Source organism: Rhodococcus sp. YH1 (assembly GCF_009939605.1).
GTDB classification, from domain to species: Bacteria; Actinomycetota; Actinomycetes; order Mycobacteriales; family Mycobacteriaceae; genus Rhodococcus; species Rhodococcus aetherivorans.
Genome location: NZ_WVTE01000277.1, coordinates 1 through 55,627, shown reverse-complemented (window position 1 = coordinate 55,627; position 55,627 = coordinate 1). Strand labels below are relative to the sequence as shown.

52 protein-coding genes and 2 pseudogenes (1 of these 54 cut by a window edge) are annotated in these 55,627 nt (G+C 70.6%); 29 read left to right on the top strand and 25 right to left on the bottom strand.

The annotated features are described in order from the left end of the window. Both AIIKEEIJ_RS28875 and AIIKEEIJ_RS28870 read right to left on the bottom strand, forming a co-directional pair. Positions 1–1,399 carry the 5' portion of a multicopper oxidase family protein gene (locus AIIKEEIJ_RS28875; RefSeq protein WP_180987099.1) on the bottom strand. It extends 140 nt beyond the left edge of the window, so only the first 1,399 of its 1,539 coding nucleotides appear in the window; the start codon lies at positions 1,397–1,399; its stop codon lies beyond the left edge, outside the window. 48 nt (positions 1,400–1,447) lie between these two features. Beyond that, the gene (locus AIIKEEIJ_RS28870; RefSeq protein ID WP_037201187.1) at positions 1,448–1,684 is read right to left on the bottom strand and encodes an SHOCT domain-containing protein; all 237 of its coding nucleotides are present in this window, start codon (positions 1,682–1,684) and stop codon (positions 1,448–1,450) included. 130 nt (positions 1,685–1,814) lie between these two features. On the opposite strand from AIIKEEIJ_RS28870, the gene AIIKEEIJ_RS28865 reads away from it, so the two are divergent. The 3 genes from AIIKEEIJ_RS28865 to AIIKEEIJ_RS28855 all read left to right on the top strand — a co-directional run bounded on the left by AIIKEEIJ_RS28865 (position 1,815) and on the right by AIIKEEIJ_RS28855 (position 4,127). Beyond that, the gene (locus tag AIIKEEIJ_RS28865) at positions 1,815–2,591 is read left to right on the top strand and encodes a response regulator (protein ID WP_373566451.1); all 777 of its coding nucleotides are present in this window, start codon (positions 1,815–1,817) and stop codon (positions 2,589–2,591) included. Next, positions 2,588–3,802, top strand: coding sequence for a sensor histidine kinase (locus AIIKEEIJ_RS28860; protein ID WP_072636358.1), 1,215 nt, complete (start codon positions 2,588–2,590; stop codon positions 3,800–3,802). Before AIIKEEIJ_RS28865 ends, AIIKEEIJ_RS28860 begins: the two co-directional genes overlap by 4 nt. A 100-nt stretch (positions 3,803–3,902) precedes the next feature. Then, complete coding sequence (locus AIIKEEIJ_RS28855) at positions 3,903–4,127, top strand: cupin domain-containing protein (protein ID WP_443217126.1); 225 nt, start codon at positions 3,903–3,905, stop codon at positions 4,125–4,127. Positions 4,128–4,139: 12 nt separating this feature from the next. Here AIIKEEIJ_RS28855 and AIIKEEIJ_RS28850 read toward each other — a convergent pair whose 3' ends face one another. The 3 genes from AIIKEEIJ_RS28850 to AIIKEEIJ_RS28840 all read right to left on the bottom strand — a co-directional run bounded on the left by AIIKEEIJ_RS28850 (position 4,140) and on the right by AIIKEEIJ_RS28840 (position 7,405). After that, on the bottom strand, positions 4,140–5,684 hold the full coding sequence (locus AIIKEEIJ_RS28850; RefSeq protein WP_161997112.1) for an ABC transporter permease: 1,545 nt from the start codon (positions 5,682–5,684) through the stop codon (positions 4,140–4,142). Then, positions 5,681–6,364, bottom strand: a complete 684-nt coding sequence (locus AIIKEEIJ_RS28845; RefSeq protein ID WP_238406621.1) for an ATP-binding cassette domain-containing protein — start codon at positions 6,362–6,364, stop codon at positions 5,681–5,683. The genes AIIKEEIJ_RS28850 and AIIKEEIJ_RS28845 overlap by 4 nt, the downstream gene beginning before the upstream one ends. A 228-nt stretch (positions 6,365–6,592) precedes the next feature. Next, on the bottom strand, positions 6,593–7,405 hold the full coding sequence (locus tag AIIKEEIJ_RS28840; protein WP_161997122.1) for a LuxR C-terminal-related transcriptional regulator: 813 nt from the start codon (positions 7,403–7,405) through the stop codon (positions 6,593–6,595). Positions 7,406–7,698: 293 nt separating this feature from the next. On the opposite strand from AIIKEEIJ_RS28840, the gene AIIKEEIJ_RS28835 reads away from it, so the two are divergent. The 4 genes from AIIKEEIJ_RS28835 to AIIKEEIJ_RS28820 all read left to right on the top strand — a co-directional run bounded on the left by AIIKEEIJ_RS28835 (position 7,699) and on the right by AIIKEEIJ_RS28820 (position 12,370). Then, a complete protein-coding gene (locus AIIKEEIJ_RS28835; protein WP_006930314.1) occupies positions 7,699–9,330 on the top strand; it encodes an acyl--CoA ligase family protein in 1,632 nt (543 codons plus the stop codon). Positions 9,331–9,402: 72 nt separating this feature from the next. Beyond that, entirely contained in the window at positions 9,403–10,143 is a 741-nt protein-coding gene (locus AIIKEEIJ_RS28830; RefSeq protein WP_006930316.1) for a TetR family transcriptional regulator, read from the top strand. Positions 10,144–10,303: 160 nt separating this feature from the next. Then, positions 10,304–11,461: an acyl-CoA dehydrogenase gene (locus tag AIIKEEIJ_RS28825; protein WP_006930317.1), complete on the top strand. Its 1,158-nt coding sequence runs from the start codon at positions 10,304–10,306 to the stop codon at positions 11,459–11,461. Positions 11,462–11,521: 60 nt separating this feature from the next. Next, positions 11,522–12,370 carry a 3-hydroxybutyryl-CoA dehydrogenase gene (locus AIIKEEIJ_RS28820; RefSeq protein ID WP_029546354.1) on the top strand — a complete coding sequence of 283 codons (849 nt, stop codon included), beginning with the start codon at positions 11,522–11,524 and terminating at the stop codon, positions 12,368–12,370. 110 nt (positions 12,371–12,480) lie between these two features. Here AIIKEEIJ_RS28820 and AIIKEEIJ_RS28815 read toward each other — a convergent pair whose 3' ends face one another. The 3 genes from AIIKEEIJ_RS28815 to AIIKEEIJ_RS28805 are packed head-to-tail and all read right to left on the bottom strand — an operon-like array spanning position 12,481 to position 15,469. Then, on the bottom strand, positions 12,481–13,125 hold the full coding sequence (locus AIIKEEIJ_RS28815) for a GTP pyrophosphokinase (RefSeq protein WP_006930319.1): 645 nt from the start codon (positions 13,123–13,125) through the stop codon (positions 12,481–12,483). After that, on the bottom strand, positions 13,097–14,431 hold the full coding sequence (locus AIIKEEIJ_RS28810) for an MFS transporter (protein WP_161997111.1): 1,335 nt from the start codon (positions 14,429–14,431) through the stop codon (positions 13,097–13,099). Before AIIKEEIJ_RS28810 ends, AIIKEEIJ_RS28815 begins: the two co-directional genes overlap by 29 nt. 42 nt (positions 14,432–14,473) lie before the next feature. Further along, complete coding sequence (locus AIIKEEIJ_RS28805; RefSeq protein WP_161997110.1) at positions 14,474–15,469, bottom strand: aldo/keto reductase; 996 nt, start codon at positions 15,467–15,469, stop codon at positions 14,474–14,476. A 131-nt stretch (positions 15,470–15,600) separates the two neighbouring features. Here AIIKEEIJ_RS28805 and AIIKEEIJ_RS28800 point away from each other — a divergent pair, with 131 nt between their 5' ends. Continuing rightward, positions 15,601–16,173, top strand: coding sequence for a TIGR03086 family metal-binding protein (locus tag AIIKEEIJ_RS28800; protein ID WP_006930322.1), 573 nt, complete (start codon positions 15,601–15,603; stop codon positions 16,171–16,173). Continuing rightward, on the top strand, positions 16,170–17,993 hold the full coding sequence (ilvD, locus tag AIIKEEIJ_RS28795) for a dihydroxy-acid dehydratase (protein WP_202917739.1): 1,824 nt from the start codon (positions 16,170–16,172) through the stop codon (positions 17,991–17,993). Before AIIKEEIJ_RS28800 ends, ilvD begins: the two co-directional genes overlap by 4 nt. A 53-nt stretch (positions 17,994–18,046) precedes the next feature. On the opposite strand, the gene AIIKEEIJ_RS28790 is transcribed toward ilvD, so the two are convergent. Both AIIKEEIJ_RS28790 and AIIKEEIJ_RS28785 read right to left on the bottom strand, forming a co-directional pair. Then, the gene (locus tag AIIKEEIJ_RS28790) at positions 18,047–18,409 is read right to left on the bottom strand and encodes an ArsR/SmtB family transcription factor (protein WP_006930324.1); all 363 of its coding nucleotides are present in this window, start codon (positions 18,407–18,409) and stop codon (positions 18,047–18,049) included. Between the two features lie 115 nt (positions 18,410–18,524). Beyond that, positions 18,525–19,649 (bottom strand): MBL fold metallo-hydrolase, encoded by a 1,125-nt coding sequence (locus AIIKEEIJ_RS28785; protein ID WP_238406620.1) that lies wholly within the window; start codon positions 19,647–19,649, stop codon positions 18,525–18,527. Positions 19,650–19,840: 191 nt separating this feature from the next. Here AIIKEEIJ_RS28785 and AIIKEEIJ_RS28780 point away from each other — a divergent pair, with 191 nt between their 5' ends. From AIIKEEIJ_RS28780 to AIIKEEIJ_RS28760, 5 genes are read left to right on the top strand one after another with little or no spacing between them, the layout of a single operon-like run. Further along, positions 19,841–20,350, top strand: a complete 510-nt coding sequence (locus AIIKEEIJ_RS28780; protein ID WP_006930336.1) for a DsrE/DsrF/DrsH-like family protein — start codon at positions 19,841–19,843, stop codon at positions 20,348–20,350. 24 nt (positions 20,351–20,374) lie between these two features. Next, on the top strand, positions 20,375–20,608 hold the full coding sequence (locus AIIKEEIJ_RS28775; RefSeq protein WP_006930338.1) for a sulfurtransferase TusA family protein: 234 nt from the start codon (positions 20,375–20,377) through the stop codon (positions 20,606–20,608). A 4-nt stretch (positions 20,609–20,612) separates the two neighbouring features. Further along, a complete protein-coding gene (locus AIIKEEIJ_RS28770) occupies positions 20,613–22,133 on the top strand; it encodes a 4Fe-4S dicluster domain-containing protein (protein WP_006930340.1) in 1,521 nt (506 codons plus the stop codon). A 42-nt stretch (positions 22,134–22,175) separates the two neighbouring features. Further along, on the top strand, positions 22,176–25,043 hold the full coding sequence (locus AIIKEEIJ_RS28765) for a molybdopterin-dependent oxidoreductase (protein WP_161997108.1): 2,868 nt from the start codon (positions 22,176–22,178) through the stop codon (positions 25,041–25,043). Continuing rightward, a complete protein-coding gene (locus AIIKEEIJ_RS28760) occupies positions 25,040–26,176 on the top strand; it encodes a P-loop NTPase (RefSeq protein WP_161997107.1) in 1,137 nt (378 codons plus the stop codon). Before AIIKEEIJ_RS28765 ends, AIIKEEIJ_RS28760 begins: the two co-directional genes overlap by 4 nt. 26 nt (positions 26,177–26,202) lie before the next feature. Here AIIKEEIJ_RS28760 and AIIKEEIJ_RS28755 read toward each other — a convergent pair whose 3' ends face one another. Beyond that, a complete protein-coding gene (locus AIIKEEIJ_RS28755; RefSeq protein WP_006930345.1) occupies positions 26,203–26,865 on the bottom strand; it encodes a hypothetical protein in 663 nt (220 codons plus the stop codon). A 44-nt stretch (positions 26,866–26,909) separates the two neighbouring features. Continuing rightward, the gene (locus AIIKEEIJ_RS28750; protein ID WP_161997106.1) at positions 26,910–27,695 is read right to left on the bottom strand and encodes a DUF6319 family protein; all 786 of its coding nucleotides are present in this window, start codon (positions 27,693–27,695) and stop codon (positions 26,910–26,912) included. A 145-nt stretch (positions 27,696–27,840) separates the two neighbouring features. Here AIIKEEIJ_RS28750 and AIIKEEIJ_RS28745 point away from each other — a divergent pair. Further along, a pseudogene (locus tag AIIKEEIJ_RS28745) lies at positions 27,841–28,875 on the top strand (adenylate/guanylate cyclase domain-containing protein). Positions 28,876–29,067: 192 nt separating this feature from the next. Beyond that, entirely contained in the window at positions 29,068–30,009 is a 942-nt protein-coding gene (locus AIIKEEIJ_RS28740; RefSeq protein ID WP_161997105.1) for a diiron oxygenase, read from the top strand. Positions 30,010–30,094: 85 nt separating this feature from the next. On the opposite strand, the gene AIIKEEIJ_RS28735 is transcribed toward AIIKEEIJ_RS28740, so the two are convergent. Further along, entirely contained in the window at positions 30,095–31,021 is a 927-nt protein-coding gene (locus AIIKEEIJ_RS28735; RefSeq protein ID WP_338021029.1) for a DUF5996 family protein, read from the bottom strand. Between the two features lie 249 nt (positions 31,022–31,270). Between AIIKEEIJ_RS28735 and AIIKEEIJ_RS28730 the strand changes: the two genes are divergently transcribed. The 3 genes from AIIKEEIJ_RS28730 to AIIKEEIJ_RS28720 all read left to right on the top strand — a co-directional run bounded on the left by AIIKEEIJ_RS28730 (position 31,271) and on the right by AIIKEEIJ_RS28720 (position 34,672). Further along, the gene (locus tag AIIKEEIJ_RS28730; protein WP_161997103.1) at positions 31,271–32,383 is read left to right on the top strand and encodes a glutamate--cysteine ligase; all 1,113 of its coding nucleotides are present in this window, start codon (positions 31,271–31,273) and stop codon (positions 32,381–32,383) included. Positions 32,384–32,557: 174 nt separating this feature from the next. Further along, positions 32,558–33,070 (top strand): OsmC family protein, encoded by a 513-nt coding sequence (locus AIIKEEIJ_RS28725; RefSeq protein WP_006930353.1) that lies wholly within the window; start codon positions 32,558–32,560, stop codon positions 33,068–33,070. A gap of 276 nt (positions 33,071–33,346) precedes the next feature. Then, positions 33,347–34,672: a bifunctional o-acetylhomoserine/o-acetylserine sulfhydrylase gene (locus AIIKEEIJ_RS28720; protein WP_065922022.1), complete on the top strand. Its 1,326-nt coding sequence runs from the start codon at positions 33,347–33,349 to the stop codon at positions 34,670–34,672. A 66-nt stretch (positions 34,673–34,738) separates the two neighbouring features. On the opposite strand, the gene arsA is transcribed toward AIIKEEIJ_RS28720, so the two are convergent. From arsA to AIIKEEIJ_RS28705, 3 genes are read right to left on the bottom strand one after another with little or no spacing between them, the layout of a single operon-like run. Further along, entirely contained in the window at positions 34,739–36,526 is a 1,788-nt protein-coding gene (gene arsA, locus AIIKEEIJ_RS28715; protein WP_161997102.1) for an arsenical pump-driving ATPase, read from the bottom strand. 26 nt (positions 36,527–36,552) lie between these two features. Further along, a complete protein-coding gene (gene arsD / locus AIIKEEIJ_RS28710) occupies positions 36,553–36,939 on the bottom strand; it encodes an arsenite efflux transporter metallochaperone ArsD (protein ID WP_161997101.1) in 387 nt (128 codons plus the stop codon). A 23-nt stretch (positions 36,940–36,962) separates the two neighbouring features. Continuing rightward, positions 36,963–37,379, bottom strand: coding sequence for an arsenate reductase/protein-tyrosine-phosphatase family protein (locus tag AIIKEEIJ_RS28705; RefSeq protein ID WP_161997100.1), 417 nt, complete (start codon positions 37,377–37,379; stop codon positions 36,963–36,965). A 71-nt stretch (positions 37,380–37,450) separates the two neighbouring features. Here AIIKEEIJ_RS28705 and AIIKEEIJ_RS28700 point away from each other — a divergent pair, with 71 nt between their 5' ends. From AIIKEEIJ_RS28700 to AIIKEEIJ_RS28675, 6 genes are all read left to right on the top strand, one after another. Further along, complete coding sequence (locus tag AIIKEEIJ_RS28700) at positions 37,451–37,852, top strand: ArsR/SmtB family transcription factor (protein ID WP_043797947.1); 402 nt, start codon at positions 37,451–37,453, stop codon at positions 37,850–37,852. After that, positions 37,849–38,928, top strand: a complete 1,080-nt coding sequence (gene arsB, locus AIIKEEIJ_RS28695) for an ACR3 family arsenite efflux transporter (protein WP_050035983.1) — start codon at positions 37,849–37,851, stop codon at positions 38,926–38,928. The genes AIIKEEIJ_RS28700 and arsB overlap by 4 nt, the downstream gene beginning before the upstream one ends. Positions 38,929–38,951: 23 nt before the next feature. Continuing rightward, entirely contained in the window at positions 38,952–39,602 is a 651-nt protein-coding gene (locus AIIKEEIJ_RS28690) for an arsenate reductase/protein-tyrosine-phosphatase family protein (RefSeq protein ID WP_161997099.1), read from the top strand. 19 nt (positions 39,603–39,621) lie between these two features. Beyond that, positions 39,622–40,038 carry an arsenate reductase ArsC gene (locus tag AIIKEEIJ_RS28685; protein WP_006945074.1) on the top strand — a complete coding sequence of 139 codons (417 nt, stop codon included), beginning with the start codon at positions 39,622–39,624 and terminating at the stop codon, positions 40,036–40,038. A gap of 121 nt (positions 40,039–40,159) precedes the next feature. Continuing rightward, a complete protein-coding gene (locus tag AIIKEEIJ_RS28680; RefSeq protein WP_161997098.1) occupies positions 40,160–40,567 on the top strand; it encodes a DUF2703 domain-containing protein in 408 nt (135 codons plus the stop codon). A 49-nt stretch (positions 40,568–40,616) separates the two neighbouring features. Continuing rightward, positions 40,617–41,684, top strand: a complete 1,068-nt coding sequence (locus AIIKEEIJ_RS28675) for an ArsO family NAD(P)H-dependent flavin-containing monooxygenase (RefSeq protein WP_161997097.1) — start codon at positions 40,617–40,619, stop codon at positions 41,682–41,684. A 174-nt stretch (positions 41,685–41,858) separates the two neighbouring features. Here AIIKEEIJ_RS28675 and AIIKEEIJ_RS28670 read toward each other — a convergent pair whose 3' ends face one another. Further along, a complete protein-coding gene (locus tag AIIKEEIJ_RS28670) occupies positions 41,859–42,188 on the bottom strand; it encodes a three-helix bundle dimerization domain-containing protein (protein WP_161997096.1) in 330 nt (109 codons plus the stop codon). A gap of 541 nt (positions 42,189–42,729) precedes the next feature. Between AIIKEEIJ_RS28670 and AIIKEEIJ_RS28665 the strand changes: the two genes are divergently transcribed. Further along, complete coding sequence (locus AIIKEEIJ_RS28665; RefSeq protein ID WP_102799538.1) at positions 42,730–43,152, top strand: DUF7144 family membrane protein; 423 nt, start codon at positions 42,730–42,732, stop codon at positions 43,150–43,152. A gap of 110 nt (positions 43,153–43,262) precedes the next feature. Beyond that, positions 43,263–43,799, top strand: a complete 537-nt coding sequence (locus AIIKEEIJ_RS28660; RefSeq protein ID WP_006945064.1) for a DUF1269 domain-containing protein — start codon at positions 43,263–43,265, stop codon at positions 43,797–43,799. Positions 43,800–43,946: 147 nt separating this feature from the next. Here AIIKEEIJ_RS28660 and AIIKEEIJ_RS28655 read toward each other — a convergent pair whose 3' ends face one another. The 3 genes from AIIKEEIJ_RS28655 to AIIKEEIJ_RS28645 all read right to left on the bottom strand — a co-directional run bounded on the left by AIIKEEIJ_RS28655 (position 43,947) and on the right by AIIKEEIJ_RS28645 (position 47,265). Continuing rightward, positions 43,947–44,111 (bottom strand): hypothetical protein, encoded by a 165-nt coding sequence (locus tag AIIKEEIJ_RS28655; RefSeq protein WP_161997095.1) that lies wholly within the window; start codon positions 44,109–44,111, stop codon positions 43,947–43,949. 147 nt (positions 44,112–44,258) lie between these two features. Then, positions 44,259–44,690 (bottom strand): PLDc N-terminal domain-containing protein, encoded by a 432-nt coding sequence (locus AIIKEEIJ_RS28650; protein WP_161997094.1) that lies wholly within the window; start codon positions 44,688–44,690, stop codon positions 44,259–44,261. A gap of 511 nt (positions 44,691–45,201) precedes the next feature. Further along, a complete protein-coding gene (locus tag AIIKEEIJ_RS28645) occupies positions 45,202–47,265 on the bottom strand; it encodes an alkaline phosphatase family protein (protein ID WP_161997093.1) in 2,064 nt (687 codons plus the stop codon). Between the two features lie 35 nt (positions 47,266–47,300). Between AIIKEEIJ_RS28645 and AIIKEEIJ_RS28640 the strand changes: the two genes are divergently transcribed. Then, positions 47,301–48,122: an MBL fold metallo-hydrolase gene (locus AIIKEEIJ_RS28640; protein WP_006945056.1), complete on the top strand. Its 822-nt coding sequence runs from the start codon at positions 47,301–47,303 to the stop codon at positions 48,120–48,122. A 16-nt stretch (positions 48,123–48,138) separates the two neighbouring features. Here the strand turns inward: AIIKEEIJ_RS28640 and AIIKEEIJ_RS28635 are convergent, their stop codons facing one another. From AIIKEEIJ_RS28635 to AIIKEEIJ_RS28620, 4 genes are all read right to left on the bottom strand, one after another. After that, complete coding sequence (locus AIIKEEIJ_RS28635; RefSeq protein ID WP_161997092.1) at positions 48,139–49,149, bottom strand: dihydroorotate dehydrogenase-like protein; 1,011 nt, start codon at positions 49,147–49,149, stop codon at positions 48,139–48,141. Further along, on the bottom strand, positions 49,149–52,721 hold the full coding sequence (gene nifJ / locus AIIKEEIJ_RS28630; RefSeq protein ID WP_161997091.1) for a pyruvate:ferredoxin (flavodoxin) oxidoreductase: 3,573 nt from the start codon (positions 52,719–52,721) through the stop codon (positions 49,149–49,151). The genes AIIKEEIJ_RS28635 and nifJ overlap by 1 nt, the downstream gene beginning before the upstream one ends. Continuing rightward, positions 52,718–54,394: an NAD(P)-binding protein gene (locus AIIKEEIJ_RS28625; protein ID WP_161997090.1), complete on the bottom strand. Its 1,677-nt coding sequence runs from the start codon at positions 54,392–54,394 to the stop codon at positions 52,718–52,720. The genes nifJ and AIIKEEIJ_RS28625 overlap by 4 nt, the downstream gene beginning before the upstream one ends. A 128-nt stretch (positions 54,395–54,522) precedes the next feature. After that, positions 54,523–55,017 carry an ArsI/CadI family heavy metal resistance metalloenzyme gene (locus tag AIIKEEIJ_RS28620; protein ID WP_029546394.1) on the bottom strand — a complete coding sequence of 165 codons (495 nt, stop codon included), beginning with the start codon at positions 55,015–55,017 and terminating at the stop codon, positions 54,523–54,525. Between the two features lie 91 nt (positions 55,018–55,108). On the opposite strand from AIIKEEIJ_RS28620, the gene AIIKEEIJ_RS28615 reads away from it, so the two are divergent. Beyond that, a complete protein-coding gene (locus AIIKEEIJ_RS28615) occupies positions 55,109–55,468 on the top strand; it encodes an Rv2640c family ArsR-like transcriptional regulator (RefSeq protein WP_161997089.1) in 360 nt (119 codons plus the stop codon). Positions 55,469–55,507: 39 nt separating this feature from the next. Here the strand turns inward: AIIKEEIJ_RS28615 and AIIKEEIJ_RS34380 are convergent. After that, positions 55,508–55,627 (bottom strand): annotated as a pseudogene (locus tag AIIKEEIJ_RS34380) (IS30 family transposase); the annotation flags it as partial.

Sequence of the window (55,627 nt, the reverse complement as noted above, 5' to 3'; positions counted from 1 at the left end):
TGCGGGCTCCGCCGTCGACCAGGGCGAAGGTGTGTCCGTGCACGTGCATCGGGTGGAACATGGCCGACATGTTCCGTAACCGCATCCGTACCCGTTGTCCCTGGGCGACGGTCAGCGGCGCGGTGTCGGGGAAGGTGGCGCCGTTGAGCATCCACCGGTACGGGGCCATCGTGCCGCCCATGTCGACGCTCAGGTAGTTGTCGTGGGATCGTCGGTGCAGCCGCACCTGCTCGGCCGGGGACAGGGCGGTGCCGAGCAGCACCCGCCGATCCAGCTCGCCGGGCCGGGTATCGGTGGTGGCCGTCCCGGCGGCGGTGCGCACGACGGCCACCGCGTGGCCGGGTTTGCCTTCGGCGGCGGCGTAGAGCGGGAACACCCCGTCGGCGAGGGTGACCAGCACATCGAACCGTTCGCCCATACCGATCAGCACCGCGTCGGTGTTCCGGGGGGACACGGGGAAACCGTCACTGTGGGTGACCGTCATCGCATGTCCACCGAGCCCGACGCGGAAGGCGGTGTCCGAGGCGGCATTGACCAGCCGGATCCGCACCCGCTGCCCCGGGGCGGCGGTCAGGGTCACCGGGTCGACGGGGGTGCGGCCGTTGAGCAGGTAGTACGGGTAGTTCACGTCGCCGGCACCGCCGAGCAGGTCCGAGCGCATGCTCTCTGCACCCATCATCGAGCCCATGCCGCCCATCGCGCCGTGGTCCATCATCGAGCCCATCCCACCCGCGCGGGGGGCGGGCCGGCCGGGGGCCGGCATGCCGAGTTCGCGGGCGACATCGTCGGGGGTGCGGCCGGTGCCGTCGACCCAGTCGTCGAGCACGACGACCCATTCGTCGTCGTAGCCGCCGGGTTCGGCCGGGTCGTCGATCACCACCACCCCGTACAGGCCGCGGTCGAGCTGCAGCCCGGTATGCGAGTGGTAGAAGTAGGTGCCCGGATGCGGGGGCGTGAATTCGTAGGTGAACGACTCCCCGGCGACGATGGGCTCCTGCGTGAGCCCCGGTACCCCGTCCATGTCGTTGCTCATCGCGATGCCGTGGAAGTGGATGCTGGTGTCGGCCTCGAGTCGGTTGTCGACCCGCACCTGCAGCAGATCCCCGGCCCGGGCCCGCAGCAGCGGACCGGGCAGCGTGTCACCATAGCCCCAGGTCGAGACCACCGTACCGCCGAGGTCGACCTGCACAGGCCGCGCCGTCACCTGCGCGGCGACCACCGCCTGCCCGGTGGTACGGCGTTGGGCCTCGAGCCGGCGCACCGCCTCGGCGCCCGGCCCGACCGGATTTCCCGCTACACCGGGGCGGGCGCAGCCGACCGGCCCACCGAGGGCCATCGCCCCGGCGGCCGCGGACGCACCGAGCAGAAACATACGGCGGGACATCTGCACCACACACATCTCCTGGAAACGTTGGGACGACAACGGACGACACGAGGTCGGCGCCGCTCACCGATAGGGACGCAGCGCCCGCCGCCGGGCTTGGTACTCGTCGGCGTCGATCTCGCCCCGTGCGAAACGGTCGTCGAGGACGCGCAGCGGATCGGCCGGCGGTGGCGGGGTGCCGGTGCGGTGACCGGTGCGGAACAGCGCGGCGATGCCGAAGGCCACCAACGCCCAGAAACCGATCATCGTCAGCGCCATCACCATCCAGCCGGCCCAGCCCACTGCGCCCGATCCCCACATCACGGCCGCTCCCTTCCTCGAAAGGCCCGGATCCGAGTCTGGGCCCGTTACCCGACGCCGCGGGTTGGCGTTCGATGAAGGTTCGCTGAAGAACGTCGCCACCGGCCCGCCGCGGCGGTCACGATGGGACATGGCCTCCGGTTCCGATCAGCTCGTCCCCGCCTCTGCCTCGAGCGCAGCGGTCCCCCCGAGCGGCCTGCGGGCGCTGGTGGTCGAAGACGAAGTGGCGCTGGCCCGGGTGGTGGGCACCTACCTCGAACGCGCCGGCTGCGAGGTCACGCTCGTGCACGACGGGCTCGACGCCGTCGAGCGCGCCCGGCAGGTCGATCCGGATGTCGTGGTGCTCGATCTGGGGTTGCCGCACCTGGACGGGATCGAGGTGTGCCGGCAGCTGCGCACGTTCTCCGACGCCTACGTCGTCATGCTCACCGCCCGCGCCGACGAGATCGACACCCTGGTCGGCCTGTCGGTCGGCGCCGACGACTACATGACCAAACCCTTCAGTCCGCGTGAACTCATCGCCCGCATCCAGGCCATGTTGCGGCGCCCCCGACCCTCGACCGGGGACGGCCGCACCCCCGCGCAGTCCGGCACCGATACCGGCCGCCGTACGTTCGGGTCGTTGACCCTCGATGCGGCCGGCCGCGAGGTGTGGGTCGACGGTACCCCGATCGCCTTGACCCGCACCGAATTCGACCTCCTCGCCGCGCTGTCCGCACACCCCAACATGGTGTTCACCCGGGCGCAGCTCATCACCGCGGTGTGGGGCCCGAGCTGGGTCGGCGACGAACACCTGGTCGACGTGCACATCGGGCACCTGCGCCGCAAACTCGGCGACGACGCCACCCGCGGGGTGTTCGTGCGCACCGTGCGCGGGGTCGGATACCGCATGGGAGCCGGGCAGTGACCACACCACCCCCACCGGCGGCAGCAGGGCGGAGGCCCGGGCGCCGCAGTGTCGGATTCGGCAGCCGGCTACTGGCCGCGCAGGCGATCGTCGTCGTCGGCGGCGCGATCAGCGCCTGGCTGGTGGCCGCCGCCGTCGCCCCAGGACTGTTCCACAACCACCTCGAGCAGGCAGGTATCGAGCACGTCTCGACCGAGGCGGCGCATGTGGAGGAGGCGTTCACTTCGGCGATGATCATCTCGCTGGCCATCGCGCTGGTGGTCTCGGCGCTGATGGCGCTGGCGGTGAGCTGGTACTTCACCCGCAGGGTGCAGCGCTCGGTCACCGGCGTGGCCGCCTCGGCCACCGAGATCGCCGGCGGCCACTACGGCGTGCGTCTGCCCGGACCCGGTCTCGGGCACGAATTCGACCAGCTCGCCGAGACGTTCAACCAGCTCGCGGATCGGCTGGACTCGGTCGAAACCACCCGGCGGCGCATGCTCTCGGATCTCGCGCACGAGATGCGCACCCCGCTGGCCACTCTCGATGCCCACCTCGAGGCCCTCGAAGACGGCATCCGGGTTCCCGACGCCGAGACCCTCGCGGTCCTGCGGTCGAGCACCGCCCGGCTCGGGCGGCTCGCCGAGGACATGGGCGCGGTCTCGCGCGCCGAAGAGGGCCGGCTGTCCGTCACGCCCGTGCCCACCGACACCCGCACCCTCGTCGACGCCGCGGTCCGCGTCGCCGCCGACCGCTACGCCGCCAAGGGCGTCGCCCTGGTCGAAGACGTCGAGCACCCCGCCGCGGTCACGGTCGACCCGGACCGGATCGGGCAGGTGCTGGGCAATCTGCTCGACAACGCCCTGCGGCACACCCCCGCCGGGGGCACGGTCACCGTCGCCACCTCTACCGTCGACGGAGAAGCCGGGATCACCGTCACCGACACCGGCGACGGCATCGCCGCCGAGCACCTGAGTCATCTGTTCGACCGGTTCTACCGTGCCGACCCCGCCCGCCGACGGCAAGAAGGCGGCAGCGGCATCGGATTGACCATCGCCCGCGCCCTGGTCGAAGCCCACGGCGGTACGCTGACCGCCTCCAGCGGCGGAGCCGGAACCGGCGCCCGATTCACCGTGCACCTGCCCACCGCCGCAGGCGCCCGCAGCAGCGCGCGCACCACCCCTCCGCGGGGTGCCGTGCACGCCGGCACCGGTCCCCGGGAGCGGCGATGAAGAAGCTTGCGCTCGATGCGCTCGCCCGGCGCCTGGCCGCGCATGCCGCCGCCGCGCCCAGCGGCCGCAGCGCCGAGACCGTCTACGCGGGCACGAACACGTGCTGCGGCAGACTCTCGTGGCGTTGCAGGCCGGACAGTCCATGGCCGAGCACGTCAGTCCCGGTGAGGCCACGGTGTACATCCTGCGCGGGCGCATCCGTGTCGTCGCCGACCGGACGAGCTGGGACGGACGCAGCGGGGACCTGATCGCTTTACCCCGCACCCGGCACCGGATCGACGCCGTCGCCGACACGGTCGCGCTGCTCACCGTCGCCAAGTACTGACCTCCGGGTGGTTCAGAGCCCGGCGCCGGGCCGCGGCGGGCTCGCCGGGGCCCGGTGGAACAACCAGGCCGCCACCGCAGTGAGCCCGACCAGCCACCCCAGCGCAGCCAGCAACGGCCCGGCGGCGTCGAAACTGTCGGTCAGCCCGCCGTCGAGGATCATCCGGGTCGCGCCGTAGCCGGGGAGCGTCTGCGCCCACTGCGACGGCTGCGGCCGCAGCATCGGGCTCTGCCCGATTCCCAGATCCACGAACGGCACCAAGAACGCGATGAATACCCCGCCCACCCGCCCGAACAACGGTCCCAGACACACCCCCACCAGCCCGTAGGTCAACGCCAGCAGCAGGTTCCCGGCCGCGTACAGGCCCCACTGACGCGCATCGAACACTGCGGCGGTGACCAGCAACGACGAGGCGGTCACCACCACCGCCGCCACCGCGATCACCGTCAACCGGACCGCAAGCAGCACCCCGGCACCGAAGCCGGCCAGCGACAGTCGCCGATCACCGCTGCGCGCATCGAGTACCACGAACAACCCCGCCAGCGCCGACAGCGACGCAATGGCGATCGGAGTCATGGTCCCGGCATGCACGTCCGGCAGCCAGAACACCTCCGTCACCGTTCGTCCGTCCTCGACCAGGGAGAACATCCCGAACTCGGGGACGGTCATCGCCTTCGACAACGCGATGAACACGATCGGCACCACCACCAGCAGCACCCACAGCACCGGGTTGCGGCGCCAGTCCCGCAACCCCATGTCCAGCCCCACCGCGAACCGATCCGCCCGCCCGGCCCGGCCGCTGAGCCCACCGCTGCGGCGCACCCCGCCGACCGTGGTGGTGACCACCACCGCCCCGACGAGGAGAGCCCCGGCCATCCACACCAGTGCCCATCCCAGGTCCCCGACCTTTCCGCCGTGGCGGGAGGGCACATCCACCATCCACAGCGTCACGAAATGGGTGGGAAACCCGCGGGTGGCCACCCGCTCCGCCGAACCGATCGCCGGCCCGAAGAACACGTCGACGATCCAGACGAACAGGATCAGCACGGTGCCGTTGACCGGATTGGGCACCAGTGCGCCGACCACCGCCCCGATCGCCAGGTAGATCATCGCGAACATCACCGTGCCCACCGTCACCCGCACCGGAGCATCGATGCCGACCCGCACCGCCAGCGCCAGCAACGCCACCGCCGAGACCAGCACCGCCAACACCAGGCCGGTGCCGAGCCGGGCCAGCACCAGCCGCCCTGTCGCCAGGCCCGCCGACACCAGCCGCCGGTCCGCCGCCCGGGCGGCATTGATCTGGAAGTACATCGCGATCCCGGCCAGGAAACCCGCCGCCCACCCGGCCGTCGCCGTTTCCACCGCCGGTCCGCCCGCGCCACCGAGCAGCCTGGCCGCATCGGCCATCGCTCCAGCCGCGACGATCACGAACACCACAGGCACAATCACCAGCACCAGCAGGTTCACCGGGTTGCGGACATAGTCGGCCAAAAACCGGCCGATCAGCGCCCGGACGTCGCCGACCGCCGACCGCACGGTGGGGGCGAGGCTCATCGCGGCACCGTCCGGCCCTCCCGCAGATCGACGATGCGATCGAACCGCTGCTCGTCCGCCACGAAATGACTGATGATCAACACCGAGCGGCCCGCCTGCCGACGCTGCGCCACGATCTCCCAGAACCGCAGATAGGTATCCCAGTCGAACCCGGCATACGGCTCGTCCAGCAGCAACACCTCCGGATCGGCCAGCAGCGCCAGCCCCAGGTTCAATTTCGCCAGCGTCCCGCCCGACAACCGGTCGGCACGGGTGCCGGCGTAGCGGTCGAACCCCAACGTGGCGTACAGGTGGCCGCGCGAGCGGTGCGCAACCTCCGGGCTCATCCGGTACGCCCGACCGAACAACTCGAAGTGCTCGTCGCACGTGAGCCGTTCGTAGACCACCGGCTGTTGCGGGCAGTAGCCCAGCCGCCGCGGACGGCGCACACAGCCGGCATCGGCCCGCAGGTCCCCGACGAGAATCTTCATCAGCGTCGACTTGCCCGAGCCGTTCTCCCCCGCCAGCCCGACAACCTCCCCGGGGCGCAGCACCAGGTCCGCCCCGCGCAACACCGGGGTGCGGTGCCGTCGCGGCCACCAGCCGCGACCGAAGCTCTTCTCGATCCCATCAGCCGCCAGCAACGACGACTGCGCCGAATCGGCCGTGGACTCCGGGGAACCGGACTCGGATGCAGCCATCTCTCACCTCGGACACTCGAAGGCGTGCACGCGCCACCGGCGCCTTCTTCCACCGCGGTTGTGGCGGGCGCACTCACCGTAGGTGCCCACCGCTGTAGCCCAGCACGAGATCCGGTGAAGATCTGCTGAAGAACCCATCCGATGTCGGCGCTGCCCACCGCTACCGGCTGGCGCCGAGCCGGGAATCCGCCCCGGTCCGCTCCGCAGGTGGGCTGCGACAAAGCCCTGCTAGGGCAGCAGGCCCTGCCGACGGGCCTCGACGACCGCCTCGTGCCGGCTGCCCACCTCGAGCTTGCCCATCAGATTGCGCATGTAGCTCTTGACGGTCTCCACGCTCAGCGACAGCCGCTCCGCGATCTCGGCGTTGCGGCACCCGAGCGCCACGTACGCCAGCACATCCCGTTCGCGCGCCGAGAGCCGCACCGTCGGTGTGGCCGCCCCGCCGGTCAGCGTCCGCAGCTTCTCCTCGACCTCCCGCAGGCGCGCTTCGATCCCCGGGTCGGACGTCTGTGCCGCGATCTCCCGCAGGGCCAGGTAGCTCTCGGTGATGCCCTCCGACACCGACGCGGACACGGCGGACGGCGCGGCGGCGCGGGCGTTGTCGATGAGGGCGACCCGCCGGTCCACCTCGTCCCGGATCTCGATCTCGCGGGCGAGCCTGCGGGCCGACCGCATCACCTGCTCGACGACCACGTCGCCGATCGGCAGGCTGGTCCGCAGGCCGCCGTACAGGGCGGCGCGGGTGCGGCGGCGCACCACCACCGGAACGGCGAGCAGCGACTCGATGCCCTCCCCCGCGACCTCCCGGTCGTACTCGTGGGAGATCTGGGGGGAGTTGAAGTAGTCCGACACCGCGCCGGGCCGTTGCTCGGCGACCACCTTGCCGCCGAGCCCGCACTCGGAGCTGATCACCAGATCGCGGAGGATGCCGCTGCGGGTGCCGACGAAACCGGACAGCAGCATGTCCCCGCCGTGCACGGTGCCACCGAACAGCACGGGCATCCCGGTCGAGATCTGCAGCTGCCGCAACTCGGCGCGCAGGGCGTCCTCGTCGCTCGGCCGGAGGTGCGCGTGCGGGCCCTGGCGCGTCGCCGCAACATTCGGCGTCCCGACCCTTGTCGACGCCGGGTTCGTCGACGCCGGGTTCGTCGACGCCGTGCTCGTCGACGCTGGGTTCGTCGACACAGACCTCACCGGAACCACCTCCGAGACCGCGAATACCCACTTCGGAGGGTAGCGGGGAATCTGTCGTGACTCATAACCTCCACCCGTTCCGGTGTTGCAGCGATCACAATGGCGTACACCGACCGAGTGCCGAAGTCCCGGAGGTATCCGTGCCCACCCCCACGTCCGTCCCCACCGCCCGAACGGCGAACCACACCCCGCTCAGCCCCCTGCGGTTCCTCGAGCGTTCGTCGTCCGTGTTCCCCGACCGCACCGCGATCGTCCACGGCGACCGCCGCTACACGTACGCGCAGTTCGCCGACGAGGCGCAGCGCCTGGCCCGCGTCCTGCGCAGCCGGATCCAGCCGGGTGACCGGGTGGCCTTCCTGGCGCCGAACGTGCCGGAACTGCTCATCGCGCACTTCGCGGTGCCGCTCGCCGGAGGCGTGCTGATCGCGCTGAACTCCCGGCTCGCCGGGCCCGAACTCGAGTACATCCTCGGGCACGCGGAGGCGTCGCTGCTGTTCGTCGACTCGGAGTTCGTGGGGTCGGTCGCCGGTGTCACGGCCGGCGTGCCGTCGCTGACGGCGGTCGTGGAGGTGCCGGATTCGACGGTCCCGTACCCCGACGTGCCGGCCGGGATCGTCACCACCCGGTACGACGAGTTCCTCGCCGCCGCCGACGACCTCGACGACACCCCGCTGCCCTGGGGCGTCGACGACGAGGAGCAGGTCATCACCCTGAACTACACGTCGGGCACCACCGGCAAGCCGAAGGGCGTGATGTACACGCACCGCGGCGCCTACCTCAATTCCTTCGGCGAGACGTTCCACAACGGGTTCGACGGGAAGACGCAGTACCTGTGGACCCTGCCGATGTTCCACTGCAACGGCTGGTGCACGCCGTGGGCCGTGACGGCGGCCGCCGGCACGCACATCTGCCTGCGGGCCGTGCGGGCGGACGCGATCTGGGACGCCATCGACAACCTGGGCGTGACCAACCTCTGCGGCGCCCCCGCGGTGTGCTCGACCATCGCCGAGGCCCCGCAGGCCCACCGGCTGGACCGGCCGCTACGGATCACCACGGCGGGCGCGCCCCCGTCGCCGACGGTGATCGCGCAGCTCGAGGCGATCGGCGTGACCGTCGTGCACGTGTACGGCCTCACCGAGGTCTACGGGCCGTACACGATCTGCGAATACCAGGACTCGTGGGACGACAAGCCCGCCGAGGAACGCGCGGCGCTCCTGTCGCGGCAGGGCGTGGGCATGCTGCAGGCGGAGAACGCACGGGTCGTCGACGCGAACATGAACGACGTGCCCGCGGACGGGCAGACGATGGGCGAGATCGTGCTGCGCGGCAACAACGTCATGGCGGGGTACTTCAAGGATCCGGAGGCCACGGCGGAGGCGTTCAAGGGCGGCTGGTTCCACACCGGCGACCTGGGCGTGATGTACCCGGACGGATACATCCAGCTCAAGGACCGCGCCAAGGACATCATCATCTCCGGCGGCGAGAACATCTCCACCGTGGAGGTCGAGCAGGCCATCGTCAGCCACCCGGCCGTGCTGGACGTCGCGGTGGTGGGCGTGCCCGACGAGAAGTGGGGCGAGCGTCCCAAGGCGTTCGTGATCCTGAAGAAGGGCGAGACCGTGACGGCCGAGGAGCTGATCTCCTACACGCGCACGTTGCTCGCCGGGTACAAGGTGCCGCGGGAGATCGTGTTCCCGCTGGATCTGCCGCGGACGCCGACCGGCAAGATCCTCAAGTTCGAGCTGCGGGCCGCGCACTCGGCGCAGGCCTGACGCCGGCCGCGCCGCCGGGTCCGGCGGCGCGGCCGTTTCGACTTCGATACCGCGGATTGGATACTGAGAACCATGGCACTCGGTCCCGACTCCGCCCGCCGCATCGACGCGACCGGCCCCGATCCCGCCCAGTTCCGGGTGCACGTGGTGACGCAGGCGATCCGCCTGTTCTCCGAGTACGGCTACGAGTCGACCACCGTCGAGCAGATCGCGTCGGCCGCGGGAGTGTCGCGACGGACCTTCTTCCGGCAGTTCCGCTCGAAGGAGGACGTGATCTTCGCCGATCACGAATCGCTGCTCGAGCAGGTCGGACACTATCTGTCGGGGAACTTCGACGATCCGTGGGCGGCCGCCGCCGAGGCCGCCGAGCTGGTGTTCGGGCACTTCCGGGACAAGCGGGAGCTTGCGGTGTGGCGGTATCGCGTGGTGCAGCGGGTGCCTGCGCTGCGCGAGCGGGAGCTGGTCACGACGTACCGCTACGAGCGCCTGTTCACCGACTACCTGCGCTCGGCGGTGCCGTCGGAGTCGGGGGTGCGGATCGTCAGCTTCGCGGCCGCGATGACCGCGACGCACAACTTCCTGCTGCGCGCGATGATCCGCGGCGACGAGTCCGCGACGGCTGAGGAACTGCGCCGCGCGCTGCTCGAGGTGCGGCGCTCGTTCGGCGTCGCACCGGGGCAGAGCGCCGCGCCGGCCGTCGGTCCGGCGCGAGACGCCGAGCGCGCGATCACGGTGGTGACCTATCCCCCGGGCACGTCGCCCGCGGAGGTCGCCCGCCAGGTGCAGGCGCAGCTCGAGGCGGCGTCGGACTGACGTCAATGGGGTGGCCGACGATCCACCACCCCATTGACGTGGCACTGAGTGCCGTGGTTCACTGGAACCGATTTCGTGACGTCGCGAGCCCTCCACTCAGTAGGATGGATGCGACACCCAAACAAGAACTGGCACTGCGTGCCGATAGGAGTCCGCCGTCATGGCCTTCAACCCGGAGTTCGGTCTGTTCAAGCTGGGCGAGGAGCACGATGAGCTCCGCGCCGCCATCCGCGCGCTGGCCGAAAAGGAGATCGCGCCCTACGCCAAGGACGTCGACGAGAACTCCCGCTTCCCGCAGGAGGCCCTCGACGCCCTCAACAAGTCCGGCCTGAACGCGATCCACGTCCCCACGGAGTACGGCGGCGACGGCGCCGACTCGGTCGCCACCTGCATCGTCATCGAGGAGGTCGCCCGCGTCTGCGGTTCGTCCTCGCTGATCCCGGCCGTGAACAAGCTCGGCACCATGGGCCTGATCCTGTCCGGCTCCGAGGAGCTCAAGCAGAAGGTCCTGCCCGACCTGGTCAAGGGCGACATGGCGTCCTACGCGCTGTCCGAGCGGGAGGCCGGCTCCGACGCCGCGGGCATGCGTACCCGCGCCAAGGCCGACGGCGACGACTGGATCCTCAACGGCTCCAAGTGCTGGATCACCAACGGCGGCAAGTCCAGCTGGTACACCGTCATGGCCGTCACCGACCCCGACAAGGGCGCCAACGGCATCTCCGCGTTCATGGTCCACAAGGACGACGAGGGCTTCGTCGTCGGCCCCAAGGAGAAGAAGCTCGGCATCAAGGGCTCCCCGACCGCCGAGCTGTACTTCGAGAACTGCCGCATCCCCGGCGACCGCATCATCGGCGAGCCCGGCACCGGCTTCAAGACCGCCCTCGCGACCCTCGACCACACCCGCCCCACCATCGGCGCGCAGGCGGTCGGCCTCGCGCAGGGTGCGCTCGACGCGGCGATCGCCTACACCAAGGACCGCAAGCAGTTCGGCAAGCCGATCTCCGACTTCCAGGGTGTGCAGTTCATGCTGGCCGACATGGCCATGAAGGTCGAGGCGGCACGCCTGATGGTGTACACCTCCGCGGCGCGCGCCGAGCGCGGGGAGCCGAACCTGGGCTTCATCTCCTCCGCCGCCAAGTGCTTCGCCTCCGACGTCGCGATGGAGGTCACCACGGACGCCGTGCAGCTGTTCGGCGGTGCCGGCTACACCACCGACTTCCCGGTCGAGCGGATGATGCGCGACGCCAAGATCACCCAGATCTACGAGGGCACCAACCAGATCCAGCGGGTCGTCATGTCCCGCGCGCTGCTCCGCTGACGCGGCGGCAGTAAGTTCACCCTGGTCCAACCTTCGTATCGAGGAGAATCTCCCGTGGCAGTGGAATTGATCGGTGTAGTCGGTGGCGGCACGATGGGGGCCGGCATCGCCGAGGTGTGCGCCAAGGCCGGCAGCGACGTGATCGTGCTCGAGACCAGCGAGGAGTTCGCCGACGCGGCCCGCAAGCGCGTCTCCGGCTCGATCGGCAAGGGCGTCGCCCGCGGCAAGATCACGCAGGAGGAGGCCGACGCCGCGATCGCGCGGGTTCGGGTCACCACCGATGTCGCCGATCTCGCCGACCGTGATCTCGTCATCGAGGCGGCGCCCGAGATCGAGTCGCTCAAGGTCGACATCTTCACCAAGCTCGACGCGGTCGTGAAGCCCTCCGGCATCCTGGCGACCAACACGTCGTCGCTCCCGGTGATCAAGATGGCCCAGGCGACGTCGCGTCCGGGACAGGTGGTGGGTGTGCACTTCTTCAACCCGGTGCCGGTGATGCCGCTGGTGGAGATCATCTCGGCGCTGACCACCGAGGAGGAGACGGCGAACGCCGTCTTCGACTACGTCAAGAACACCCTCGGCAAGATGACGGTCCGCGCGGGCGACCGCGCCGGCTTCATCGTCAACGCGCTGCTGATCCCGTACCTGACGTCCGCCGTGCGGATGCTCGAGTCGGGCTACGCGACGAAGGAAGACATCGACGCCGCGATGAAGGGCGGCTGCGGCTACCCGATGGGCCCGCTCACCCTCATCGACACCGTCGGTCTCGACGTCACCCTCAACGCCGCCCAGTCGCTGTACGACGAGTTCGCCGAGCCGCACTACGCGCCCCCGGCGCTGCTGCGCCGCATGGTCGACGCCGGCCGCCTCGGCCGCAAGACCGGCCAGGGCTTCTACAGCTACAACTGAGCCCCGCAGCACGAACCCCGTCGCGACGCGCTCGCGGCGGGGTTCGTCGTATCCGTGATCCCCCGCGCGCATCGGTGCCGTCCGCGCGCGGCCACGCCGGGCGAGCGGACCTACGCCGGGGGTGCGTCCCGGTCCGCCTCGGACCGCTCCTCCACGTGCCGCTGCAACGCGCCGATCCGCAAGTCGAGATCCCGGGCGCTCTCCGCGGCGGCGCGCAGTTCGTCGAGCATCTCCCGCGGGACGTGACCGTCGAACTCGGTGCGCAGCCGCGTCGCCACGCTCTCCCACGACTCCATGACCCCGGTGCGGATCTGCACCTCCACGTACACGGTCCGCACCCGGCCGGTCGACGCCACCGGCACCTCCACGACGAGGCACAGCCCGCGGTACCCGTCCGGGCCGGCGCGCTTGATGTAGTCCCTCGCCTCGATCACCCGCACGTCCCGCCGGGCGACGAGCAGGTCCCGTACGCGGTACACGTCGGCGGTGACGGCGCACGTGAGCCGGATCCCGGCGACGTCCCGCCCGAGGTCCTCGACCCGCAGCGGTGGATCGGCCTCGTCCAGGACCGAGTCGGGCGTGGTCAGCCACGTTTCGGCATGCTCGACGGGATCGTAACCGTGGGTGTCGGCGAACTCGCTGCGGACGATGTCGATCTTCGTCCGCAACTCTTCGACACCGAACCCGCAGGTCTTCAGGAACCGAGCCAGATCCCGCCGGAGGATGTCAGTCCGCCCGGGTCCGCTCCCCGTCATCGCCAGCCTCCTCGATCCGCGTCTGCGAATTCGCCGGCCCCGCGCGACGACCGTCGCGCAGCACCTGCCGCAGCGTCCGCGGCGACACGCCCGCCTCGCGGCGGGCCTTGCCGCGGGTGACGAGCACCCCGATGATCGCCACGACCCACACGGGATACTGCGCCAGCCAGGCGACCCGGAACGCCTCGAAGGTGTAGCCGCCGAGACGCTGCAGAATCAACCCCATCGCCTGAATCACCAGCAGGGACGCCAGGAATCCACCGATGTTGACCATGCCCTGGGCGGTGCCGAGCGCGGTGCTCGGGTTGAATGTCCGCGCATAGTCGAATCCGATCATAGACCCGGGTCCGCCCACCGAGATGGTCACGATCAGGAGGACGAGCAGCCACATCGGGGCCGGCGCCGGCAACAGCAGCACGACCGTCCACATCGCGGCGTTGCTCACCATGATCGACAGCACCAGCCACGAGCGGTGCAGCGGGAACCGGCCGCTGAGGATCCCGAGCACCGGGCCGGCCGCGATCGCCGCGACCACGGAGAGGGTGAGCAGCGAACCGGCGGCCGCCGCGGACAGGCCCTGCGCGGACTGGAGGTACGGCACGCCCCACAGCAACGCGAACGTGGTGATGGAGAATTGGGTGCCCATGTGGGTGAAGAAGCCGAGCCGTGTGCCCGGTCTGCGCCACACCACCCCGATCTGCCCGAGCACCTGCCGCATCCCGGCAGCCTCGGTCCGCACGACCACCCCCGGCGGCGCGTCGCGCACCACTGCGACCGCGAGCACGCAGGCGAGCACACCGAGCGCCGCGGCACTCGCGAACGCCGCGCTCCACCCCGCTCCGCCCAGGATCAGCACGAAGGGCAGCGCCGAGAGCACCTGACCCAGCTGCCCCAGGATGCCGGTCAGCTGCGACACCAGCGGCACCCGCCGCGTGTCGAACCACACCGGCACCAGCCGCAGCACCGAGATGAAGGTCAGCGCGTCGCCCGCCCCGACGAAGACGCGGGCCGCATAGGCGGCGGGCAGGGACTCGGTGAACGCCAGCACCAGCTGCGCCACCGCCATGATCGCCGCACCCGAGGCGATCATCACCCGGGAACCGAACCGGTCGAGCAGCACCCCGGCCGGGATCTGCATGCTCGCGTACACCACGATCTGCAGGACCACGAAGCCCGACAGCACGGCCGGGGTGATGTCGAAGCGTTCGGTCGCGGCGAGTCCGGATACGCCGAACGACGTGCGATGCATGACGGCCACGACATAGGCGAGGACACCCACGCCCCACACCCACCAAACCCGTTTCATGATGAAACGACCCTACGCGGCGACGCGACTACCCGCCGGTAGTCACTCCCGGCCCCACGACACCCAGGTCGGGTCCGCGGCCCGCCCACCCACGACCGCGTCGGCGAGGATGTCGAGCCTGGCGACGTGCTCGTCGGTGAGACGCACGTCGAGCGCGCCGGCATTCTCGGTGACCCGCGCGGCGGAGCGGCTGCCCGGGATCGCCACCGACGGCAGCCCGAACTGCCGCGCCTTGGCGTCGAGCCACGCCAGCGCCACCTGCGCGATCGTCGCGCCCACCTCGTCGGCCACCGCGCGCACCGCGGCACGCACCTGCAGGTTCGCGGGCAGCGCGTCGGCGGCGAATCGGGGGAAGCGCCGGCGCAGGTCCTTCTCCCCGATCCGGGCGGCATCGAACGCGTCGGTGAGCAGACCTCGGCTGACCGGCGAGTACGGCACGAAGCCGATGCCCAGCTCGGCGGCGGTCGGCACGACGTTCTTCTCGACGTCCCGGGAGACGATGCTCCACTCGGACTGGATCGCGGCGATCGGGTGCACGGCGTGCGCGCGGCGCAGCTCGTCGCCGGTGGCCTCGGACAACCCGATGTGCCGGATCTTGCCGGCCTGCACCAGCTCGGCCAACGCGCCGACCGTGTCCTCGATGGGCACGTCCGGGTCCACGCGGTGCAGGTAGTACAGGTCGACGCGGTCCACCCCGAGCCGGTCGAGGGACTCGTCGAGGGCCTTCTTCGCGTACTCGGGACGGCCGTCGATGCCGCGATTACCGCTGCCCAGCGCGCCGACGAGCCCGAACTTCGTGGCCACCTGCACCTCGTCCCCGCGGTCATGCAGCAGCTTCCCGACGACCCGTTCGCTGGTGCCGTCGCCGTAGACGTTCGCGGTATCGACGAACGTGACCCCCAGGTCGACGGCGTGATGCAGCGTCGCCAAGGCCTCGTCGAGATCGACGGGGCCGTAGGCGGGCGAGACCGACATCGCGCCGTATCCCTGTGCGCTGACGGTCAGGCCGGGGGCGAGCTCGACGGTGGGGACGGGCATGACTTCTCCAGTACTGTCCGGACGATCGGGGGACCGCACCAGGTGCGGCGACACCGATCCTTCCGAACATCGCGGGCCGCCGCACGCCGGGAAACCCGATGCCGCCGCCACCGCCCGCCTAGTCTGAATCCATGTCGTACGACTGGCTCGAACTGCAGCACATCGCCCGGCAAGGTTTCGAGAGCCGGCTCTCGGCGGTCACCGACTGGTCCGCCCCCACCCCCGACACCGAATGGGACGTCGCCACCCTGGTCCGGCACGTCGTGGACGAGCAACGGTGGGTGCCGCCGCTGCTCGCCGGCAGGACGATCGCCGAGGCGGAGGCCGAACTCGACCCGCTCGGCGACGACCTGTCCGCCGAATGGGACCGGCACGCCGTCGACGCCTCCGTCGCGTGGGCGTCCACCGACCCGGACAAGCAGGTGCACCTGTCCTACGGGATGGTGCCCGTCCGCGACTATCTGCGGCAGCAGGTCGCGGACATCGCGATCCACACGTGGGACCTGGCCCGGGCCGTGGGGGCCGACGAACGCCTCGATCCCGACCTGGTGGCGGCCGTGTGGGAGGACATACAACCGCAGCGGGACATGCTGGCCGCGAGCGGGCTGTTCGCGCCGCCCGTGCCGGTGCCCGACGACGCGGCCGTGCAGGACCGGTTGCTGGCGCTGACCGGGCGTGATCCCCGACCGGGAGGAACGCGATGAGCACGCCGACCGAGCCGGAGGCGAGCAGCGCGACCGAGCCGGAGGCGAGCAGCGCGACCGAGCCGGAGGCGAGCAGCGCGACCGAGCCGGAGGCGAGCAGCGCGACCGAGCCGGAGGCGAGCAGCGCGACCGAGCCGGACATCAAGCCCCGCAGCCGCGACGTCACCGACGGCCTCGAGAAGACCGCGGCGCGCGGCATGCTCCGCGCGGTCGGCATGGGCGACGACGACTGGGGCAAGCCGCAGATCGGGGTGGCCTCGTCGTGGAACGAGATCACCCCGTGCAACCTGTCGCTGGACCGGCTGGCGCAGGCGGTCAAGGACGGCGTGCACGCCGCCGGCGGGTATCCACTCGAGTTCGGCACGATCTCCGTCTCCGACGGCATCTCGATGGGCCACGAGGGGATGCACTTCTCGCTGGTGTCGCGGGAGGTGATCGCCGACAGCGTGGAGACGGTCATGCAGGCGGAGCGGCTCGACGGGTCGGTACTGCTCGCAGGATGCGACAAGTCCCTGCCCGGAATGCTGATGGCCGCCGCGCGTCTCGACCTGGCGGCCGTGTTCCTGTATGCGGGGTCGATCCTGCCGGGCGTCGCGAAGCTGTCCGACGGATCCGAACGCGACGTGACGATCATCGACGCCTTCGAGGCGGTCGGCGCCTGCGCCCGCGGGCTGATGAGCCGGGAGGACGTCGACGCGATCGAGCGGGCCATCTGCCCCGGCGAGGGCGCGTGCGGCGGCATGTACACGGCGAACACGATGGCCAGCGCGGCCGAGGCGCTCGGCATGTCGCTGCCGGGAAGCGCGGCGCCGCCGGCGACGGACCGCCGCCGCGACGGGTACGCCCGCCGCAGCGGGCAGGCCGTGGTGAACCTGCTGCGCCGCGGCATCACCGCCTCCGACATCCTCACGAAGGAGGCGTTCGAGAACGCGATCGCCGTGGTGATGGCGTTCGGTGGGTCGACCAACGCGGTGCTGCATCTGCTCGCGATCGCGCACGAGACGCAGGTCGAGCTGAGCCTGGACGACTTCTCCCGCATCGGTGCGCGCGTCCCGCACCTGGCCGACGTCAAGCCGTTCGGCCGGCACGTGATGCAGGACGTCGACCGCATCGGCGGCGTGCCGGTGATCATGAAGACCCTGCTCGACGCGGGCCTGCTGCACGGCGACTGCCTCACCGTCACCGGGCGGACCGTCGCCGAGAACCTGGCCGAGATCGCTCCGCCCGACCCGGACGGGAAGGTGTTGCGCGCACTGAGCGAACCCATCCATCCCACGGGGGGCATCACGATCCTGAAGGGCAGCCTCGCCCCGGGCGGCGCGGTGGTGAAGTCCGCCGGGTTCGACGAGTCGGTGTTCGAGGGCACCGCCCGGGTCTTCGAGCGCGAGCGTGCCGCGATGGACGCGCTCGAGGACGGCACGATCACCGCGGGAGACGTGGTGGTGATCCGGTACGAGGGCCCGAAGGGCGGGCCGGGAATGCGGGAGATGCTCGCCATCACCGGCGCGATCAAGGGTGCCGGCCTCGGTAAGGACGTGCTGCTGCTCACCGACGGGCGGTTCTCCGGCGGCACGACGGGCCTGTGCGTCGGGCACGTGGCTCCCGAGGCGGTGGACGGTGGCCCGATCGCCTTCGTCCGCGACGGCGACCCGATCCGCCTCGACGTCGCGAACGGCACCCTCGACGTGCTGGTCGACGAGGACGAACTCGCGTCCCGCCGGCAGGGGTGGGAGCCGCTGCCTCCCCGCTACACCCGCGGGGTGCTGGCCAAGTACACGAAGCTGGTCGGTTCGGCGTCGAGCGGCGCGGTCTGCGGCTGACCCGATTCGCGGATCCGTCGAGGCGGTGGAGAATCGGCCTGCGCGACGGCGCCCTACAGATCGAGGCCGAGGTCGACGTCCCGGCCGTCGAGGGCGCCCCGCAGGATCGCCTGGTCGGCCAGGTCCTCGGCCAGGAATTCCCGGAGCAGGTCCACCGCCTGCACGATCTTCCGGCTGCGCAGCGAATAGAAGACGTTGTTGCCGGAACGTCGCGCGTTCACGATGCCGCGCTCGCGGAGAACGGACAGATGCTGGCTGGCGTTGGACTGGCTGAAGCCCAGCGCCTCGCACAGGTCACCGACGCTGAGTTCGCCGTCCCGCAGCTCGTTGATGATGAGCAGTCGCTTGGGGTCGGCGATGGCCTTGCAGACTCGGGCGTGGAGTTCCTGCAACTGTGCCGCGATGTCCTGTTCCATCACCCCTCCGAACCGAGCGTCGGGTGCCGATTATAGGTGCGCCGGCCGGGCGGCAGCGGATCGCGGCGGGGCGCCGGCCCGGCGAGCGCGACGGTGCCGTCGGTGGCCGCACCGCTCAGTGGGCGGTCTTCAGCGAGGTGGCTGCCGCGCATTGGTTGCGGCCGACGTCGAGGACCTCGAGCTCGTCGTCGGCGGGGGCGAGTTGTCCGGCGTTCACGCGGCGGATCGTCTCGTAGGTGTGCGGGGCTGCGGGCAGCGAGTTCACGATCTGCTCGACGAAGCGTTCGAGGGCGTGCTCGTTCAGCAGTGTGGCGGTGAAAACCTCCTCCAACGTGGTGACGACCAGTCCTTCGGCGTTGATCTCCTCGCTGCTCGACCAGTGGGCCGGGGCGATCATCGTTCGCGGGTCGAGGGGGCGCAGCCTGTCGTGCACGCTGCGGAACAGATCCCGCGCCAGCTCCTCGGCCCGGCCGGTCAGGTCGGGCCGGCCGAGTCCCCGGACGAAGACGGTGTCGCCGACGAGCAGGACCGAATCGCTGACCAGCAGCGCCGTCGTGCCGGGGGTGTGGCCCGGCAGGTGCATGGTCATGGCCCGGACGACGGTGGACCCCAGGTCGAGTGCGTCGCCCTCCTTCAGCGGCCGGTTGGGGAACGGGACGATGCCGCCGGCGTCCTCCGGCGGCAGGTGATACTCCGCCTCGAGCCGGGCGGCCAGTGCCGGGCCACCACTGACATGGTCCGCGTGCACGTGGGTGTCCACGACGTGCACGATCGAAACATCTTGCATTCGAGCAAGTTCCAGGTATGCCTCGGTCGATCTGGCGGGGTCGACGACGATGCCGCGGCCGCCGGGCACGCCGACGAGGTACGACAGGCAGGCCTTCGCCGGGCGCTGGAACTGCCAGATGCGCACGTCGCCGGGGAGTCCGGTGATCTCGACGGGAACGAGGAGCCGGTTCCACGCGTCGGTACCGCCCTCGAGGGAGCGGGTGCGCAGGCCCAGCGTCTCGAACTCCTCGGCGACCAGTTCGGAGCCGTTGCCCTGTCCGCAGACGACGACGGCGCCCGCCCGCGTGACGGCGGCCTGTTCCTCGAGTTCTTCCATCACCCGATAGACCGGGACGTGGCGAGTGGGAACGGGCCGGGGTCCTTCGATCCGGCCGGCCCGGAAATCCTCGGTGCTGCGGATGTCGAGGATCTCGGGAACGGTGCCCGCCTGGAGCTCGCGAAACAGTTCCAACGCTGTGACGGTATCGGCCACGTGTCCTCCCAGGGACGAAACGGGCGGGTGGTCCGCACACCGGGAGGGTGACTTTCCGAACCATCTTGCGGTATGCGCATACACGAATGTAGTGTTCTGGATCACATATCGCAACACTCCGCGCGAAGGCCGCACGAGGCCTCCCCGGCAACCACGAAAGGGGCCGGCGCATGTCGGACAACCCGCAGCGTGACGTCGACGACGCCCCGGAGAGCATGACGATCGTGGCGTGGAGCGGCGATCTGGACAGAATGTGGCCGACCCTGATCCTCGGCTCCACCGGCGCCGCCTACGGCATGTCCACGACGATCTTCTTCACCTTCTGGGGACTGTTCCCCCTGGTGCGCGACGACGTCCGGATCACCGGCACCGACGCGATGACCAAGGCGCTGGCCGGCATGAACCGGCCGGGCATGCGGCACATGAAGCTGTCGAAGCTCCACCTGGCCGGCGCCGGGCCCTGGATGATGAAAAGACTTGCGCGCCAGAAGAACGTGGCCCACCCGGCCGAGCTGGTCGAGATGTGCACCGAGCTGGGCGTGAACCTGTGGCCGTGCGAGATGACCATGGACCTGCTGGGCCTTCGCCGCGACCAGCTCCTCGAGGGAGTGGGCGAGCCCGTCGGTGCCGCCACCGCCCTGTCCGCGATGAGCAGGTCCCAGATCAGCCTCTTCATCTGACCCTTCCGAACCCAGGAGCGGACCGTGGACTACCAGATCGACGTCGTCGTCGACGCCAAGGGACAGAAATGCCCGATGCCCGTGCTGCTCGCCTCGCGTGCGATCAAGAAGCTCGAGGCCGGGCAGATCCTGCTCGTCGAGGCCACCGACGGCGGATCGAAACGCGACATCCCGTCGTGGGCGACCGACACGGGAAACGAACTGCTGGAGAACAACAGCGAGGACGGCGTCCACCGCTACCTCATCCGGAAGAAGTGAGACGGTGCGCTACGGCTTCGCGATCGATCAGCGCACGTGCATCGGCTGCCACGCCTGCACGGTCGCCTGCAAGACCGAGCACGAGGTACCGCTCGGCCAGTTCCGCACGTGGGTGAAGTACGTCGACGCCGGTGAGTTTCCGAACACCACAAGATCTTTCGGTGTGATGCGCTGCAACCACTGCACCGACGCACCGTGCGTGAAGATCTGCCCCACCGGCGCGCTGTTCAAGCGCGACGACGGAATCGTCGACTTCGACAACGAGCGCTGCATCGGCTGCAAGAGCTGCATGCAGGCGTGCCCCTACGACGCCATCTACATCGATCAGGACACCCACACCGCGGCGAAGTGCAACATGTGCGCGCACCGCGTCGACAACGACATGGAGCCTGCCTGCGTCGTGGTGTGCCCCACCCACTCGATCTGGGTCGGCGACCTCGACGACCCGACCAGCGGCATCGCCACCCTGGTCAGCACGCAGCAGACCGCCGTGCGCTCGCCGGAACAGAACACCGGGCCGAACGTCTTCTATCTCGGTGCCGACCGGGCGGTCCTCGATCCGCTGGTCGCCCCGGTCGCCGACACCTACATCTGGGCCGAGCCGGACGCGCACCGCCGCGAGACCGCGGCCGACCTGCCCGGGGATCGCACCACGAAGGCGCGCACCACGCTGAACACCGCGCATCCCCGGCCGTGGGGATGGCGCGTGACGACCTACCTGTGGACCAAGGCCGTCGCCGCCGGCGCCCTCGCCGTCGCGGGGCTGGCCCACATCCTGGGCATCGACCTGGGGTGGCTGGGTGACTACGCGGCGCCCGCAGTGGCCATGGCGGGCGCGGCCCTCACCGGAGTCCTGCTGATCTGGGACCTGAAGCGGCCGGAGCGTTTTCTCTACATCTTCCTGAGATCCAACTGGTCCTCGTGGCTCGTGTGGGGCGCCTACGCGCTGGCCGCCTTCGGCGGGGTAGCCGCCCTGTGGGTCCTCGCCGCCTTCCTCGGATCGGCTTGGGGCGCAACCGTGCTCGCCTGGGCCGCCCTGGTCTCCGGGGCGCTGGTCGCCGGCTACACCGGTTTCCTCTTCGGGCAGGCCGAGGGCCGCGACCTGTGGCAGTCACCGTTGTTGTTCTGGCACCTGCTGGTTCAGGCCGCCATGGTCGGGACCGGGGCGCTGCTCGTCGTCGCGCCGTTCGCGGGTCTCTCCGACGGGGCGGTCGGCTTCCTCGTGCGCGTCTTCGTGCTCTCGACCGGACTGCACCTGCTGATGCTGCTCATCGAGTACTCCGGCCGGCACGCCAGCCGGCAGGCGACCCTGGCCGCGCACATCATCACCCGCGGCCGCTACGCCCGGCTGTTCTGGCTGGGGGCGATCGTCCCGGCAGTGGTGGCGGCCGCACTGGCCGCCCCGTCGTGGAACGGCTCCGCCGGTGCCGTCCTCCTCGTCGCGGCCGGCCTGCTGACGCAGATCTCACTGCTGGCCTACGAGACTGCGTTCGTCCGGGCGGGCCAGGACCCACCCCTGTCGTGAGCGGCCCGACCGGCACCCGACCACCCACCCGAAGGGAACCCCATGACTGCCGAGACGGAGCACACCCCGACCGGGGCGGCGCTGCCCGGTCAGCGCACGCACGAGCGGCTGCGGAACTTTCCTCCGGTCGAAAACTGGGACCACCACGTCGAATACGACGCCAAGGCCCACCCTCGTAAGGTGCCGCACGAATACATGCTGGTGCCCACCACCTGCTTCAACTGCGAATCGGCGTGCGGCCTGCTCGCGTACGTGGACAAGTCCGACCTGTCCATCAAGCGGCTCGAGGGGAACCCGGCGCATCCGGGCTCACGCGGACGCAACTGCGCCAAGGGTCCCGCGACCATCAACCAGATCAAGGACCCCGAGCGCATCCTGTACCCGCTCAAGCGCGTCGGTGCCCGCGGCAGTGGGCAGTGGGAGCGCATCGGCTGGGACGAGGCCCTCGACGACATCGCCGCCCGGATCCGGGCCGCCATCGTCGAGGACCGCCGGGACGAGGTCGTCTACCACGTGGGCCGACCCGGCGAGGACGGCTTCGCCGAGCGGTTCCTGCTGGCGTGGGGGGTGGACGGACACAACAGCCACACCAACATCTGCTCCGCCGGCGCCCGGCTGGGCTACGCCCTGTGGGGTGGCTACGACCGGCCCTCACCGGACTACGCGAACGCCAAGGTCATCCTGCTGATCTCGAGCCACCTCGAGACCGGGCACTACTTCAACCCGCACGCGCAGCGGATCATGGAGGGCAAGGTCGAGGGCGGCGCCAAGGTCGTCGTGCTCGATCCGCGGCTGTCGAACACCGCGTCCCACGCCGACCTGTGGATCGCCCCGTGGCCCGGCAGCGAGGCGGCGATCCTGCTGTCCGTCGCGTCGTACCTGCTGCGCACCGGCCACATCGACCGGGCATTCCTGCGCCGCTGGGTGAACTGGCCCACCTACATGAAGCACCGCCACCCCGACCTGCCCGCCGACGACTTCGACGTGTTCGTCGGCGCACTGACCGAGGACTACGCCTGCTTCACCTTCGCCTTCGCCGCGCAGGAGGCGCAGGTACCCGAGAAGCAGATCGCCGAACTCGCCCGGATCGTCGCCACCGCCGGCTCGGCCCTGTCGGCGCACGTGTGGCGGGCGGCGACCGCCGGCAACCTCGGCGGGTGGCAGGTCTCGCGGGCCCTGTTCTTCCTCAACGTGCTCACCGGCAGCGTCGGCACCAAGGGCGGCACCAGCCCCAACGGCTGGGACAAGATCATCGCCCACGGCCCGAACCTGCCCCAGGGACACGAGTCCTGGAACGAGCTGCTCTGGCCCCCCGAGTTCCCCCTGTCGACCAACGAGATGTCGATCCTGCTGCCGCATCTGCTCCAGGACGGCCGCGGCACGCTGTCGATGTACTTCTCGCGCGTCTACAACCCGGTGTGGACCAACCCCGACGGCTTCAGCTGGCTGGAGGCCCTGACCGACGAATCGCTCGTGGGCTGCCACGTCGCACTCACCCCCACGTGGTCCGAGACGGCAACCTTCGCCGACTACGTCCTGCCCATGGGGCACAGCACCGAGCGGCACGACACCCAGTCCTACGAGCAGTACGCCGGCAAGTGGCTCGGATTCCGCCAGCCCGTCACCCGGGTGGCGCTCGAGCGCATGGGCCGGAGCGTGTCCGACTCCCGCGAGTCCAATCCCGGAGAGGTGTGGGAGGAGAACGAGTTCTGGTTCGAGCTGTCCTGGCGCATCGACCCCGACGGCAGCCTCGGCATCCGCAAGTTCTTCGAATCCCCCTACCGGCCCGGGCAGAAGGTCACCGTCGACGAGTACTACCGGTGGGTGTTCGAGAACAGCGTGCCCGGCCTGCCGAAGGCCGCGGCCGACCAAGGGCTCACCCCACTGGAGTACATGCGCAGATACGGCGTCTTCGAGGTCGCCAAGGACACCTACCGGCTCGACGAGCGGCCGCTGACGGCCGCCGAGACCGAGGGGGCGGACCCGGACGAGCACGGGGTGCTGCGCAAACCCGTCACCCTGGACTCGACCCCGCCGCTCGTCGGCGAGGCGGGTGCCGTCGGTGTCGTCCACGAGGACGGCAGCAGGACCGCCGGGTGGCTCACCCCGTCGCGCAAACTCGAGCTGTTCAGCGAGACCATGGTCGACTTCGGGTGGGAGGAGTACGCCACGCCCGGCTACATCGAGTCCCACGTCGGGCACCGCTCGATCGACCCGGCGAACAACGAGATCGTGCTCGTGCCGACCTTCCGCCTGCCGACCCTGGTCCATACCCGGTCCGCGAACGCGAAGTACCTCAACGAGATCAGCAACACGCATCCGCTGTGGACGAATCCCTCGGACGCCGCGCGCTTCGGCGTAGGCACGGGTGACCTGGTCCGGGTCAACACCGAGATCGGGTACTTCGTGGCCCGTGTGTGGGCGACCGAGTCGATCCGCCCCGGCGTCCTCGCGCTCTCGCACCACATGGGCCGCTGGCGCACGTCCGAGAACGCCGGATCCCGTTGGGCTATGGGCCTCGTCGATCTCGACAACGACGGAGACGGGGTGTGGCGGTTGCGCTACAAGCAGGGCGTACAGCCGTTCCGCAGCGACGACCCGGACAGCGAGCGGATCTACTGGGACGACCCCGGCGTGCATCAGAACCTCGCCTTCGCCGTGCACCCCGACCCGCTGTCGGGCATGCACTGCTGGCACCAGAAGGTGCGCGTGGAGAAGGCCCACACCGACGACCGGTACGGCGACGTGGTGGTGGACACCCGGCGGTCCCGCGAGGTCTACCGCGCCTGGCTGGCATACACCCGGCCCGGCCCCAGCCGGTCCGGGCTGCGCCGCCCGGAGTTCCTGATGCGCCCGGTCAAACCCCGCCGGCGTGCCTTCCGCGCGCCCGGGACGGAGGAGCGAACATGAGCCTGCTGTCGCGGAGGACGTCCGGCCCGGCGGTCTCCGCGGCTGCGGTGCGTGCCGCGCTGGCCCGGGTCGAGGATCCCGAGCTGCATCTGCCGCTCGAGCAGGCCGGCATGCTCGGCGAGGTGAGGATCGATCGCTCCGGACTCGTCCGGGTGACCGTCCGGCTCACCACCTCCTCGTGTCCGATGCAGGCCTCCCTCTCCGCCGACGTCACCGCGGCCGCCGGGGCAGTCGCCGGCGTGACCGGCGTCGAGGTCGTCTTCACGGCGATGAGCGAAACCGAGCGGAGGCGGCTCGCCGCCCGCTTGCGCGGCACGAGACCCGCGGACGCTCCCCCCTTCGGTCCCGATTCGGCGACCCGGGTGTACGCCGTGGCCTCCGGCAAGGGCGGCGTCGGCAAGTCGACGCTCACGGCCAACCTCGCGGTGGCGCTGGCCCAGCAGGGCTGGCGGGTCGGCGTTCTCGACGCCGACGTCTGGGGTTACTCCGTTCCGCATCTGTTCGGGGTGCGCCGCGCACCGGTCGCCCTGCACGGAACGATGCTGCCGGTCGAGGCGTTCGGCGTCGCCCTCATGTCCGTCGGGTTCTTCGTCCGCGACGACGAGCCGGTCGTCTGGCGCGGCCCCATGCTGCACAAGGCGATCGAGCAGTTCCTGCGCGACGTGTACTGGGGTGAACTCGACGTCCTGCTCATCGACCTGCCACCGGGCACCGGAGATGTGACACTCTCGCTGCTCGAACTCGTGCCGGACGCGGCGCTCCTCGTCGTCACCACGCCCCAGCCGGCGGCCCAGACCGTCGCCCAACGGGTGGGCCGCATGGCGCGTGACCTGCGGATGCCGGTCGCGGGCGTCGTGGAGAACATGTCGGCGCTGGTGTGCTCGTCGTGCCACGCGAGCACACCGTTGTTCGGTACCGGAGGCGGCGAGCGCCTCGCCCGGGCCGTCGCGGCACCGCTCCTCGGGCAGGTGCCCCTCGACCTCGACCTGCGCGCGGCGGGCGACAGCGGTATCCCGGCCATGGTGGCGACGCCGCACGCCCATTCCGTCTCGCAGATCCGGCAGATCGCCGCGGCCCTGCCGGCCCCGAGACGAAGCCTCGTCGGCCGGCCGCTACCGCTGTCGGTCCCGTAGCCGGCCGACGAGCCCGCGCCTGTACGTCAGATGGGGCGGTAACCCGCGCCGACGCCGCCCCGGGCGTCGACGTCGCCGAGGATCGTGACGAAGTTGGTGCCCACCTCCGGGCCGATGCACGGTGTGAGCAGGTAGGCGTTGACCATCGCGACGAGCGTCGTGCCGACGACCAGCGGGGCGCCGGAGTCGCCCTCGACGACGCACACCTGCGTCCAGGTCTCCTGGGAATTGAACACGTCGCCCCACACGACACCACAGGTGTTGCCGGTGGTGCGGCCTTCCTTGCACGCCACGTTGGGGAACCCCACGGGGGTGCCGACGCCGGTGATGGTGACGTTGCCGACCCGGTTCACCGGCGCGACGCGGCCGCGGTCGAACTCGATCACCGAGTAGTCGAGCACCTCGTTGGTGCCGACGATGCGCCCGACGACCCCGGCCCCGGGGTCCGCCTCGGACTTCACGGTCGTCCCGGGACCGCCGCAGTGGCCGGCGGTGAAGCCGACGAGCCGGCCGGCACGGTCGTTGCCGATCGTGGCGAGCGTGCAGTCGAACAGATCCTCGGATCCGTTGCCGAGCGTGATGCCCGACCCGCCCCCGAGCGGAACCGGCGGCGCCGCCACCGCGACCCCCGTCCCACCTGTCAGCAGTGCGACCCCCGCGACGATCGCCATCGCAACGCGCTTGAACATGAGCCCTCCCGCCCGGCCGGTTCCGGCCGCATCAGCGGATCAGACTACCCGGTCGGGCCCGATCCCAGGCTCTCCAACGCCTTTCTGGCCTCCTCGAGTTCGCGGCTGAGCTGCGCGACGCGTTCCTCCGCGGCCTGGCGCGCCGCGTCGATCACGGACCGGACCGCCTCGAGGGCCGCCTCGTCGCCGAGCTCGAGCACGGCGCGCTCCACGGCGTCGGGGCTGACGGGATTGGCCTTGCTCAGGCGCCGGGTGCCCTGCGCGACACCGACCGTCCACTCCTGCTCGGGGTCGATGGTGATGGTGACGGTCACGCCGGGCTGCTTCTTGGGCCGGCGCGACGCCGCCTTCGGCTTCGGGGTCGCGCCGGTCTGCGGTTCGGGTGCGGTCGGCGGCACGGTGGTGGTCTCCTTCGTGGCGGGGGTGGATGCCGGGGACGACGAGCTCTTCGGGGCGGGAGCGCGGGAGGGACCCGACGTGGTGGGCTGCGACGCGGACGTGCGCGGGGTGGTGGGGCGCGGGGTGGTGGGGCGCGGGGTCGATCGATCCGCGGCCTTGCGGACCGGCTTCGACGGCTCCTTCGTCAGACGCAGCTCCTCGGCCTCGAAGGGCAGCTCGTCGTCGACGCCCTTGGGACGGACGGTGACCGTGCGGCCCGACACCGACACCGCCCGGGCCGACGCGCCCGGCGCGATACCCAGGCTCGGAATGCCCTCGATGAGATAGACGGTGGCGCGGCGACCGTCCGCGACGGCGGTGGACAGCTCGGCGAGCTGCTCCTCGGTGAGATGATCCGGGCCGGTTGTGCCGGCTCGTCTGCGGGGCGGCATGCCACGTCCTTTCGGGCTGGGTGGTGCAGGAGGCGCGATCACTGTCGCACACAGGTGCGACACTCTCGCGGATTCGTTGCGCGCCCGAACCGAGGTGGGCCATGCTGGGTCGGCCGGTCACGTTCGGCGGCCGGGAAGGAGCGACGTGAGCGCGTCGGAGCAACCGGAGCTCGAGCCCGAGCTCCTGCAGGCCGTGCAGGCCGAACTCGAGCGGACCCTGCTCGGCGGCGAGCGCCGCTACACCCAGCGGGAGAGCGCCGACCTGGCCGGGGTGGACTCCGAACGCGCCCAACGGCTCTGGCAGGCGCTCGGATTCACCGTGGATCCGGACCCGAACGCGCGGACCTTCACGGACGGCGACGTCGCGGCGCTGCGGAACATCGACGCGATCGTGGCGAGCGGCGCCCTGCACCCCGACCTGGAACTGGCGGCCGCGCGGTCGCTGGGACAGTCCATGTCGCGGCTGGCCGAGTGGGAGGTGGCCCTGATGAACACCCACATCCTCGATCGGCTCGAGACCGAGTACACCGGGACCACCCCCTCCGAGCGGGAGATCCGGTCGTTCGTCGACGAACTGCTGCAACGGGTCCTGCCCCTGACCGAGACCTTGCAGCTGTACGTGTGGCGACGGCACCTGGCGGCAACGACGGGACGCAACGTGGTGCGGGCCGGGGGCGAGTCGGCCGGCCGGGTCCTGGTCGTCGGCTTCGCCGACATGGTGGGGTACACGCGCCTGACCCGTCGGATCGACGCCGACGAGCTCAACGACCTGCTCGAGGACTTCGAGTCGACCGCGACGGGGATCGTGACCCAGGGCGGCGGCTGGGTGATCAAGACCGTGGGCGACGAGGTGATGTTCGCCGCCTAGGATCCGGCGGACGCCGCACGGATCGCGCTGGCGCTGCAGGAGTCGTCCGGCTCCCGTCCCGACGCCCCGGATCTCCGGGTGGGAATGGCGCAGGGGCCGGTGCTGGCCCGGTTCGGGGACGTGTTCGGGTCGGCGGTCAACATCGCAGCGCGGCTGACCGGTGCCGCGCGGCCGGGAACGGTGCTGGTCGATTCGACCCTCGCCGGCGTGCTCGACGGCGACGACCGGTTCCGGCTGCGTCCCCTGCGCGCGCTGCGGGTCAAGGACTTCCACCGGCTGCGGCCGTCGGTGCTGCGTCCGCCTCAGGACTGAGCGGTGCCCGTGCCCGACGGGTTCGCGGCGGGCACGTCGTCGACGATCCGCCCGCATGCGTCGCGGCCCGTGCTGGCGGGCGCGGTGCCGTGCGCGTGGTGGTCCGGGCCGGAAGTCACCGTTGTGCGACGGCGGCCGTCGAGGTAACCTCGGATTAACAGTTACCAGTCGTCACACTAAAAAGGTGGAGACATGACCGCATCGCTCACCCGCCCGTCGGAAGCCGAGAGCACGGGCTTCGTCCCCGGCGTCCCGCTCTCCGACCGCGAGGAGACGGCGCAGCGCCTGCTCGCCTCGTCGGCCCGCAAGTCCTACGACCCGACGGTCGAGGTCGACTGGGAGGCCCCCGTCCCCGCCGACAAGTACGGCATGACCCCCGAGTGGAGCACGCTGTACGGCACCGCGCTGTGGGACGAGATGACCGAGGAACAGCGCATCGAGCTGACCAAGCACGAGGCCGCGAGCGTCTCGAGCGTGGGTCTGTGGTTCGAGATCCTGCTCATGCAGATGCTGCTGCGCGACGTCTACAACCGCGACAAGCACTCCCGCCACGTCCAGTTCGCCCTCACCGAGGTCGCCGACGAGTGCCGTCACTCCGTCATGTTCGGCCGCGCCGGTGAGCGCCTCGGCATGCCGGACTACGGTCCCGCCCGCTACATCCACCGCCTCGGCCGGCTGTGGGGCGGATTCTTCCGGGGCGCCAACGCCTACGCGAGCGTCATGGCCGCCGAGGAGATCCTGGACATGATGCAGCGCGACTTCATGCGCGACGAACGCGTCCAGCCGGTCACGCGCACGGTCAGCAAGATCCACGTTCTCGAGGAGGCCCGGCACATCCGGTTCGCCCGTGAGGAGGTCGCGCGCCGCCTGGCCGGCGCGAGCCGCGCCCGCCTGCAGTTCGAGCGCATCAACACCGCCGTGACCGTGTACTTCGTGGTCAAGAGCATGATCCACCCCGACGTGTACAGCAACGCGGGCCTCGACCGCGGCCGCGCAATCACCGAGGCCCGGAACAACACCCACTACCACGACCGCGTGCGCAAGTCCGGCGCCAAGCTGATGACGTTCCTCGACAGCGTCGGCCTGATCGGCGGGCCGTCGAAGGTCCTCTACAAGAAGGTCCATCTCCTCTGAGCCGTCACCCCGGGGGTCGCGCGAGCTCGCGGGGTCTCGCGCGACCCCGCCCTGTCCTCGGGCCGTCCGGATTCGTCGAGCGTGCTCACTGCGGTCGACGCTCGAGGTAGGCCCGATCCCAGTGGCCGAGCTCGGCGGCTGCCTCATAGGTGCTGCGCAGGAACCGCAGCAGTTCCGCGTCGGGGTCGGCGGCGGTCCGCACCGCCTCGTACGGCAACAGGAACTCCCCCAGCTCGGCGGAGTAGTACGCGGCGTCCGGGCGCACCGGATGCTCGGCGAAGCCCTCCGGCGCGGGATAGGCGTAGGAATAGAAGGCCCCTTCGTCCGCACCGCCGGGCCAGAATCCGCAGCTGCTGAGCTCGTGCGAGTAGGCCTCGGTCATCACCCAGTCGGCGCAGTTGGGGATTCCTCCGGGGTGCGGTGGCGCGGTGCGTCCGGAGAAGCGGGTACAGGCGAGATCCATCGCGCCCCAGAAGAAGTGCACCGGACTGACCTTGCCGAGGAAGTCCCCTCGGAACTCGTGGAGGATGCGGTCGGCCTGGAGCAGTTGCCGCCAGAAGAGGTGGGCCGCATCGGGGTCGTACGTGTTGTGCTCGCGGTCCTGCGCGAACGGGATCGCCGGATCCACCTCGTTGGGGGTGCCCTGGATTCGCGTGGCGATGCCCAGCTCGTCCAGGGCGCCCAGAGTGCGGGAGTAGAAGTCCGCCACCGATTGTGCGGTGAGCGGGACGAAACGGCTGCCGCCGTCGCTCGAGCGGATGTGCAGGCGGTGCTCGCAGAAGTCGAACTCGATGTCGAAGGCGGCGTGCCGGTAGGGGATCGACGAGGTGCCCAGCCCGCGTGGAGTGACATACAGCGTCGCCTGCCACCAGTGGTTGACCATCGGCGCGTGGGCCAGCCGGATCTTGCCGACGATCTGCAGCCACATGTGCAGGGTGTCCCGAGTCGCGGCCCAGTCGGCCGTGCGCAGAGTCGGCCACGCCCCTCCGGGAACCGGTGTCGATTCGTTCACTACGCCTCCCACGGTCCGGGAATCGACCCTACTCGGCCGGACCGCCGGCCGGGGCGCTGTCGACGGGATTCTCCGCTCCGGCCGAGGCACCGGTCCTGTGCGTGTTCGTCGCCCGCGGCGCCGGGGAGGGCCGTACCGTGCGGGCGGCGACGCACGCCGATCGGCAAACCCGGATTCGTGCAAGTGCTGCAGCACCGTCACCGGCGGCGCAGAATTCAGGTACGAACCGCGAGTCCCGCCGGGAGCACCATGGCCACATCGTCCGACCTCCCCACGGTGGGGGTCGAGGAGGAGTTCCTCCTCGTCGACGCGGAAACCGGGGAACCCGCCGTCAACAACTCCGAGGTCGTCGCGCAGGCCCGCGACCTCGGCGTGGAACTGCAGTACGAGCTGGACCGGTGTCAGGTCGAAACGGCGTCGGACGTGTGCCACGACGCCCTCGAGCTGTACACCGACCTGTCCACCCGGCGGTCCCTGGTCGCCGAGGCCGCCCGCCGCTGCGGCTCCCGGCTGGTGGCGGTCGGTGTCCCGGTCGTCGGGTCGCGCGAGCTGCCGGTCACGGCGAAGCCGCGCTACCTGCGCATGGAACGCGTCTTCGGCATGCTGGCCCGGGAACAGGGCATCTGCGGCTGTCACGTGCACGTGGCCGTGCCGGATCGCGCCACCGCCGTGCAGGTGAGCAATCATCTCCGGCCGTGGCTGCCGTCCCTGCTGGCGCTGTCGGCCAACTCCCCGATCCACCGCGGCATCGACACCGGGTACGCGAGCTGGCGCTCGATCCTGTGGTCGCGCTGGCCGAGCGCCGGTCCGCCACCGTACTTCTCGTCCCTCGAGGAGTACGACCGCACCGTCGCGGCGATGCTGGAGTGCGGCAGCATCCTCGACAAGGCGATGGTCTACTGGGACGTCCGTCCGTCGACCAATTTCCCCACCGTCGAGGTGCGGGTGTGCGATGTCCCCTCGACCGTCGCCGAGACGGTCCTCGTGGCCGTCCTCGTCCGCGCTCTGGTGCTCACCGCTCTGCGCGCCCTCGATGCCGGCCGCATCGCCGAGCCGTTCTCCTCCGAAGTGCTGCGGGCCGCGTACTGGCGCGCGGCGCACGACGGGCTGCCCGGTGACGGCATCGACCTTCCGTCGACCGCCCGTCGCCCGACCGCGCACCTGCTCCGGGCGATGATCGAGCACGTCCGGCCGGCCCTCGAGGACCTCGGCAGCTACCAGCACGCCCGCGAGGGTCTGCACACCGTGCTGGCGTGCGGCAACGGCGCCGTCCGGCAGCGGCGGGTGCTCTCGGCCGGCGGTACCGCCCGGGACGTGATCGCCCGGCTGGCCGAACTGACGCCCGCCGGGTGCACCCACTGAGCCGCGGAACACACGCACCTATCCCTAGCTTTCCGGTCGGGAATTGGTTACGGTCTGCGCCGTGCTCCTGCTGACCCGTCGCCGCCACATCGACTTCGCCCGCACGGCGACGTCCACGTGTCCGTGCCCGTAGGCCCGTCCCTCCCCCGAACCGACTGTCGAGGAAGCACATTCATGACCACTGCTCCGTCCACCCACCTGCGCGCCGTCGTCGACACGAATCGTGAGGCGATCGCCGACGACCCCACCCGGGCTCACGCCGTCTTCCGCGCCGAAGCGCACGGGCACGACGCCGTCGCCAGCACCGTCGCCCTCGGCAGGTTCAGCGTCGAGGTCGACGAACCGCCGGCCCTGGGCGGGGAGAACACCGCACCGAACCCCGTCGAGTACTACCTCGCCTCGCTGCTGTCCTGCCAGGTGGTGACCTACCGCGTCTGGGCGGAGCGGCTCGGGATCCGCGTCGACGACATCTCGGCGCGCGCCGAGGGCGATCTGGACGTGCGCGGGTTCTTCGGCTTCGACGACGTCCGCCCCGGATTCGGGGAGGTGCGGGTCGCCGTCACGCTGTCGGGACCGGAGCCGCGCGAACGCTACCTCGAACTGCAGGAAGCGGTGGACGCCCACTGCCCCGTCCTCGATCTGACGCGCAACCCCACCCCGGTGCGGACCGTGGTCGAGATCGCGTGAATTCCGGGGAGCGCTGGTCGGCGCCCCGCACACCAGATAGTGTCGGGCGCGTGAGCCGGACACGAATGCAGGCAATGCCGGGGCCTTCCGCCCGCTGCCGGGCCGTGCGCATGTGTATCTGCGGGTGTCCAGCCGCCTGACCGGCCGCACCCGGACCTCGCCCGTATCGGGCATCCCGATTGTGCATCCGACGTGGCGTTCCCCGTGTCGAGTTCCGCGCGGGAACCGTCACGTCACCTCGAGACGATTGTCGAACGAAAGACGGAGCAGCAACCCATGAGCGAAACCCCCGCAACCGATCCCGCCGCCGGCTGGAGCTTCGAGACCAAGCAGATCCACGTGGGCCAGCCCGGCGGCGGCGACACCCGCGCCCGCGCCCTGCCGATCTACCAGACCACCAGCTACACCTTCGACAGCACCGACCACGCCGCCGCCCTGTTCGGCCTCACCGAACCGGGCAACATCTACACCCGCATCATGAACCCCACCCAGGACGCGGTCGAACAACGCATCGCCGCCCTCGAAGGCGGCGCCGCCGCCCTGCTGCTGTCCTCCGGCCAGGCCGCCGAAACCTTCGCCGTGCTCAACCTCGCCGCCGCCGGCGACCACCTCGTCTCCAGCCCCTACCTCTACGGCGGCACCTACAACCTGTTCCACTACACCCTGCCCCGACTCGGCATCGAGGTCACCTTCGTCGACGACCCCGACGACCTCGACCAGTGGCGCGCCGCGATCCGCCCCACCACCCGCGCCTTCTACGGCGAAACCATCGCCAACCCCAAGAACCACCTCCTCGACCTGCCGGGCATCTCCGGGGTGGCCCACGAGCACCACCTGCCGCTGATCGTCGACAACACCGTCGCCACCCCCTACCTGATCCGCCCCCTCGAGCACGGCGCCGACATCGTCGTGCACTCGGCCACCAAATACCTCGGCGGCCACGGCACCGCCATCGCCGGCGTCCTCGTCGACGGCGGCACCTTCGACTGGACCGCCACCGGCCCCGACGGCACCGCGCGGCACCCCCAGTTCGTCACCCCCGACCCCAGCTACCACGGCGTGGTCTACGCCGACCTCGGCGCCCCCGCCTACGCCCTCAAGGCCCGCGTGCAACTGCTGCGCGACCTCGGCGCCGCGGTCTCCCCGTTCAACGCCTTCCTCATCGCCCAGGGCCTGGAAACCCTGTCGCTGCGCATGGAACGGCACGTCGCCAACGCCGCCCGCGTCGCCGAGTTCCTCACCACCCGCCCCGAGGTCACCGCGGTGTCCTACGCCGGCCTGCCCTCCTCCCCCTGGTACCGGCGCGGCCGGCAGCTCGCCCCCCGCGGCACCGGCGCCATCGTCACCTTCGAACTCGCCGGCGGCGTCGACGCCGGCAAGAAGTTCGTCGACGCACTGACCCTGCACAGCCACGTCGCCAACATCGGCGACGTCCGCTCGCTGGTCATCCACCCCGCCTCCACCACCCACTCCCAGCTCACCGCCACCGAGCAACTCGCCGCCGGCGTCACCCCCGGCCAGGTCCGCCTCGCCGTGGGCATCGAAGGCATCGACGACATCCTCGCCGACATCACCACCGGCCTCGAGGCCGCCGGCGCCTGATCACGGCCGCACGCATCGATCCCGCCCCGGATGCCGGGGCGGGATCGCGCATGTCGGAACCGGGCGCTACCGCACGGCGACCGGGGCGGACACTTCGCCGAGCGCCCTGAGCGCCGGCACCCCGACCGGTTCGGTCTCGAGCAGCGGCACGACCGCGTAGCGATCGGCGAGTTCGGTACGGATCTTGTCGATCTGTTCGAGCTCGGCGGCGGCGCGGCGGCGCAGCAGCGGCGCGGTGGGCGCGGCGGCGGCCACGGAGTTGTCGATCACCCACGCCCAGGGGTGAATACCGGCACGTTCGAGGTCGGCCTGGAGCCCGGCGGCCTCGAGCACGGGGGTGGTCTCGGCGAGGGTGATCAACAGGACCTTGGTCGAAGCCGGGTCCTGCAGGCGCATCATCGGGGTGACGGCGTGCAGGCCGGGGCCCAGCTGCCGGGTGACGTCGCGGTGGTAGGACCCGGTGGCGTCGAGCAGCAGCAGGGTGTGGCCGGTGGGCGCGGTGTCGACGACGACGAACTTGCGCCGGGACTCCTGGATCACTCGCGAGAAGGCTTGGAAGACAGCCACTTCCTCGGTGCACGGGGAGCGCAGATCCTCGGCGAGGGTCGCCCGGCCCTGCTCGTCGAGGTGCGCACCCTTGGTGGCCATCACCCGCTCGCGGTAGGCGCGAGTGGCCTCGGCGGGATCGATGCGCGAGACGTGGAGGTGTTCGACGTCGCCGTGCAGGGTCTCGGTCAGGTGTGCGGCGGGGTCGGTGGTGGTCAGGTGGACCTCGTGCCCGCGTTCGGCCAGGGCCACGGCGACGGCCGCGGCGACCGTGGTCTTCCCGACCCCGCCCTTGCCCATGCACATCACGAGACCGTGGTCCCGCTCGATCTCGTCGATCAGGGCGCGCAGCGGTGCATCCGCGACCTCCGGCACCGCGCCGGTCTCCGGCGGGAGGTCCGTGCCGCCGTCGGCCGTCTCGAACAGCGTCCCGAGGGCATCGAGACCGATCATGTTCGCGGCCTTGAGCTCGATCAGGTCCAGTGGCAACGGTTTCAGCGCCGCCGGCATGCCCGCCAATGCGGCCTGTTCGCGACGGTGGATCGCGAGGGCGAGGGGGTCCGTGTCGCCGGACGGCGCCGGCAGGACGCCGTTGACGACGACGTGCTGGCGGCTCAGCCCGAGGGTGGCGAGTTCGCCGTGCGTGCGGTCGATCTCGGCGAGGGCGGAGCGAGTGGCGCGGGCGACGAGCACGAGCCGGGTGCGCTGCGGGTCCGCCAGTGCGTCGACCGCGGCGGCGTACATGGCTTTCTGCTTGTCGAGCCCGGCGAGCGGTCCGAGGCACGACGCGTCACCCTTGCCCGCCTCGAGGAACTCGGTCCAGTTCCCGGGCAGCTGTAGCAGCCGGATGGTGTGTCCGGTGGGGGCGGTGTCGAACAGCACGTGGTCGAACGAGGCGATCTCGCCGTCGGTGTCGGTCAGCAGGGAGGTGAACTCGTCGAAGGACGCGACCTCGGTGGTGCACGAACCGGAGAGCTGCTCGGTGATCGAGGCGATCTCCGCGTCGGGCAGCAAACCCCGCACCGGTCCGACGATGCGTTCGCGGTAGGCGTCGGCGGCCTGCTCGGGATCGATCTCGAGCGCCGACAGGCCCGGCACCGCGGGAATTGCGGTGAGGGCGTTGCCGATCGCCAGGCCGAAGACCTGGCCGACGTTCGAGGCGGGGTCCGTCGAGACCAGCAGCACCTTCTTCCCGGCGCGGGCGAGGCTCAGCGCGCTCGCACAGGCGATGGAGGTCTTGCCGACGCCGCCCTTGCCGGTGAAGAACACGAACCGCGGCGGGTCGGTCAGGAACGTGGGGGTGGTCATCCGGTGATCTCCTCGTCCTCGACAGCTCAGCAGCAGGTGGAGTCGCCGGGTGTGCAGCAGGCATCGTCCGCGAGATTCAGCATCGTCGCGCCGACGGGCGCCTGCGCGGCGTCGAGTCCCGCCCACCCGGCGAGCTGGGTCCGATCGGGGTAGCGGCCGGTGAGCACGGTGACGTCGTCGACGAGCACGAGCGGCAGACCGGCGGAGCCGGCGACCTCGAGGAAGCGCTTGACGGCGGGATTGTGCGCGAAGGCCAGCGGATCGTTGGCGAGGTTGTGCCGGGTGATGGCGGCACCCTGATCCTTCAGCCACTGCATGTCGGCCGTGAAGGTGACGAGGTTCCGGTCCACGTCGTCGCCGCACACGCCGGTGTTGCAGCACAGGGCCGGCTCGAAGACTGCGATGGTGCTCATGAGTTTCTCCTGGATCGGTCGGATCAGCGGGTGGGGGAGGCGGAGTCGAGCAGGTGGGCGGCGAGCGCGTCGACGCGGGCGGCGATGTCGTCGCGCACGAGGCGCATCCGTTCGATGCCGTCGATGCCGCGCTCGGACGGCTCGTCGGTGTCCCAGTTCTCCACGTACGCCGCGTCGACGCGGGCGTCGCGGCCGAGGGTGACGACGAGGTCGACCTCCCGCAGCAGCTGCGGATCGATCGGCTTGGGGTACTCGCCGTCCACCGGTGCGCCGACCTCCTCGAGCGCCTGCACCGAGAGGGCGTTGAGCGCCGGACCCGGTGCCGTTCCGGCGGAGTGCACGGCGATGCGGCCGCCGGCGGCCTTGCGCATCAGCGCGGCGGCCATCTGGGACTTGCCGCCGTTCTTCACGCAGACGAACAGCACCGAGGGTGTACGCACGTGAGGGTTTCCTTCCGACCGGGCCGGCTGTCCGTTTGACGCCGTGTTTCGACAACCGTCAATATAGACGCATGCCGAATCAACCGCCGCGCGGGGACGAGCCCTGCTGCCCGCCGCTCAGCCGCGAGCCGCTCACCTCCGATTGGGCCGGTGACCTGGCTCGCATGTTCAAGGCCCTGGGCGATCCGGTGCGCCTGCGGATGCTGAGCCTGATCGCCAGCCACGAGGGCGGCGAGTGCTGCGTGTGCGACATCTCACCGTCCTTCGACCTGTCGCAACCGACCATCTCGCACCATCTGAAGGTGCTGCGGGAGGCCGGCCTCCTCGACTGCGAACGTCGCGGCACCTGGGTGCACTACCGGGTCGTCCCCTCCGCTCTGGCCCAGCTGTCCGCGGTGCTGTCCGTCGAATCCGGGATCGTCGCGAACTCGTCCTGCACGCCCGCCGTCACCCTCGAGGAGGTCGCCTCGTGACCACCACCAGCGACCACCCGGCCGTGGTCGGCAAGCTGTCCACACTCGACCGGTTCCTGCCGGTGTGGATCGGCGTCGCCATGGTCGCCGGCCTGTTGCTCGGCCGCCTGATCCCGGGCCTCGGCGACATCATCTCCGCCGTCGAGATCGACGGCATCTCGCTGCCGATCGCCCTCGGCCTGCTGATCATGATGTACCCGGTGCTGGCCAAGGTGCGCTACGACCGGCTCGACACCGTCACCGGCGACCGGCGGATGCTGATCGGCTCGCTGGTCCTGAACTGGATCGTCGGGCCGGCGTTGATGTTCGCCCTGGCCTGGCTGATGCTGCCCGACCTGCCCGAGTACCGCACCGGACTGATCATCGTCGGTCTGGCCCGCTGCATCGCCATGGTCATCATCTGGAACGACCTCGCCTGCGGCGACCGCGAAGCCGCCGCCGTGCTGGTCGCGCTGAACTCCGTCTTCCAGGTGATCATGTTTGCCGGCCTCGGCTGGTTCTATCTCTCGGTGCTGCCGGGCTGGCTCGGACTCGAACAGACCACCCTCGACGTCTCGCCCTGGCAGATCGCCAAGTCGGTGCTCATCTTCCTCGGCATCCCGCTGCTCGCCGGTTTCCTCACCCGGCACTTCGGCGAGAAGGCCAAGGGCCGCACCTGGTACGAGCAGAAGTTCCTGCCCAGGATCGGGCCGTGGGCCCTGTACGGGCTGCTGTTCACCATCGTGATGCTCTTCGCGCTGCAGGGCGAGCAGATCACCTCCCACCCGTGGGACGTCGCCCGCATCGCCCTGCCGCTGCTGGCGTACTTCGCGATCATGTGGGGCGGCGGCTATCTCCTGGGCGCCGCGATGGGTCTGGGCTACGAGCGCACCACCACCCTCGCGTTCACCGCGGCCGGCAACAACTTCGAACTCGCCATCGCCGTGGCCATCGCCACCTTCGGCGTCACCTCCGGGCAGGCCCTCGCGGGCGTCGTCGGGCCGCTCATCGAGGTGCCCGTGCTCGTCGGCCTCGTCTACGTCTCGCTCGCCCTGCGCAAGCGTTTCACCCCCTCCGCCACCCCCGCTGCTTCGTGAAGCCCGAGAGCCAGGGAGACGGCATGTCCGACCGCCACCAGCCCGAACTGCTCATGCCGCAGGCAGTACTCCAGCGTGCCGCCGAGCACCTCGCCGACAAGTACGACGGAATCTTCTCCCCGCAGACCGTCGAACGGGTGGTGTTCGAGTCCTATGCGGCACTGCGCCGCACCGCCACCGTCTGCACCCACCTGACCGCGCTTGCCCCGCGGTTCGCCGCCGAACGCCTGACCGCGCTGGCCCAGGCCGAAGGCGCCGTCGCCAAGGACGTTCCGGAGGTGCTGTTCGTCTGTGTGCACAACGCCGGCCGCTCCCAGATGGCCGCCGCCCTGCTCGACCACCGTGCCGGTGGCCACGTCCACGTCCGCTCCGCCGGCTCCGCGCCGATCGCGGCGATCAACCCGGTCGTGGTCGAGGCCATGGCCGAACTCGGACTCGATCTCGGCGCCGAGTTCCCCAAGCCGCTCACCGACGACGTCGTCGCCGCCGCGGACGTGGTCGTGACCATGGGCTGCGGCGACGCCTGCGCCGTCTACCCAGGCAAGCGCTACCTCGACTGGACCGTCCCCGACCCGGACGGGCAATCCCTCGAGGTGGTCCGCACCCTCCGTGACGACCTCGACGCCCGGGTCCGCGCTCTGCTCGCCGACCTCACCGCCGTTCCCACCGTCTGACACCCGAAAGGTTCCCTCGATGACCACCAAGCCGTCCGTGCTGTTCGTGTGCGTGCACAACGCCGGCCGCTCCCAGATGGCCGCCGGATTCCTCACCGCCCTCGCCGGCGACGCCGTCGAGGTCCGTTCCGCCGGCAGCGCCCCCGCCGATCAGGTCAACCCCGCCGCCGTCGAGGCCATGGCCGAGCTCGGCATCGACATCTCCACCCAATCCCCGAAGATCCTCACCACCGACGCCGTCGAAGCCTCCGACGTGGTGATCACCATGGGCTGCGGCGACACCTGCCCGGTCTTCCCCGGCAAGAGCTACCGCGACTGGGTGCTCGAGGACCCGGCCGGCAAGGGCGTCGAGTCGGTCCGCCCCATCCGCGACGAGATCAAGACGCGGGTCGAGGCACTGATCGCCGAACTCGTCCCCGGCGCCGTCCGCAGCTGACCCGACCGCAGGGCGGGCCCCGGCCGGATCCGTCGGGACACGCCCTGCGGCCCGGCCGGGTCGGCCACACTGGAGCCCGGGGCGACTCCCACCTTCCCCGCGAACCGAGAAGGGGTGCGCGATGACGGCACTGCCCATCGTCTGGCAACGCCTGGTCAGCCAGGGCCAGACGTGCCGCCGCTGCGCCGGCACCGGTGAGCAGGTCCAGCACGCGGTCGGCACGCTCGAGCAGGTCCTGCGCCCGCTCGGCATCGCACCGCAACTCGAGGTCCGCGAACTCGACGACGCCGCCTTCGCCGCGAACCCGGCCGAATCCAACCGCATCTGGATCGCCGGCCGTCCGCTCGAGGACTGGCTCGACGCCGACGTCGGCAGCAGCCGCTGCTGCTCGGTGTGCGGCGACTCCCCGTGCCGGACCGTCGCACTCGGACCGGTCACGTTCGAGGAGATCCCCGAACGACTGATCGTCAAAGCCGCCCTGATCGCCGCGGCGAGCCTGCTCGACGCCCCCGAACACCCTGGCGGCTGACACCGGTAGCTCTGCGCACGACGACGGGCCACGGGTGACGAGGGAGACGATGAGCGCGATCGAGGTGGACGTCGTGGTGATCGGGGGCGGGCAGGCCGGCCTGGCCGCCGGGTACTACCTGCGCCGGGCCGGGCACGAGTTCGTCATCCTCGACGACCGGCCCGCGCCGGGCGGGGCGTGGCCGCACACCTGGCCGTCGCTGCGGCTGTTCTCCCCCGCGGAGTACGCGTCGCTGCCGGGATGGCCGATGCCGCCGTGGCGGGACGGGTTCCCACCGGCTCGGCATGTGATCGAGTATCTGACCGCGTACGAGCGTCGCTACGGCCTGCCGGTGCGGCGGCCGGTGCGGGTGCGGGCGGTCACCCGTGACGACGACCGGGAGCGGCTGCGGGTGGACACCGCGGAGCAGGTGTGGCGGGCGCGGCGGGTGATCAGTGCCACCGGCACCTGGCAGCAGCCGTTCTGGCCCGTCTATCCCGGAGCCCGCAGCTTCGCGGGCAGACAGTTGCACACCGTGCAGTACCGCACCCCGGATGACTTCGCCGGTAAGACGGTGGTGGTGGTCGGCGGCGGCAACTCCGGGGCCCAGCTGGTCGCCGAGATCTCGGAGGTCACCGGCACCACCTGGGTGACCCCCCGGCCGCCGCGGTTCCTGCCGGACGACGTCGACGGACGCGTGCTGTTCGAGATGGCCTCGCGGCGCGCGCTGGCGCTGGCGGCCGGACGCCCCGATCCGGGCGGCATCACCGACCTCGGTGACATCGTGATGGTCCCGGAGGTCCTCGCGGCCCGGGACCGCGGCGCCCTGGATCCGCTGCCGATGTTCGACCGACTGACCCGTGACGGCGTCTTCTGGGACGACACCGGCGAGAGCCGGCACGCGGAGGTGATCGTGTGGGCCACCGGTTTTCGGCCCGCCCTGACGCCTCTGCGGCCGTTGCACCTGCGTGGGCCGGACGGTTCGATCGCTGTGGCGGGCACCCAGGCGTTGAAGGAACCCCGGCTGCATCTGCTCGGCTACGGGGACTGGACCGGCCCCGGCTCGGCCACGCTGATCGGGGTCGGGCGCACCGCCAAGGCCGCCGTCGCCGGGCTGGCGATGGACCCCAGCCCCTGAGCCCCCGTCGTTGATTCGTATCGGATTCCCAACCGTTTCAGGACGTGACTCTGGTTTCGGGCATGGGTGTGTCGCCGACACCCTGGCTGCGTGCCGAGCATCCCGCCCGCCCGGATGTGGTGGACGACCGTCGACTCCGGTTCCGACCCGGGCCTCGCCGTCTCTTGTCACCGTCTACGACTGGCGTGGTGAGCGGCGCACGAGAACGGCCCACCGCACCCGGACGCTGCTCGCGGTCCGCACCTCGCCGGTCTCGGTCACCGCGGGCGGTTCGGGGGTGCGCATCGATTCTCGAGACTCCGGTGCACGGTGGTACGTCGCGTCGAGTGTGCGCGTGGCGGCCCGTTCGACCAGCAGGGGGACGCAGTCTCGGATGCGGCATCCGTCGAGCCGGCCGAGCGTGGCCTCGATCAGGCCCCCCACCACCTCGGGGTCGAGGTCGGGGTAGCGCTGGCCGAGTCGGATTCGGACGACGTCGATGGCGTGCACTTCGCTGTCGTCCATGAGAAGTATTGTCCCGCAGAACAGGACGGGTAGGAACACGTTTCGATACCACTTCGATCTGCGCACCCGCGGCGGAATCAGGCCCCTCTGCACGAGGCCGGTGGGGTCTGTTCGGATCGTCGGCCGGCCCGGGTCATGTCGAACGCCTGCGGCGGTGGGCACGGGCCGGCGGCGGGCCACTCGATGACGAGATGGTCGATCGGGCCAGGCTCCTCGCTGTCGATAACGGCCGTCGCAGAGCCTCTCCCACTGTTTCGAAACGCTCGAACCGACTCCGCCCGAGGCCCTATCCTCTGCACGGCGGGTCGTGTACGGGGGCAGGAACCGGGTTCGTCGTTGACGGTGGCCCTGTGTGCCCACCTTCGGCGCGGTGTCCGCCCGGGGAAGGCACCTCGTGCAACCGAGCGAAAGCACGTGAGACCGTTTCCCGGACCACGCACCGTTCACCCCGGACGGTGAGGAAGATCAGCACTTTCCCCGAGGCGGATGCGGGATCGGCGCATACTGCTGATGTCTCATCCAACCTGTGAAGGGGACCGCCATGTCCGAGGATGTACGTCACGACCCGGGAAGCATCAGCGTCAAGCAGGGCATCGCGGCGGGCACGTCGGTGGGGGCGGCGGTCATCATGGCCACCGTCGGCATCGTCCAGTTGCTCCAGGGCATCGCCGCGGTGGCCGAGGACGAGTTGTTCGTCCAGGGCCCGGAGTACACGTTCAAGTTCGACTTCACCGCGTGGGGGTGGATCCACATCGTCCTCGGAGTGGTGTTGGTGGTCGTGGGCATCGCCTTGATCACCGGCGCAACGTGGGCGCGGGTAGCGGCGATCGTCGTCGCGGCACTGTCGATCCTGGCGAACTTCCTGTGGCTGCCGTACTACCCGTGGTGGTCGATCCTGATCATCGCCTTGGACGTGGTGGTCATCTGGGCGGTGTCGACCTGGAATCCGCGAGCCGACTACTAGGACGAATCCTGCCGTCGGGCCGAGCTTCGCCCTCGGCAACGCGACAGCCGTCAGGCGCTGACGTCCGTCGGTCAGCCCCTGCAGGTCGATCAGATTTCGGAGGTTTGCACATGAGCAAGCACGAGCACGACATCCTGTACGTAAGCGCTGCGGCATACGACAGCGTCGAGGACGCCGTAGCGGACTACGAGGCACTCGAGCAGCTGTACCGCGAGATTCGCACCTCCCACGACTTCGACGCGTCCGTCATCGCCAAGGACGAGAACGGGAAGGTCCACATCGTCAAGAAGCACGAACAACCCACCCGCCACGGGGCAGCGGTCGGCCTCGGCTGGGGACTGGCGGTGGGTGTGGTGGCGGCGCTGTTCCCGCCCGTGGGCATCGGTCTCGTCGGCGCCGCCGCCGGCGGGACGGCCCTCGGGGCCGTGGTGGGGCACGCCAGCGACCGGATGAAACGCAGCGACGTCAAAGAACTCGGTGAGACCCTCGACGAGGGCCAGGCCGGCGTGATCGTGGTGTACGAAACCAACCTCGCCGATCAGATCGTCGCAAACATCAAAGCCGCCAACCGGATCGTCTCCAAAGCCACCGACATGGCCGCCGACCAACTCGCCATCGACATCAGGAACGCCGAGCAGAATCGATAATCTCCCGAACGCTCGCATCGCCCCCTGAGCGCGGCGTTCGAGGGCGTCCGCACACGGCCGCATACCTGCCGCTCAGGCCGGCCGTCCCGGCGTCGTGCCCAGCCCGCGCCACTCGCTGTCCCAGGCCGCCCCTCGGCGATGCTCAGCTCACCGGTGCAGCCCGTACAGCCCCGCGCCTGCCGCCGCCGTCACCGTCCACACCGTCAGGGCCGCGACGACGGCGGTGGCGGCACTGTCCGCCCCGCTCCGCGGAGGGGCGACCGGAGCGCCGGTCACATCGACCCATTCGATCCGGTCGTACCGGCGCGTCAAGGGACTGCGGCTCCACGGGGCCCGACGCCACAGGCGAACGGTCCGGGACGGTCCGGTCTCCATCACCTTCACCCCGCACGTCTACTTCGGCCCGAGGTCACGGCCGGCGCAGGCGGTCCCCGCACCGGCACCTCGTGCAGTCGCTCGTCAGCGACGGGGCATGCTGTTGCGCCCGGTGGTGCCCTGCCCGGCGGTATTCTGCCCCACCGCCTTGGCCTCGAGCTGCGCGAACTCCGCGGGGGTGATCGCACCCGAGTCGAGCAGGGCCTTCGCGTCGGCGATCTGCCCGGCCGGAGATCTGCCGGCCGTCACCTGCCGGATGTACTCGTCGGTGGTCTGCCTGGCCGCGAGCTGCGCCTGCCCGGCCCGGATGGCCATCCCCTGGCCGCGCACCACGAGGTAGATCAAGGCGCTGAAGAACGGGACCACGATCAGCACCACCACCCAGAAGGCCTTGGCCACGCCGGAGACGGTGTGGTCCCGGAACAGATCGATCAGGATCTGGAACAGCACGATCAGATACGCCGCGAACACGAACACGACGATCGTGTACCACAGGAAATCCCAGAACGACTCCATGATGTGCACCTCCTCGACCGCCACAGCGGCGTCGACGCCGCTGCTACGGCACCGCACACTGCCCGGACTCGACCGGATCGAGCAGGCGCCGCCGGGCGAATCGTTCGACCAGCTCGGGGCAGGTCCGGCACCGGAACCCCCGCAAGTCCTCGACGCCGGCGCCACGACCGCCTCCACTCGATGCAGGTGGGGACGGCCGTCGAACTCGGCGACGAGCCGCTCCACCGCTCCGCGGTGAGGGGAATCGCACCCGCCTCGGTCATGCTCGTCTCGAATCACGCAGTCCCGGTGTGCTCCGCCGGATAGGACTGCCTCGAGTGTATGTCCGGCCACTGCCCCGGCACCCGGGAACGAGATGACGGTGATCATCCGGTCGGTGACCAGCGCAATCCGCTTCCCATCGGGTGAGGTGTTCGACCCCGACCTCGAGGTCCTCCCACGCCGCGCCGAGATCCCTCGGCCTCGAAGCGGTCGGCCGGCTCCACCCCTCCTCGGCCGGTCTGTCCCGCGGTCAGCCCCGGGATGCCGGGCGTCCCGGGTCATCCGCACCGGTCGTCGCGTCCTGCTTCGTCACCGCTGGGCGCGGTCCCGTCGAAAAATCCCGCCAGCCGACGAGCACCGTGTGCACGGTTTCGGCGCCGTGCAGCGGTTCGGGCGGGGCGGGCAGATCGGCGGGGTAGACGAGAAACGGAGTGCTCTGCGGTCCGCCCATGCCGCCGTGCGAGCCGACCTGCTCCTCGAACGCCGCGACCTCGTCGGTGTCGGGCCAGTACGTGCCGCCGACCATGATGTCGGCAACGTTGTCGAAGGTGTCGGTGCGACGCACCTTCGCCAGCGCGTCGGGGCCCATCACCGCCAGCGGGTTCCGGCCGGTGACCTTCCCCGTGGTCACGTCGACCTCGCCGTGGGGCCCGAGCACCACGGACCCCCCGGGAGCGGCCACGAGCAGGAAGCCGATCCCGGGATGCTCGCGCAGCCCGGTGAGCAGACCGAGGTGGGCGGCCTCGATGGCGTGGACGTCGGCGCGTCCGGGCAGGTGCGGGAAGTAGACCAGGCCGAGGTTGCCCGAGCCGAGCACGATCGGCTCACCCGCGCAGGCGTGCGCCTCCTCGGCGGCGGCCGGCGAGTGCACGCTGGCCGCGGCGTAGGCGCGCCCCTCCGACCCGGGCTGGGCGGAGACGTCGGATTCGCGCTCGTACCAGTGGCGCTTCGCCGGTTCACGCGGGGTGGCCAGCCGGATGACCAACTGCCCCAAGGTTTCCCCGTAGCGTTGCAGAAAGGTCGCGCCCTGACTCTGCCCGTGGTCGGACAGCACGACGACACGGTAGGGCCGATCGGCCTGCGCCACCACGGCGAGCAGCATCTCGACGACGTCGTCGAGTTTGGTCAGCACCGCGAGGGTCTCGGGCCGGGAGATGCCGGAGTGGTGCGACACCTCGTCGTAGCCGATCAGGTCGACGTAGACGACGCTGCGCCCCTTGATCAGATCGCCGACCACCGCCGCGACGGCGACATCGGTGGCGAGCACGGTCGCGAACGCCCGCACGAACGGATAGAGCCCGCCCCGCGGCACCCGCGGCTGGATGTCCTTCCGCTTCTGCCGCAGCGACTGGCGTAGTTCCCGTTGCAGTTCCGCGAGCATCCGGATGAACGTGCGCAGCGCGCTCGCCGGGTCGGCGAAGTAGTCGCTGTAGCCGGCACCGCCGCCGAGGCGGGCACCGCGCATGCGGCTGACGACGAGCACGTTGTCGTGCGCGCCGCCGGTGAACAGGTTGCCGCGGCTCGTACCGTCGTGCGCCAGCAGGCCGGGGATGTGGGTGCGTTCGAGTTCGCGTTGCTCGTTGTCGACCGGGTTGCTGAACACCGAGACGTGCTCGGTGGTCTTGTCGTACCAGCGGAACGCCGGCACGTTGTGGTTGGAGCCGTGCAGCACGCCCAGCTGGGTCGCACCCGTCTGACTGCTCCAGTCGGTGTGCCACGGCATCAGCCGGTGGGTCTCGCGCACCAACTTCGCCAGCGCGGGGGTCACACCGTCGGCGATCGCGCGACGCAGCACGTCGTAGCCGAGGCCGTCGATCTGGATGCACAGCAGCCCCGGGGACGCGTCCACGAGTGCGGTGTTGCGACGCAACCGGAACCGCTGTCGGCGCACCTGCATCAGCCGGTACGCGGTATCGGAACGGGACGCGATGGCGCCCGAGACGACTGAGGTGAACAGCGAGAGCAGCGCCGCGAGGTAGAACGCATCCCGGCGCTGGTCCACCGACGCGACCGGTACCAGGTAGAGCGTCAACACCATGATCACACCGCCCGCCACGAACACCCCGACGAACAGCAGCACCGGACCGATCCACGACATCAACCGCATCATCACCGGCCACAGCGCCGCGTTCAGGAGGCCGAACACCAACGCGAGCACCAGCGCGGCCGGCAGCGTCGGTAGCGGAGTGAAGCCCGACGGGTCCAGGGTGATGCCGTCGAGGATGCGGTCGAGCACGATGAGCGCGAGCGCCGACGACCCCCACAGCACCAGGAACTCGACGAGCACCCGCACCATGCCGCCCACCGTGCGCATCGCGGCCCCTTCCCTCGTCTGGAATCGTAAGGGTCGTGAGCACGCCACCGGGTCCGGATGCCGCCACATCCGGTGTGCGCTGGCTCGGACATGCCAGCGCGCTGATCATGGACCGCGGGACGGTCGTCCTGACCGATCCGGTGCTGACCGACCGCGTCGCGCATCTGCGCCGCCGCCGGGGGCCCACCCCGATCGGGCCGCACGTGCGCAACCCGGACGCCGTCCTGCTCTCACACCTGCACGCCGACCACACCCACCTGCCGTCGCTGCGGCTGCTCGACCCGGACGTTCCGATCGTGGCCCCGTGGCGGGCGATCGACGGCCTGCCCGCGCTGCGCCGATTCGCCGACCGCCTGGTGCCGCTGCGGCCCGGCGACGAGACACGGATCGGCACGCTCACCGTCCGCGCCGTGCCCGCCCGACACGACGGGCGGCGCTGGCGACGCGGCCCGGAACTCGCCCCGGCGATCGGGTACGTCGTCGAGGGGGACCGGCGGACCTACTTCGCCGGCGACACCGACCTGTACCCGGACCTCGCCGACCACGTCGGCCCGGTGGACCTCGCGTTGCTACCCGTCGGGGGCTGGGGTCCGACCCTCGGCAACGGCCACCTCGACCCGTCCCGGGCCGCGGTCGTCGCGCGCCTGGTGGCAGCGGGCCTGGCGGTGCCGATCCACTACGGCACGCTGTGGCCGATCGGCCTCGACGCCGTACGCCCCCGGTTGTTCTTCGGTCCGGGCGCCGAATTCGTCCACCACGCCCAGCGGGCGGGGATCGTCGCGGTGGAATTGCCCCCGGGTGGCGCACTCGGCGCACCGGGCGCCGGCCCCGGTTCGCCGGGACCACACCGCGTATGAACTCGGCCACCTCGGCTCACGGGATGCCGTAGGCGCGGTGGTCGGCCTCGCGGAGCGCGCTCACGTAGTCGCCCCGTCCGCGGCCGGTCCCGTCCGCGCCGGGCGGCACGGCGAGCATCCCCCGGAACTCGTCGACGCTGCGATACCCCTTGCGGCGCATCCACTCGCGCACGCCGTCGAGCAGGACGGCGGCGTACTCGGGACCGTGGCGCAGCAACGCCGAGGCGGACTGCACGACGTCCGCGCCGGCGAGCAGGTACTTGATCACGTCGGTGGCGTCCTCGACGCCGGTGGTCGCGGCCAGGTCGGCACGCACCCGTCCACGCAGCAACGCGATCCAGGTCTGCGGCAGCCGGGTTTCCGCGGGGGTCGAGAGGGTCACGGCAGGCACCACGGTGAGGGTTTCGGGATCGATGTCGGGCTGCAGGAACCGGTTGAACAGCACCAGCCCGTCGGCCCCCGCCTCGTCGAGGCGAAGCGCCATCTCGCCGATCGAACTGAACTGGGGGCTCACCTTGACCGCCACCGGCACGGTGACGGCGTCCGCGACCCGGGCCAGGACGTCGAGGTGCCGTTGTTCGACGTCCCGGCCGCTGATGTGCGGATCACCGGGCAGGTAGTAGATGTTCAGCTCGATCGCGGCCGCACCGGCGTCCTGCATCGACCGGGCGTAGCCCGCCCACCCGCCCGGGGTGACGCCGTTCAGGCTGCCGATCACCGGGACGGTGACCGCCTGCGCGGCGCGTTCGAGCAGACTCAGGTAGCGGCGCGGTCCGTGGTCCTCGACGGCTTCCTCCGGAAAGTACGACAGGGACTCGGCGTAGCTCTGCGAACCGTGCTCGGTCAGTGCCGCATTGCGCTCCGCTTCGCGCAGCAGCTGCTCTTCGAACAGCGAATAGAGCACCACCGCACCGACGCCTGCCCCGGCGAGCCGCCGGACACCGTCGACCGTGCGGGACAGCGGGGATGCCGCCGCCACCAGTGGGTTCGGCAGGGCCAGGCCCAGATACCGCGTCGACAGGTCCATCAGCGGTCCTTGCGGGCGTCGGCGGTGAAGTGGTGCGACCCTTGCGACGCCATGTCCTCGTACCGGTCCCAGCGCTGAGCGATCGCCTCCTCGGAGAGGCCGAGGAGCCGGTCGTATTCCGCCGGATCGGTGTTGGCGAGCGCGCGGTACCGCAGTTCGCGGCTGCGGTAGTCCTCGAGCGGAATCCTCGGCCGGTGCGAATCGAGCAGGAACGGATTCTGCCCGGCCGCCCGCAACACCGGGTCGTAGCGGATCAGCGGCCAGTGCCCGCTGGCCACCGCGCGGTACTGCTGGTCCATCCCGTGACGCATGTCGATGCCGTGCGCGATGCACTGACTGTAGGCGATCACGAGCGAGGGCCCCTCGTAGGCTTCGGCTTCCCGCATCGCCTGCAACGTGTGTTGCGGATCGGCGCCCATCGCGACCCGGGCGACGTAGACGTTGCCGTAGGCGATGGCCTGCAACGCGAGATCCTTCATCGGGACCGTCTTGCCGCCGGCGGCGAACTTCGCGAGCGCCCCGAGCGGGGTGGCCTTGGACATCTGCCCCCCGGTGTTGGAATACACCTCGGTGTCGAGGACGAGGACGTTGACGTTGCGGCCGCTGGCCAGGACGTGGTCGAGGCCCCCGGCACCGATGTCGTAGGCCCAGCCGTCGCCGCCGACGATCCACACGCTGCGCCGCACCAGGTGGTCGAGCACACTGCGCAGGTCGGCGGTTACGGCGGGATCCAGCTCTGCGAGCAGGGTTTCGAGTTCGGCCACCCGCTCCCGCTGGGCGCGCAGCTCGGACTCGCGCAGTTGCGGCGCCGTCAGGATGTCGTCGACGAGGTCGGCACCGATCGCCTCGCGCAGTTCGGTCAGGCGCCGCCGGGCGAGCCGGGTGTGCTCGTCGGCGGCCAGCCGGAACCCGAGCCCGAATTCGGCGTTGTCCTCGAACAGGGAATTGGACCAGGCGGGGCCGCGTCCGTCCGCGTTGGTCGTCCAGGGGGTGGTGGGCAGATTGCCGCCGTAGATCGACGAGCAGCCCGTGGCGTTCGCGATCATCAACCGGTCGCCGAACAGCTGGGAGAGCAGCTTGAGGTACGGGGTCTCCCCGCAGCCCGCGCAGGCGCCGGGAAACTCGAACAGCGGCTCGAGGAACTGCGTTCCGCGGACGGTGCCGAAGTCCACCCGGGCCCGGTCGGCCGTCGGCAGCGTCTCGAAGAAGGTGATGTTCTCGCGTTCGGGGGCCACCCGCGGTTCGCGGGGGGCGAGGTTGATGGCCTTGGTCACCGTCGCGCCGGGGGCCACGGCAGGACAGGCCTCGACGCACAGCCCGCATCCGGTGCAGTCCTCGGCGTAGACCTGCAGGGTGTACCGGGCATCCGGCAGGCCCACAGCGCCCAATGCCGCCGAGCCGAACTGCTCCGGGGCACCGTCCAAGTGGGACTTGTCGTAGAACTTGGTACGGATCACGCTGTGCGGACAGACGAAACTGCAGTTTCCGCACTGGATGCAGGTGTCCGGGTCCCACACCGCGACCAGTTCCGAAATGTTGCGCTTCTCGTAGGCGGTGGTGCCGCTCGGGTAGGTGCCGTCCACGGGAAACGCGCTGACCGGCAAGGCGTCCCCGCGCCCGGCCATCATCTCCGCGGTGACGGTGCGGACGAACTCGGGCGCGTACTCGGGCACGATCGGCGCCGGCACCCGCGTGGTGGTCACCCGGTCGGGCACATCGATCCGGTGCAGCTCTTCCAATGCCCGGTCCACCGCGGCCAGTTCGCGCCGCAGCACGTCGGCTCCGCGGTTGCCGTAGGTCTTCTCCACCGACTTCTTGATCCGGGCGACGGCCTGCTCGCGCGGCAGCACATCCGAGATCGCGAAGAAGCAGGTCTGCAGCACGACATTGATCCGCCCGGCGAGCCCGACCTCACGAGCGATCCGGCCCGCGTCGACCGCATACAGCGTGATCCGTTTGTCGAGGATCTGTTCCTGGACCCGGCGGGGCAGCGCGTCCCAGACCTCGTCCGGCCGGTGTCTGCAGTTCAGCAGGAGGGTCGCTCCCGGCGCGGCCGGCCCCAGGACGTCGATCTTGTCGAGGAATCGGAACTGATGGCAGCCGACGAGGTCCGCGCGGCTCACCAGATACGGTGCGCGGATGGGCCGCGGCCCGAAGCGCAGGTGCGAGACGGTCTGCGAGCCGGACTTCTTCGAGTCGTAGACGAAGTAGCCCTGCGCGTGCAGGTGCTCCTCGTCGCCGAGGATCTTGATGGTGTTCTTGTTGGCCCCGACGGTGCCGTCGGAGCCCAGGCCGTAGAAGATCGCCCGCACGGTGTCGGAGGATTCGATGTCGAAGGACGGGTCGTAGGTGATGCTGGTGCCGGACACGTCGTCGTCGATGCCGACGGTGAACCGGCGCCGGGGCCGCTCGCGGGCGAGCTCGGTGAAGACGCCGGCGACCATGCCGGGCGTGAATTCCTTCGACGACAGGCCGTAGCGTCCGCCGCAGACCCGGGGCATGACGGCCCGCTCACCGTCGGCATGTGCCTCGGCGAGGGCCGCGACGACGTCGAGATACAGCGGCTCGCCGAGCGAACCCGGTTCCTTGGTGCGGTCCAGCACGCCGATCGTGCGCACCGTCGCCGGCAGCGCCGCCGACAGCGCCTCGGCGGGGAAGGGCCGATACAGCCGCACCTGCACCACCCCGACCCGCTCACCGCGGGCGGTGAGCGCGGCGGCGGTTTCGGCCGCGGTGTGCGCCCCGGACCCCATCAGCACCAGCACCCGTTCCGCCTCGGGGTGCCCGGTGTAGTCGACGATGCGCATGTCGCGGCCGGTGCGCTCCCCCAACCGCGTCATCAACTCGTCCACCACCGCCGGAACCCGGGCGTAGAACGGGTTGACCGTCTCACGCGCCTGGAAGTAGGTGTCCGGGTTCTGCGCGGTGCCCCGGATGAACGGCCGCTCCGGCGACAACGCGCGTCCGCGGTGCTCGCGGATCAGCTCCTCGGGCACCAGGGCCCGCAGGTCGTCGTCGGCCAGCGTCTCGATGGTGTTGAGCTCATGCGAGGTGCGGAAGCCGTCGAAGAAGTGCACGAACGGGACCCGCGTCCGCAGGGTGGCGGCCTGCGCCACCAGCGCCAGATCGTGCGCCTCCTGTACCGAGGCCGAGGCGAGCAACGCGAACCCGGTCTGGCGCGCCGCCATCACGTCCGAATGGTCACCGAAGATCGACAGTCCCTGCGCGGCCAGGGACCGGGCGGCGACGTGCATGACCGCCGAGGTCAGCTCACCGGCGATCTTGTACATGTTCGGGATCATCAGCAGCAGCCCCTGCGACGCGGTGAACGTCGTCGCCAGTGCCCCGCCCTGCAGCGCGCCGTGCAGCGCGCCCGCCGCGCCGCCCTCGCTCTGCATCTCCACCACACTCGGCACGGTGCCCCACACGTTCGGCCGGTGCCGGCTGGACCATTCGTCGGCCAGCTCGGCCATCGCCGACGACGGGGTGATCGGATAGATGCAGCACACTTCGTTGAGCCGGTAGGCAACCGACACGGCCGCCTCGTTACCGTCCACCGTGGCACGCGTCATGTCGGCTCCGGAAACATCTCGATGGCGTGGACCGGGCACTGCTCGAAGCACTCTGCGCAGCCGGTGCACTTGTCGTAGTCGTACCGGTAGCCGTGGCCGGCACCCAGCTTGACGATCGCGTCCTCCGGGCACGCGCCGAGACAGCCGTCGCACTCGAAGCAGTTGCCGCACGACAGGCACCGGCCCGCCTCGAACGTCGCCGCCTCGGCCGATACCCCGCCGACCACCTCGTCGAACCCGGAAACGCGTTGCTCGACAGGCAGTTCGGGCTGCACCCGCCGATCCGCGTCGGCGAAGTACCACAGGTGCAGCTGGTCGAACGTCGCGATCGGATGCTTGGCAGGCCGCTCGTCGGGCACTCGGCGCAGCCAGGCGTCGATGTGGTGTGCCGCCTTCTTCCCGTGACCCACCCCCACCGTCACGGTGCGCTCGCCGGGCACCATGTCGCCGCCTGCGAACACCCCGGGGCAACCGGTCATCAGCGACCCGTCCACCCGTACGCTGCCGTCGCGCTCGAACTCGACTCCGGGCAGGGTGCGCATGAACGCCGACTCGGTCTCCTGGCCGATCGCCATGATCAGGGTGTCCGCGGCCAGGGTCTCGAAACGTCCGGTCGGCCGCGGACGACCGGACTCGTCGAGTTCCATGACCTCGACCTGCAGTTCGGGACCGTCGAAGGCGGTGACCGTGCGCAGCCAGTTGATCCGTACGCCTTCGCGTTCGGCGTCCTCGGCTTCCTCCTCGTGGGCGGACATCTGCTCGCGGGTGCGGCGATAGACGATGACCGCGTCCTCGGCCCCGAGCCGGCGGGCCACCCGGGCCGCGTCCATCGCCGTGTTGCCGCCGCCGTAGACGGCAACGTGCCGCCCGACGGCCGGGGGTTCCCCGGCGGCGACACCGCGCAGGAACGACACCGCGTCGATCATCGTGCCCGCGTCGCAGGCCGGGATATCGACCCTTTTGGCCAGATGCGCGCCGACCGCGACGAACACCGCGTCGAAACCACCCTCGGCGCGTTCCGCCGCGAGGTCCTCGACCCGGTGGTTGCAGGTCAGCTCCACGCCCAGCGCCGCGACCCGCTCCAGTTCCGCCTCGAGCACGTCGCGCGGAAGCCGGTAGTTCGGGATGCCGTAGCGCATCATCCCGCCGGGCTCGGAGCCGGCGTCGCGGATCTCGACGTCGTGGCCGCGGCGGGCGAGGTGACAGGCAGCGGACAGCCCGCTCGGTCCGGCACCGATCACCAGTACCCGCTTGCCGCTGCGGGCGGGCGGCGGCTCGAACATCCAGCCCTGCTCGCGCGCCCGGTCCCCGAGAAACCGCTCCACCGAATGGATGGACACGGCGCTGTCCAGAGTGGCGCGGTTGCAGACGGATTCGCAGGGGTGGTAGCACACCCGGCCGTGGATGGCGGCGAACGGATTGTCGGCGACCAACTGCCGCCAGGCCTGCTCGTAGCGGCCGGCCTTCGCGTGCGCCAGCCAGGCCTGGATGTTCTCCCCGGCGGGGCAGCGGGCGTTGCACGGCGGCAACAGGTCCACATACACGGGCCGACGCCGGCGCACCGGCCCCGCGCGGGGACGGCCGTGCACCAGATCCGGCAGCGGTGTGAGCTCCTCCGACGGCCGGGCCGGACGCCCACCCGTCGCCCCGCCACTGCGCTCGTCGGCAGTCATCCCCTCACGATAGGACTCCGGCCGGGTGTCCGGCACCGGATTGCGGCGGCACGGACGTGCCGACGACCCGTCTCCGACGGATCGGGCCCGCTACGGACGTGCGTCCGTAGCGGGCCCGTGGGTGTCGCTCAGCAGCACGTCGTCGCGGCGGGCGCCTTCTCGGTGCCGGTCGCCGGTTCTTGTTCGGCGGCGGTGCCGCAGCAGACTCCCTCCGAGTTCTCGCCCTGGTCGAGCAGCTTCGGGCTCGTGCCGAAGGTGTCGCTGTCGGCGAGGACGGTGTAGACCTCCCACTTCTCCCCCGCCGGGCCGGTGACCCACACCTTGTCCTGGGTGGCGAAGCAGCACGTGGTGCCGATCTCCTCGTCGGTGAACAGCCCTTCGTCCGTGAGGCGGGCGATTTCGGAGTGCACCTTTTCGCTCGACTCCACCTCCACCCCGAGGTGGTTGATCGAGCCGCCCTTGCCCGCGTTCTCGATCAGGACGAGCTTCAGCGGCGGCTCGGCAATCGCGAAGTTCGCGTAGCCGGGCTTCACCTTCGCCGGCTCGGTGCCGAACAGCTTCGAGTAGAACGTCACGGCCTCCTGCAGATCGTCGACGTTGAGGGCGAGCTGAACGCGGGACATGATGACCTCCACCTGTGAGACATACATCGAATTAGTACGCCCACTGTCACCCCCTTTTTGACATATGTCAAGAGGGGTGGATGATGGGGACATGCCCAAGGCGCTCCCGGTCATCGACGTCTCCGCCCCCATCTGCTGCGCGCCGGTCTCGGCCGCACCGATGAGCGCGGCAGCCGCCCTCGAGGTGGCGCTGCGGCTCAAGGCGCTCGCCGACCCGACCCGGATCCAGCTGATGTCGATCCTGCTCACCACGCGGGAGGACGACGTCTGCACGTGCGACCTGGCGTCGGCCGTGGGCCTGACGGAGTCGACCGTCAGCCACCACCTCGGCCAGCTCCGCAAGGCCGGGATGGTGCAGTCCACGCGCCGCGGCATGAACGTCCACCATCGCGCCTGCAACGAGGCCCTGCAGGCACTGCGTCTCGTCCTCGACCCCAACTGCTGCACGTGAGGGGGGGCCGAATGTCACATGGGTTCGATCACGGCGGTTTCAGGCGGCCGATGCGACAAGCTCGGTGAACGCTTCGGTTGGCGTGCGCCAGCGTAGCGTCTGCCGGGGGCGGCCGTTGAACTCGTCCTGGACCTGCTGCAGGTCCTCGGGCGTGTACAC

What these genes read in the sequence shown, in the direction of transcription:
- AIIKEEIJ_RS28830 (WP_006930316.1), top strand. Translation starts at nt 9,403, where the DNA reads ATGGCACTCGGTCCCGACTCCGCCCGCCGCATCGACGCGACCGGCCCC.
- AIIKEEIJ_RS28615 (WP_161997089.1), top strand. Translation starts at nt 55,109, where the DNA reads ATGCCCAAGGCGCTCCCGGTCATCGACGTCTCCGCCCCCATCTGCTGC.
- AIIKEEIJ_RS28665 (WP_102799538.1), top strand. Translation starts at nt 42,730, where the DNA reads ATGTCCGAGGATGTACGTCACGACCCGGGAAGCATCAGCGTCAAGCAG.
- AIIKEEIJ_RS28620 (WP_029546394.1), bottom strand. Translation starts at nt 55,017, where the DNA reads ATGTCCCGCGTTCAGCTCGCCCTCAACGTCGACGATCTGCAGGAGGCC.
- AIIKEEIJ_RS28720 (WP_065922022.1), top strand. Translation starts at nt 33,347, where the DNA reads ATGAGCGAAACCCCCGCAACCGATCCCGCCGCCGGCTGGAGCTTCGAG.
- AIIKEEIJ_RS28870 (WP_037201187.1), bottom strand. Translation starts at nt 1,684, where the DNA reads ATGTGGGGATCGGGCGCAGTGGGCTGGGCCGGCTGGATGGTGATGGCG.
- AIIKEEIJ_RS28800 (WP_006930322.1), top strand. Translation starts at nt 15,601, where the DNA reads ATGTCGTACGACTGGCTCGAACTGCAGCACATCGCCCGGCAAGGTTTC.
- AIIKEEIJ_RS28765 (WP_161997108.1), top strand. Translation starts at nt 22,176, where the DNA reads ATGACTGCCGAGACGGAGCACACCCCGACCGGGGCGGCGCTGCCCGGT.
- AIIKEEIJ_RS28750 (WP_161997106.1), bottom strand. Translation starts at nt 27,695, where the DNA reads ATGCCGCCCCGCAGACGAGCCGGCACAACCGGCCCGGATCATCTCACC.
- AIIKEEIJ_RS28850 (WP_161997112.1), bottom strand. Translation starts at nt 5,684, where the DNA reads ATGAGCCTCGCCCCCACCGTGCGGTCGGCGGTCGGCGACGTCCGGGCG.
- AIIKEEIJ_RS28805 (WP_161997110.1), bottom strand. Translation starts at nt 15,469, where the DNA reads ATGCCCGTCCCCACCGTCGAGCTCGCCCCCGGCCTGACCGTCAGCGCA.
- AIIKEEIJ_RS28730 (WP_161997103.1), top strand. Translation starts at nt 31,271, where the DNA reads ATGGCCACATCGTCCGACCTCCCCACGGTGGGGGTCGAGGAGGAGTTC.
- AIIKEEIJ_RS28810 (WP_161997111.1), bottom strand. Translation starts at nt 14,431, where the DNA reads ATGAAACGGGTTTGGTGGGTGTGGGGCGTGGGTGTCCTCGCCTATGTC.
- arsA (WP_161997102.1), bottom strand. Translation starts at nt 36,526, where the DNA reads ATGACCACCCCCACGTTCCTGACCGACCCGCCGCGGTTCGTGTTCTTC.
- AIIKEEIJ_RS28845 (WP_238406621.1), bottom strand. Translation starts at nt 6,364, where the DNA reads ATGGCTGCATCCGAGTCCGGTTCCCCGGAGTCCACGGCCGATTCGGCG.
- AIIKEEIJ_RS28670 (WP_161997096.1), bottom strand. Translation starts at nt 42,188, where the DNA reads ATGGACGACAGCGAAGTGCACGCCATCGACGTCGTCCGAATCCGACTC.
- AIIKEEIJ_RS28815 (WP_006930319.1), bottom strand. Translation starts at nt 13,125, where the DNA reads ATGACGGGGAGCGGACCCGGGCGGACTGACATCCTCCGGCGGGATCTG.
- nifJ (WP_161997091.1), bottom strand. Translation starts at nt 52,721, where the DNA reads ATGACGCGTGCCACGGTGGACGGTAACGAGGCGGCCGTGTCGGTTGCC.
- AIIKEEIJ_RS28660 (WP_006945064.1), top strand. Translation starts at nt 43,263, where the DNA reads ATGAGCAAGCACGAGCACGACATCCTGTACGTAAGCGCTGCGGCATAC.
- AIIKEEIJ_RS28645 (WP_161997093.1), bottom strand. Translation starts at nt 47,265, where the DNA reads ATGCGCACGGTGGGCGGCATGGTGCGGGTGCTCGTCGAGTTCCTGGTG.
- AIIKEEIJ_RS28685 (WP_006945074.1), top strand. Translation starts at nt 39,622, where the DNA reads ATGACCACCAAGCCGTCCGTGCTGTTCGTGTGCGTGCACAACGCCGGC.
- AIIKEEIJ_RS28780 (WP_006930336.1), top strand. Translation starts at nt 19,841, where the DNA reads ATGTCGGACAACCCGCAGCGTGACGTCGACGACGCCCCGGAGAGCATG.
- AIIKEEIJ_RS28625 (WP_161997090.1), bottom strand. Translation starts at nt 54,394, where the DNA reads ATGACTGCCGACGAGCGCAGTGGCGGGGCGACGGGTGGGCGTCCGGCC.
- AIIKEEIJ_RS28865 (WP_373566451.1), top strand. Translation starts at nt 1,815, where the DNA reads ATGGCCTCCGGTTCCGATCAGCTCGTCCCCGCCTCTGCCTCGAGCGCA.
- AIIKEEIJ_RS28725 (WP_006930353.1), top strand. Translation starts at nt 32,558, where the DNA reads ATGACCACTGCTCCGTCCACCCACCTGCGCGCCGTCGTCGACACGAAT.
- AIIKEEIJ_RS28650 (WP_161997094.1), bottom strand. Translation starts at nt 44,690, where the DNA reads ATGGAGTCGTTCTGGGATTTCCTGTGGTACACGATCGTCGTGTTCGTG.
- AIIKEEIJ_RS28690 (WP_161997099.1), top strand. Translation starts at nt 38,952, where the DNA reads ATGTCCGACCGCCACCAGCCCGAACTGCTCATGCCGCAGGCAGTACTC.
- AIIKEEIJ_RS28675 (WP_161997097.1), top strand. Translation starts at nt 40,617, where the DNA reads ATGAGCGCGATCGAGGTGGACGTCGTGGTGATCGGGGGCGGGCAGGCC.
- AIIKEEIJ_RS28700 (WP_043797947.1), top strand. Translation starts at nt 37,451, where the DNA reads ATGCCGAATCAACCGCCGCGCGGGGACGAGCCCTGCTGCCCGCCGCTC.
- AIIKEEIJ_RS28635 (WP_161997092.1), bottom strand. Translation starts at nt 49,149, where the DNA reads ATGGACCTGTCGACGCGGTATCTGGGCCTGGCCCTGCCGAACCCACTG.
- ilvD (WP_202917739.1), top strand. Translation starts at nt 16,170, where the DNA reads ATGAGCACGCCGACCGAGCCGGAGGCGAGCAGCGCGACCGAGCCGGAG.
- arsD (WP_161997101.1), bottom strand. Translation starts at nt 36,939, where the DNA reads ATGAGCACCATCGCAGTCTTCGAGCCGGCCCTGTGCTGCAACACCGGC.
- AIIKEEIJ_RS28755 (WP_006930345.1), bottom strand. Translation starts at nt 26,865, where the DNA reads ATGTTCAAGCGCGTTGCGATGGCGATCGTCGCGGGGGTCGCACTGCTG.
- AIIKEEIJ_RS28740 (WP_161997105.1), top strand. Translation starts at nt 29,068, where the DNA reads ATGACCGCATCGCTCACCCGCCCGTCGGAAGCCGAGAGCACGGGCTTC.
- AIIKEEIJ_RS28680 (WP_161997098.1), top strand. Translation starts at nt 40,160, where the DNA reads ATGACGGCACTGCCCATCGTCTGGCAACGCCTGGTCAGCCAGGGCCAG.
- AIIKEEIJ_RS28760 (WP_161997107.1), top strand. Translation starts at nt 25,040, where the DNA reads ATGAGCCTGCTGTCGCGGAGGACGTCCGGCCCGGCGGTCTCCGCGGCT.
- AIIKEEIJ_RS28790 (WP_006930324.1), bottom strand. Translation starts at nt 18,409, where the DNA reads ATGGAACAGGACATCGCGGCACAGTTGCAGGAACTCCACGCCCGAGTC.
- AIIKEEIJ_RS28825 (WP_006930317.1), top strand. Translation starts at nt 10,304, where the DNA reads ATGGCCTTCAACCCGGAGTTCGGTCTGTTCAAGCTGGGCGAGGAGCAC.